Below are 56,286 nucleotides of genomic sequence, written 5' to 3' on the forward strand. Positions count from 1 at the left end.
CGGCACACGTGAATTCATCAACGGCCGCGATGACTTCACCGTCAATATTGCGCTGATCGAAAATGCCCTTCCGACCGTTGGTATCGTGTATGCTCCGGCGCTCAACGTCGGCTATGGCGGCGCACAGAACAAAGCGTCCAAGCTCGCGATCGCCCCCAATTTCACCATCGAAAACCGTCAGGCGATCCGTGCCCGCGTCATGCCACGGCGACCCATCGCCTGTGCCAGCCGGTCCCACCGAACTGTCGAAACGGATGATTTCCTGGCGCAATACGGCGACCTCGAAACCCTTTCCGTCGGTTCATCGCTGAAATTCGGTCTGCTGGCGGAAGGTGCCGCCGACATTTATCCGCGGTTCGGCCGGACGATGGAATGGGACACGGCAGCCGGAGATGCGGTCCTGCGCGCCGCCGGTGGCAAGACCTGCGCTATCGACGGACAGCCGCTCCGGTACGGCAAGGTCGGTCGATCGGATGAGACTGATTTCGCCAATGGCGACTTCATCGCGACCGGCGCATCGGTTGATGCGCTGTAGTTTACGAGTTCTGTCGACCACGAAAAAAGGCGCCTCCTTTCAGAAGCGCCTTCCTAAAACAGCTCGATATCTCAGAGGAAGAAATCGCTGTCGTACATTTTGGTCTGGCCCGCGATCTTGATCTGGAAGTCGGCATAACCGTCGCCGTTCACATCGCCTGAGACGATGCCGCCGCTAAAGCGCAACTCGCCCGCCTCGCCCGAAAAGCCTTTCGAACCGATGAAATCGAAGGACTGATTGCCGCCGAAGGTCGTATCCGCATCGATCGACCGGAGATCGATATAATCGTCTTCTGCGCGGCTGAAGTCCTGGATGATGTCGCGGCTGCTGTTTGCCTTGGAGTCTGCGATCGAGGTGAACACGAACGTATCGGCGCCCGATCCACCATAGAGATGGTCGTTGCCGGATCCGCCGTAAAGCTTGTCGTTGCCGCTTCCACCGTAGAGGTCGTCGTTACCGGCGCCGCCGTAGAGCGTGTCATTACCGCCCTTGCCGTCGATCAAGTCGTTTCCATCATCGCCCCAAAGCTTGTTTGCGCCGGATGAGCCGTAGATCTTGTCGCTCGCACCGGTCCCGATGGCATTCTCGATGCTGACGAGCGTCTCTTTGTAACTGGTTCCAAGCGTCTGCGCCGAGCCCTTGCCGAGATCGATGGCGACGCCGAGACCGGCCAGATCATCATCCTCGTCCTGCGTCTCATAGCTGATCGTATCGGTCCCCGAGCCACCGTTGAAATAGTTGCGATAGCCGACCGAGAAGAAGGCGTCATTGCCCGTCTCGCCGTAATAGTCGCTGTGATAGGTGGAGACTTCGAAAGAGTCGTTGCCGCTGCCGGCATAGACGACATCATAGAGCTTGCTCGACGTCGAAAATCCTGTTGCGACGTAGCTGTCGTTGCCGGAGCCGAGATCGATCTTGTTGCCGCCTTCGAAGGAATTTTGCACCAAATCGTCGTCAGCGCCTGCATAAACCGTGTTGAAACCACCGTATTTGCCGACGAGGTTGAGGAAGATCCGGTCGTCGCCGCCATAGGTGTAGACGGTGAGATCAGAATCGTAATCATCCTGGTAGACGGTGTTGTCGTAATCGTTGCCGTAGAATGTGGGCATCCGTTTCCTCCGGTCCGCTCCTGGCATGAGAATCGCCGCGGATTGCTGTGCTTATGCTAGACTACGAATCCTGACGGAATCCGTAATATCCCGTTGTCTGCCATTCAGGTTCGTTAACGCGCAATGGCCGCCTTCGTCATCCCCTCGCTTCGACGCTTTATCTCAATCAGATCAAGTACCACGTTGAAAAATCTTTGCGGAACCTCTTTGATTTCCATGGGTTGGTAGGGCTCACAGGAGATACCGACCATGAAAAAAACAATTCTCACCGCAGCATTTCTCATGACCGCAACGGCAGCTTTCGCGCAGTCGGCTGCAGAAAGCACCGGCGCAAACTCGGTTCTGGGTCGCGCTCCGACCACCGCAGACTTTATCATGCAGGCGTCTGCGAGCGGTATGTACGAGATCGAGTCGAGCAAGCTCGCGCTGACCAAGGGCGACGACGCCACCAAGAAATTTGCGCAGCAGATGATTACAGACCATGAAAAGGCTTCTGCCGAACTCAAGGCGCTGATCGACAGCGGCAAGGTTCAGGGCAATCCTGTCACGGCATTGACCGAAGATGACAAGGAAGATGTCGACGAGCTGGCAAAGCTTGAAGGCGCCGATTTCATCGAGGAATATTTCGACGATCAGGTCGAAGCACATGAAGACGCGGTAGACCTCTTCAAGCGCTACGCTGAAGAAGGTGAAAATACCGATCTGAAGGCCTTTGCCGCGAAGACACTTCCGGCCCTCGAGCATCACTACAAGATGGCACAGGACATGGATAAGTAAGAACTACCCTTCCACAACTGCCATACGCTAAAGAGACAGCCGCCTGATTCGTCGAGGCGGCTTTTTCTGTTGCTTCGCCCTCAGACCCAACGCCCGGGAGGTCGTTGGAAGCTTACTGAGCAGCGAACCGTCAAACGGATGGTTTTGAAAACGCGAGATAGCGACGCACAAAGGATGCATTGACGTTTCCGTCAGGCCTCAACCGCTGCGTCACGCTTCTTCTTGCCGTCCAATAACTGAGCGAAGAGTTCGGCCTGTCTCTCGGTTGCTGCTCGGATCGCATTGAGCTGCAAAAGCATGCTGCCAAACGCTGCGACGAGCACAGAGCCGATGAAGGCGGGTGCCGCCCAAGGCAGTGCTGCCAAGAGCGCGAGCAGGGCATAGGACCCCTGCCCGGCGCTGGCCATCAGCGCCACGAGGGCGCAGACCACCAGAACGATCCCGATCCAGCCAATCCACATCAAGACTTTTCCCATCAGTCTCCCCTTAAATTTAAGAGATCCTGACAGAGCGCATTCCATGTTGCAAGGATTGGCCGGCACGAGAAGAGATGCCGGAAAGACAACGGAGCGACGTGCGTCACACCCTGCTCTCCTCAGCCGGAGAAAAGCATGATCAACCGATCGAAAAGATTGAGATAGAAGTGGTGCCCCCGACAAGGTTCGAACTCGTGACCCCCTGATTACAAATCAGGTGCTCTACCAACTGAGCTACAAGGGCACTTCTGGGGGTGGAATTACCAGATTCTGATTTCGTGTAAAGCGAAAATTCCGTTGATCGCGATAAACACTTTCGAGAAACGAGATACTCGTGGTCTATCCGCAGCCGGAATGGCTAACGAAGTACCGACGCTCCACGGAAGCGGCTTGTTCGTCCTGTCGTTTCTCCTATAGCTACCTGCTGGAAGCCGTATGTTGACGATGCGGTGTTTCAGACCTGTATCCCTGGGCGCATGTCCGCGTCACACCAAAGGCCTTCCCATGTCGATCGCGACCGAAAAGCTCGCATTCATCGCCTCAACGGCACCCGATGCCGAGGCAGCGTTTGACGAGCTGACCCGGCTTTACGGAAACGTTCCCCTGGTGGAGGCCGACGTGGTCGTGGCCTTGGGTGGTGACGGGCTCATGCTGCAAACGCTGCACGAGACCATGCATATCGGCAAAAGGGTCTACGGCATGAACCGAGGCTCGGTCGGCTTTCTGATGAACGATTTCGAAACGGTCGATCTTCCCGACCGAATCGCGCGTGCCGTGGAAAACGAGTTTCACCCGCTAAAGATGACGGCGACCGATGCCTGGGGTGCGATATCCCACTCGCTCGCGATCAACGAGGTCTACCTGTTCCGCCAATCCTATCAGGCCGCGAAGCTGAAGGTGGTGGTCGATGGGCACACAAGGCTGGAGGAACTGATCTGTGACGGACTGATGGTTGCGACGCCCGCCGGCTCCACTGCCTACAATCTGTCGGCGCACGGGCCGATCCTGCCGCTGGAGGCGCCGCTTCTGGCGATGACGCCCGTCAGTGCGTTTCGTCCACGTCGCTGGCGCGGTGCGCTTTTGCCAAACCGGGTCTGCGTCGATATCGAAATTCTTGAGCCGGAAAAGCGGCCGGTCAACGCGGTCGCCGACAATACCGAGGTGAAATCCGTCATCCATATCCGCATCGCGCAATCGACTGAACTGACGGCACGGCTTCTATCGGATCCCGACCATTCCTGGTCTGACCGGATCTTGGCCGAGCAGTTCAACGACTGACAACGACCCCCAAGAAACGAAAACGGCCGGATCGCGAGATCCGGCCGTTTGTGATTCGTGATGCGTCCAAACCTTACTCGGCGTCGGCGCCAAGATCGGGCTTGCCGCTGATGCGGTGTGCAAGGGCTGCTTCCATGAACTCGTTGAGTTCGCCGTCGAGAACGTCGCTGGGTGCCGTGCTTTCGACACCGGTGCGCAGGTCCTTCACCAGCTGGTATGGCTGCAGAACGTAGGAGCGGATCTGGTGGCCCCAGCCGATGTCGCTCTTCGAAGCGGCTTCCGCATTGGCGGCCGCTTCGCGCTTCATCAGTTCCGCTTCGTACATACGGGCGCGCAGCATGTCCCACGCCTTGGCGCGGTTCTTGTGCTGCGAGCGTTCCTGCTGGCAGGCGACAACAATACCGGACGGAATGTGCGTGATACGCACGGCCGAGTCGGTAGTGTTGACGTGCTGCCCGCCGGCACCCGACGAACGATAGGTGTCGATGCGGCAATCGCTCTCGTTGATCTCGATGTTGATCGAGTCGTCGACCACAGGATAGACCCAGATCGACGAGAACGACGTGTGGCGGCGTGCCGCGCTGTCGTAGGGCGAAATGCGCACCAGGCGATGGACGCCCGACTCGGTCTTCAACCAGCCGAACGCATTGTGTCCCTTGACGAGTATAGTCGCGGACTTGATGCCGGCCTCTTCGCCATCGTGCACTTCCAAGAGCTCGACCTTGTAGCCCTGGCGCTCGGCCCAGCGGGTGTACATGCGCAGCAGAATGTTCGCCCAGTCCTGGCTTTCCGTGCCACCGGCACCGGAATGCACTTCGACATAGGTATCGTTGCTGTCTGCCTCGCCCGAAAGCATCGCCTCCACCTGCCGGCGGTTGGCTTCGGTGCGCAACGTCTTCAGCGCTTCCTCGGCCTCTTTAACGATCGAGTCGTCGCCCTCGTCTTCCCCCATCGCGATGAGTTCGACATTGTCGTTGAGCTGCTGATCGAGCGCTCGCACGCCGTTGATGCTGTCATCCAGCTGCTGACGCTCGCGCATCAGCTTCTGCGCTTCGGAGGCGTCGTTCCAGAGGTTTGGATCCTCTGCCTTGTTGTTCAACCAGTCCAGTCGTCTTACCGCCTGGTCCCAGTCAAAGATGCCTCCTCAGCAGGCTTATGGCCTGCTTGATTTCGTCGGTTACGTTGATGATTTCCGCGCGCATGGCGTAATGCTTCTCTCGTCTTTTCGTTGTTGACCGAAGTTGCGGTGGACATAGTTGCGCCGGCCCCGGAAGTAAACCCCGGGCCGGCGCGACGATGTCCCAGAGGACGGCAGTATGAGGATCAAAACAGGCCGGAGGCACCGGACGTGATGGCCTGCTGTGCCTGTGGCGAGGAGTCCAGGATCTGGTCCTGCGTCATGTATTCGCCGCCACCGATGACCTGGAAGACATCGGCCGGGCCGGTGCCGGGCTTGAAGGCTTCGGTGATCGTATCCGGCTCGCCTTCCATGGCCATCATGCCCGTCTTGCGGTTGACAGCGACGAACTGCATGCCTTCCGGCACCAGGAATTTTTCAGCCGGCATATGCTTTGCCGCCGCTTCGATGAACTGACCGAAGATGGGCGCTGCAAGTCCGCCCCCCGTGCTGCCGCGTCCGAGCGGAGCCGGTGTGTCGAAGCCGATATAAAGGCCGGCCACGATGTTCGGCGTGAAGCCGACGAACCAGGCGTCCTTCTCGTCATTGGTCGTTCCGGTCTTTCCGGCGACCGGGCGGTCGGTCAGATGGATCTTGCCGGCCGCGCTGCCGCGCTGCACGACGCCTTCCATCATCGAGGTGATCTGGTAGGCGGTCATCGGATCGAGAACCTGCTCGCGGTTGTCGGCCAGAACCGGCTCTTCCTGGTTCGCCCAACTGTTGGCATTGCAGCCTTCGCAGGTGCGCTCTTCATGGCGGAAAATGGTCTTGCCGTAACGATCCTGGATGCGGTCGATCACGGTCGGCTTGATCTGCTTGCCGCCGTTGGCGATGACCGCATAGGCGGATACCATCCGCATCACGGTCGTTTCGCCGGAACCGAGCGACATGGCCAGAACAGGCAGCATCTTGTCGTAGATGCCGAAGCGTTCGGCATATTCGGCGACCAGTTCCATGCCCATGTCCTGCGCCAGACGGACAGTCATCTGGTTGCGCGACTTTTCGATGCCGGTGCGCAGCGTTGCCGGGCCGTTGCCGTCCTTGTCGCCGTAGTTCGACGGGCGCCAGACCTGGCCTCCGGTGACGATCTCGATCGGCGCGTCAAGCACAACCGATGCCGGGGTGTAGCCGTTGTCGAGCGCTGCAGAATAGACGAAGGGCTTGAATGACGAACCTGGCTGACGCATCGCCTGGGTGGCGCGGTTGAACTCCGACTGTGCGTAGGAGAAGCCGCCGACCATTGCGAGAACGCGGCCGGTATTCGGGTCCATCGCGACAAAGCCGCCCTGGACCTTCGGAGGCTGACGCAGCCGAAAGGTCTTGGCTTCTTCATTGATCGGCTCGACATAGACGACGTCGCCCGGGCTCAGCACGCCATCGGGACCTTTCGCCGTCCGGCGAGAACCCTTGGCGTCGCGATAGGCCCATTTCATGGCGTCCGCGGGGATCGTTCCCGTCACGCGCTCTTCGGTCACCTTGCCGCCACCATCGGCAGCGGGACGCAGACCGATCTCGGCGGACTTGGCGGACGCGCTGATCACGACGGCAAGCTGCCATTCCGGGACATCGCGCAGGTCAGGCGCCTTGCCGTCGGTGATCGCCTTGGCAAGCGAGACACCCCAATCGGGTGAAATGTCGACCGTGGTCACCGGGCCCTGAAAACCGCGGCGTTCGTCGTAATCAAGAAGCCCGTTCTGCAGCGCGGCGCGCGCAGCAAGCTGAAGCTCGGGATTGATCGAGGTGCGGACGGACAGGCCACCTTCATAGAGCGACTTGTCACCATAACGGCCAATGATCTGGCGACGCACCTCTTCGGAGAAATAGTCGGACGCGAACAGGTGCGTACCACTCCGGCGCTGCTTGACACCAAGCGGCTGGGTCTTGGCGTCGTCGGCGTCCATCTGGGTAATGTAGCCGTTTTCGGCCATGCGATCGACAACCCAGTTGCGGCGATCAAGCGCTGCCTGCTGATGGCGGAAAGGATGATAGTTGTTGGGGCCCTTCGGCAGCGCCGCGAGATAGGCTGCTTCCGCCGTCGTCAGTTCCGTCACCGACTTGTCGAAATAGGTCAGCGCTGCACCGGCGATGCCATAGGAGTTAAGGCCGAAGAAGATCTCGTTGAGGTAGAGCTCGAGGATCTTGTCCTTCGAGTAGGCCTGTTCGATGCGGAACGACAGGATCGCTTCCTTGACCTTGCGGTCCATCGTCTGGTCTGCCGACAGAAGGAAGTTCTTTGCCACCTGCTGGGTGATCGTAGACGCACCTTCCGGACGACGGCCTGAGCCGAAGTTCTGGAGATTGTTCACAACCGCGCGGCCAAGGCCGAAGATATCGACGCCGGGATGGTTGTAGAAATTCTTGTCTTCGGCAGACAGGAAGGCCGCCTTGACCCGGTCGGGGATAGCCTGGATGGGGAGGAACAAGCGACGCTCGCGCGCATATTCCGTGACCAGTGCACCGTTGCCGGCGTGGACACGTGTGGCAACCGGAGGCTCATAGGCAGCAAGGACCGCATAATCGGGCAAATCCTTGGATACACCATTCAAATAGATGGCAACCGCTGCAGCAACGCCCAGAAAAAGGACGCAGGCCATTCCAAAGAAGTATCCAATCAATCTGATCATGTCGAAGCTACCGTTCGGCTTTCGGGTTGCTGCGCAAGGCGCAACATCGCATGGTTCTCGGCGTTTTGCACGGTGATTACGCCAGCGCAAGGCGTCGAGGATAAAAGGCGCGTTATCCGCCCTGCCTCGTGCAGCAGGGTGTAACCGTCTGAATGTGCGTAAAATAGGGCTTCAACCAAGGTATTTCCGCAACTTAGCTTGTATACGGGGATATTCCCGGGCCGTTGTTGCACGTCAGCCACGCCGCATGGGACGCAGCACTCCCCTCACCCGCCGTTGGCGACAGAGTGACCGCGATACCGATCGACGGCTGCGGCAATCAGGTCTGCGATCCGGTTGCGCCAGTTCTGATCGAGCAGAAGTTTTTCGTCTTCCTGATTGGACAGAAAACCCAGCTCGAGCAGGACGGAGGGAATATCCGGCGCCCGCAGCACCTGGAAGCTTGCCTGCCGATGCGGGTTGTTGATGAGCCCGATCTGCCCCTCGAACGACTTGACGACATTGTCCGCCATGGCGATCGAGAAGGCCTGGGTCTCGCGCCGCGTCAGGTCGAGAAGGATATCCGCCACGTCCGACGGTCCGTTCTGAATGCTGTAGCCGGCGAGCTGGTCAGAAAAGTTTTCTCGCGCCGCAAGGTTCTCCGCCATCCGGTCCGATGCCTTGTCGGAGAGGGTATAGACGGTGGCACCGCGGATATCCTTTTGCGTCAGCGTATCGGCGTGAAGGGATATGAAAAGGTCGGCGCGATGTTCCCGCGCCGTCGCCACCCGCTCGGACAGCGAGAGAAACGTGTCGTCGTCACGCGTCAGAAATGCCTTCACGCCGGATAGCCGGTTCAGGCGCTCGGCAAGCGTCTTTGCGAAATCGAGGGTGATGACCTTTTCCTGCGTCTTCGTCGTCAACGCAGTCGCGCCGGCATCAATCCCGCCATGGCCTGCATCAACCGCAACGGTGAAAACGCCGTCGTCGGCCATCAGTGGCGTCGGCTCCGAGTCAGTTTGCGTCGTGGCGCGCCAGTCCTGTCCTTTCAGGAGAACGGCAAACTCTTCCTTCGAGACGACCTCGGCATCGAGGACGAGACGCCAGACGCCGTTCTCCCCCGGCCGAACATCCGCTGTCGAGAGCTTCACTGGCCGGTTGGTGGTCAGCACGATCCGGGCGCTCTGTTCATCCATGGTGCCGAAGCGGATATCCTTGAACAGACCGCGCGGCGATAGATCTTCGGGCGGAAACCCGAAGGCGGTCGCCGAGAGGTCGACAATGACGCGTTCGGGGCCGCCAACATAGTGCACTGAAAACTCAGGCTTCGATTCGAAGTCGATGACAATGCGGCTGCGTGCCGCGTCGCCGGCAATGCGGGCTCCGAATGCGAGGATTGGCTTCGTGGTTGCCGCCATCGCAGGCGCCAACGCTGCCCCAGCAAGCAACATGACCAAACCAAAAGCGATTCGCCTTACGACACCGGTTGCACCGGTCGCGAAATCGTATCTGGACGTCTCATGTGATACACGCAACGCACCCGTCGGTTTGCCCACCCTCACATAAGTCCCCTAACCTGACTTCGCACATTCGGAATGCAGCAACGGCAGCCGCTGCAGCCGCATGTTTTTAACATAGCAATTTCATGCAGATCGGATGCGAATCATCTCGTCCGCCCGTTGTTTTTGCATAGAATGGCAATTCGATCGACAATATGGCAAAGGCGGCTTTTCCCTTGCTATTGTGACAGATAAACCATACAACGCGAGCGAAGGTTGAAGTGTTGACGGGATAGTCTGCCGATAGGCTGCCAGCTGATAATGATCTGGCGCCATGGACCGACAGACATCCGCCGTCGCTACGCTTCATCCTGATACACGATCCGCCCGGCGGTGGCCGGAAACATATCGGGTGGCATGCCACCCACCGCTCCATCGAGCAAATCTCATTGGAGCAAATTCATCGGGCCCCGTTTGGGGCCTATGGTAAAGTCATTCTCGTTTGGTTTTTGATGGCGCGGCACAATTTTCAGAACCGGGAGAGATCAGGGACGCCTTTGGCTCCGTCTTCTTTCCGGTTGCCCGCACAATCCCACCCGACGGGATCCTTTTTATCCGGCGGAACGACCATTTCGCATGACAAGCCTGTTGTCGGGGAAATCCTCGCGGCAGGCTTTTGTGCATTTGCTCGGCGCCGAGGAGCAGAATTTACATGGCAGACAAAATGCTTATCGACGCGTCTCACGAAGAGGAGACGCGGGTAGTCGTTGTACGCGGCAACCGTATCGAAGAATTCGATTTTGAATCGGAACACAAGAAACAGATCCGGGGCAATATCTATCTGGCCAAAGTGACGCGCGTTGAGCCGTCCTTGCAGGCTGCGTTCGTCGATTACGGCGGCAACCGCCACGGCTTCCTGGCTTTTGCGGAAATCCACCCCGACTACTACCAGATCCCGCTGGCTGACCGGCAGGCGCTGATGCAGCAGGAAGCTGAAGACCAGCGCCGCATTGCGGAAGCCGATTCGGCGGATCCTGGCGATCCGGTGGTCGATCTCTCCCAGCAGGACCAGCCGGATGTCGGCATCGTCCCTGTCAACGCCGTAGAAGAACCGGTTGAAGCTGCAGTTGAAGACGCCCCGGCTGCCGAGGACGCACCGGTTGCAGACGTGGTCGAGAAGAAGGCCAAGCCGAAGCGCACCCGCTCGCGCAAGAAGGTTGTCGAGCCGACTGCGGAAGATGCGCCAGCTACTGAAACTGTCTCCGAAGAAGAAGCGCCCTCCTCCGACGAAAACCCGTCTTCCGACGACGAGGGTTCAAAGCCCGGCGAGATGGCCGCAATGGTCGACACCGATTCGATTTCCGAGGATGCCGGTGGGCGTGGCGGGAACGACGACGATGATGATGGTGACGACGACGATCACCACGAGAAGGAAGAGATCGAATCCGTTGGCGCCGAAGACGCCATGGAAGAGGTTCCGGATCGCATCCAGCGCAAGCCGCGCAAGCAGTATCGCATCCAGGAAGTCATCAAGCGTCGCCAGATCCTGCTCGTGCAGGTCGCCAAGGAAGAGCGCGGCAACAAGGGCGCAGCTCTCACGACCTATCTGTCGCTCGCAGGCCGCTACTCGGTTCTGATGCCGAACACGGCACGTGGCGGCGGCATTTCCCGCAAGATCACCCAGCCGACCGACCGTAAGCGTCTGAAGGAAGTCGCTCGCGAGTTGGACGTGCCGCAGGGCATGGGCGTCATCCTGCGCACCGCCGGTGCCAACCGCACCCGCGTCGAAATCAAGCGCGACTTTGAATATCTGATGCGCCTCTGGGAGAACGTCCGTACGCTGACGCTCGCCTCGACCGCACCTTGCCTCGTTTACGAGGAAGGTTCGCTGATCAAGCGCTCGATCCGCGACCTCTATAATAAAGACATCAACGAGGTCATCGTCTCCGGCGAAGAAGGCTATCGTGAAGCAAAAGACTTCATGAAGATGCTGATGCCGAGCCACGCCAAGGTGGTTCAGCCCTACCGCGACCTTCACCCGATCTTTTCCCGTTCGGGCATCGAGGCACAGCTCGACCGCATGCTGCAGCCGCAGGTGACGCTGAAGTCCGGTGGCTATCTCATCATCAACCAGACCGAAGCTTTGGTTGCAGTCGACGTGAACTCCGGTCGTTCGACCCGCGAACATTCGATCGAAGACACAGCACTCCAGACGAACCTGGAAGCTGCCGAAGAAGTTGCCCGCCAGCTCCGCCTGCGCGACCTTGCCGGTCTGATCGTCATCGACTTCATCGACATGGAAGAAAAGCGCAACAACCGCGCTGTCGAGAAGAAGCTGAAGGATTGCCTCAAGAACGACCGCGCCCGCATCCAGGTCGGCCGTATCTCGCATTTCGGCCTGCTCGAAATGTCGCGCCAGCGTATCCGCGCATCGGTTCTCGAATCGACCACGCAGATCTGCTCGCATTGCGGCGGCACAGGTCATGTGCGCTCGCAGTCGTCGGTCGCCCTGCATGTTCTGCGCGGCGTCGAGGAATACCTGCTTAAGAACACCACGCATGACATCACCGTGCGGACCACGCCTGACATCGCGCTGTTCCTGCTGAACCACAAGCGCGGCAGCGTGGTGGATTACGAGAACCGCTTCGGTGTGTCGATCTTCATCGAATCCGACGTCACCATCGGTTCGAACCACTTTGCAATCGATCGCGGCGAAGCCGTCGAGAACCCGGTCAAGATCGAAAGCCTGATGCAGTTTGCGGCGATCCCCGTTGAAGACGAGGACGACGACATCATCATCGAGGTTGATGAAGAGGAAGAAGACGAGGAGATCGTCGCTGCCGCGCCTGCCGCCAAGCAGGACCGCGAGCGGACCGAAGGCGATGATCAGAACGGCCGCAAGCGCAAGCGTCGCCGGCGTCGTCGCAACCGCAACGGTGAGAAGAATGGCGAAGGCCAGACGCTCGACGCTGCCGGCGATGCCGAATCGGGCGCTGATGACGAAGACGATGAAGACGGCGATGAGAACGAAGCAGTTGCTGCCGACGGAACTGCGCCTGTCGCAGACGGCGACGACTCGGATGAGAACTCGCGCCGCAAGCGCCGTCGTCGCGGCAAGCGTGGCGGACGTCGCAACCGGACCGAAGACGGTCAGGAGCTGAACGCGTCCGACGACGAGACCGAAACCGCAGACGCTGGTGACGGTTCCGAAGCCGGTCCGGCCGAGACGGTCGCTGCTGACGCGGGTGCTGATGTCGGTTCTGAAACCGAAGCTGCGCCAGTTGACGTTGCTGCAGCGCCGGTCGAGCCTGCGCCCAAGCCACGCCGTTCGCGCCGTGGCAAGGCGTCTTCCAAGACGGAAGAGGTTTCGTCCGAAGTTGAGGCTGTTGCCGAACCTGATGCCGTCGTCGAGACTGCTGCAGAAGCTCCGGCTCCTGCCCCGGTCGAACTTCCGGTGGAAGCTCCGGTCGCAGCGATCGTGGAACAGGTCGATGCAGCCCTTGGTGAACAAGCACCTGCGGAAGCTCCGGAGGCCGCTGACGCATCACCTGTCGCAGAAGCCCAGCCGGTAGAAGAAGCCGCGCCGGTTGCAGAACCTGCTCCACAGGCTGTCGCTGCCGACGAGGCCGACGACTCGAAACCTGCCCGCGCGAACCGCGCCTCCAACATCTCTTCGTCCAGCGAAGCGGTGGTGAAGAGCTCCGATCCTGCCAAGGCAGCGACCGAGAGCGACGGCGATCCGGCCAAGCCCAAAAAGGGCGGCTGGTGGCAGAAGCGCGGCTTCTTTTGAGCCGTAACCCATCCTAGAAATCGAAACGGCCGCGTCTGACGCGGCCGTTTTTTTGTCTGCGGCATGTCCTCAGAAAATGATTCAAGTCGCTTGCTGATTGATTCCGGAAACGGATCTAAGGCTCTGATTGCAAGTGCTTTTTCTACCGCCTGCCCTGCGGAGTCGGCCACTGTTGCGCAGTCCCGGGCACCCCTGCCGTTTTTACTCTATCGCCTCGCGCCACGCTGGCTTAGTTTTGGCGCAAACAGACATGATGGTGCGGCGTTTCGCGCGAAGCCACGCCCAATAGACCGACGAGGAAACGAATGACCCGCCTTCTCAACCCGATACTGAAGACGCTTGCTGCCGGTTCGATGCTGGCCGCAACGGCTTTTGCCGTTCCGGCCTTTGCCCTGGATGACCAGCAGAAGAAGGAGATGGGCGAATTCATCCGGGAATATCTTATCCAGAACCCGGAAGTGATGATCGAGGTCCAGAACGCGCTGGAGGCAAAGCAGCAGAACCAGCGCGTCGACCAGTCCACCAAGGCGGTCGCGGCCAACAAGGAGGCGATCTTTGCCTCCCCCACCGACATCACGCTTGGCAATCCGAAGGGCGACGTCACGGTCGTTGAATTCTTCGATTACAATTGCGGCTACTGCAAGCATGCGCTGGCCGACATGGACACCATTCTCAAGAAGGACAAGAACGTCCGCTTCGTGCTGAAGGAATTCCCGATCCTCGGCCCGGACTCGATTGCCGCGCACAAGGTTGCCAATGCGGTGCGTCTGGTCGCCCCGACAAAGTATGCCGAGTTCCACCGCACGCTGCTCGGCAGCCGCGAGCACGCGTCCGAAGAGACCGCGCTCTCTGTCGCCACCGCGCTTGGGATCGACGGAGCAGCACTGCGGAAGTCGATGAAGGACAATCCCAACGACGATCTCGTACGCCAGGCCTATCAGTTGGCCACCGCGATCGGCATCACCGGCACACCGACTTATGTTGTCGGAGACGAGGCCGTGTTCGGTGCTGTTGGCCTCGATACGATCGAGGAAAAGGTCGCCAATGTGCGCGCTTGCGGAAAGGCCAGCTGCTGACGGTCGAGATTTCGAGCAGGATGCTGCATTCTTGCCCGTTCGCCGGTGGATGCATGGCGTTTAGGCGCGTCAGGGGCTTTCCCTTGCCGTCCCAGCGGTTTATACGTGGCCGCTGAATTCTGGGTGGAACAAATAGTTATCTCGATGAGCAAACCGATTTTCGTCCTCAACGGTCCCAACCTCAACATGTTGGGAAAACGCGAACCTGGCATCTACGGCGGCAAGACCTTGGCCGATGTGGAGCAGGAATGTGCGGCCGTTGCTGCCGAACTCGGACTGACTGTCGAGTTTCGCCAGAGCAATCACGAGGGCGTGCTCATTGATTGGATGCATGAGGCCGGCGAGCGGGCTTCCGCTGTCGCCATCAATGCCGGCGCCTTTACCCATACCTCGATCGCCCTTCACGATGCGATCAAGGCCATTTCCGTACCGGTGGTGGAACTTCATATCTCGAATGTGCATGCGCGGGAGGAATTCCGCCACCATTCCATGATTGCACCGGCCTGCAAGGGCATCATCTGCGGGTTCGGCACGCAGAGCTACGTGCTCGCGCTGCACGCCTTGAAGACCACCATCGCCTGACAACATAACAAAACAGTAGGGTTTGCCATGTCTGAGAAGAAAGCCGGTATCGACAAGGGACTGATCCGCGATCTCGCGAACATCCTCAACGACACCGATCTCACCGAGATCGAAGTTGAGCAGGATGACCTGCGCATCCGTGTTTCACGCGCAGGCACTCCCCAGTACGTTCAGGCTCCGATTGCAGCCGCGCCTGCCCTCGCGGCCGCCCCTGCCGCCGCTGCAGCACCCGCTGCCGTAGCCGGCCCGGACCTCAAGAACGCGCTCACCGCTCCGATGGTCGGCACCGTGTACCTTGCACCTGCTCCCGGTTCACGCAATTTCGTCGAAGTCGGCGCGACCGTGAAGGAAGGCCAGACCCTCGTCATCATCGAAGCAATGAAGACGATGAACCAGATCCCCTCGCCGAAGTCCGGCAAGGTTACGGAAATCCTGGTCACAGACGGGCAGCCTGTCGAATATGGCCAGCCGCTCGTCATCATCGAGTAAGGCGATCTCATGATCTCGAAAATCCTCATAGCCAACCGCGGCGAGATTGCACTTCGCGTCCTGCGCGCCTGCAAGGAACTCGGCATCGCGACCGTCGCTGTCCACTCGACGGCGGATTCGGATGCGATGCATGTTCGCCTCGCCGACGAGAGCGTCTGCATCGGCCCGCCGCCTTCGCGTGACAGCTATCTCAACATCCACCAGATCGTTGCCGCCTGCGAGATCACCGGTGCCGACGCCGTTCATCCCGGTTACGGCTTCCTGTCCGAGAACGCGAAGTTCGCAGACATTCTGGAAGCACACGGCATCACCTTCATCGGACCGACCGCCGAGCATATCCGGCTGATGGGCGACAAGATCACTGCCAAGAAGACAGCAGTTGAGCTTGGCATTCCGGTCGTTCCGGGTTCGCCCGGCGAAGTTCTGCCTGAGAACGCGCTCGAAATTGCCCGCGAAATCGGTTTCCCGGTTCTGATCAAGGCGACCGCCGGCGGCGGTGGCCGCGGCATGAAGGTCGCGAAAACCGAGGAAGAACTCGACGAGGCCGTGTCCACGGCCCGTTCCGAAGCGCTCGCAGCTTTCGGCAACGATGCCGTCTACATGGAAAAGTATCTCGGCAAGCCGCGGCATATCGAGATCCAGGTCGTCGGTGATGGTGAAGGCAATGCCATTCATCTGGGTGAACGCGACTGCTCGCTGCAGCGCCGCCACCAGAAGGTCTGGGAAGAAGCCAACTCGCCGGCACTCGATGTCGAACAGCGCATGAAGATCGGTCAGATCTGCGCCGACGCCATGAAGAAGATGAAGTATCGCGGCGCCGGTACGGTCGAATTCCTCTACGAAAACGGCGAGTTCTATTTCATAGAAATGAACACCCGTCTTCAGGTCGAGCATCCGATCACCGAAGCGATCACCAATATCGACCTGGTGCACGAGCAGATCCGCGTTGCCTCCGGAAACGGCCTGTCCGTGACGCAGGAAGAGATCCAGTTCCAGGGCCATGCGATCGAGTGCCGCATCAATGCCGAGGATCCACGGACCTTCGTTCCGTCGCCCGGTACGATCACGCATTTCCACGCTCCCGGCGGTCTTGGCGTTCGCGTCGATTCGGGTGCCTATGCCGGCTACAAGATCCCGCCTTACTATGACAGCCTCATCGGCAAGCTTATCGTTCATGGACGCACCCGCGCCGAATGCATGATGCGCCTTCGCCGCGTGCTGGATGAGTTCGTCGTGGATGGTATCAAGACCACGCTTCCCCTCTTCCAGGAACTGGTGGACAATCCGGATATCTTGAGCGGCAACTACGATATTCACTGGCTGGAGAACCATCTGGCCGGCGACAAGTCTCACTAGACGCTACCTGCCGGATCCACACGACCCGGTAGCGGTTCATAAGATGCTGTCGACCATTCCGCGCCAGATGTGGCGCGGAATGCGATGGCCGGATCAAGGAGACCGATGGCAGGGCGTCGTGGCAAATATTACCCGGCAATAACCCCGGAAATTCTGTTGCGAGCCTATTCCATCGGGCTTTTCCCGATGGCGGAAGCCGCCGATGATCCGGAGATATTCTGGGTCGATCCCGAGATGCGGGGTATCCTGCCGCTCGACGCTTTTCACGTCTCCAAGAGCCTGCAGAAAACGGTCCGCAAAAAACCCTTCGACATCCGTTTCGACACCGACTTTGAGGGCGTCATCGCGCTTTGCGCGCAACCGGCCGATGACCGGCCGAGCACCTGGATCAACGAGACGATCCGCAAGCTCTATCGCGAACTCCACCACATGGGCCATGCCCATAGCGTCGAGGCTTATGACGGCGATGAACTCGTCGGCGGGCTTTACGGCGTTTCGCTTGGCGCTGCTTTCTTCGGCGAGAGCATGTTTTCGCGCCGAACCGACGCGTCCAAGATCTGCCTCGTGCATCTGGTGGAACGGATGAAGGCCAAGGGGTTCGAGCTGCTCGATACGCAGTTCACGACAGAACACCTGAAGACCTTCGGGGCGATCGACGTTCCGAAGGATAACTATCTCAAGCTGCTGCATGCGGCAGTCAACTCGCCGCATCTCGAATTTTGATCTGTCCGGAAATCGTTGATTTCAATTGGTCGCGCGGGCGGGTGCCGGCACGTCGGAAGTCTGCTTGCAGCCTGTCAGCCAGACGTCATAGATTGGGTGCTCGACGGCGTTGAGGCCGGGGCTGTCCGCAAACATCCAACCGGTGAAGATGCGGCGGATCTTGCGGTCGAGTGTGATCTCGTCGACTTCGATAAACCCGTCGATCTTTTGGGCTTCCGTTTCGTCTCGGGAATAGCAGACCTTCGGCGTCACCTGAAGCGCGCCATACTGCACCGTCTCGTTGAGATAGACGTCGAATGTGGTGATGCGGCCGGTGATCTTGTCGATGCCGTTGAAGACGGCGACGGGATTTTCGATCCGTGCAGCCGAGGCACTTCCCCCTGCCAGAACCGAGACGACGGCAAGAACGGCGCCAATCGATCGTGTGCGTGGGGAAAGCTTGGTACGTGTCATTATTGGTCCCGTCTCGAAAAGGCGTCCTGGGAATGCCCGATCGAGGACTAGTTGTGGAATATGGCTAAAACAGGTGCCAGTCAGGCTCAGTTGCCGGGCGTCCAGGCGTCATAGTCGCCGGTGACGCGAGGACGTTCACCATTGGCCGACAGAGAACCCTGAGGCCGGTATGCAAGCGGCGATCCGGTGAGGTTCGGCTTGTGCGACTTCTGCCATTCGCGCGCCTTGTAATCCTCCTGCGACGGAGGCGTATCGGTGCGGTAATGCATCCAGCCGTGCCAGCCTGGCGGGATCGCGGAGGCTTCGGCGTAATCCTTGTAGATCACCCAGCGCTTCGGCTTACCCCAGGAGGTCATCGGGCCTTCGAAATAGACGTTGCCCAACTCATCGTCGCCCACCTTCTTGCCATGGCGCCAGGTGAAGAAACGCGTGCCCATGGTTTGGCCGTTCCACCAGGTGAAGATCTGCAGCAGGAGATTTTTCATGGGCTTGTCCATAGGATTGGCAAACAGGTGACCAGTCGAACTGGCTCCACCGCTTATGCCGCCAGACAGCGGTGATGTCCAGCATTTCCGAGATGTAGACCTCTATTTGAACTTCATCTTGAAGCCCGCATGGCTCTTGGCAAAACCCAGCCGCTCGTAGAAGCGATGGGCATCCGTGCGAGCCGCGTTGGACGTCAGTTGCACGAGGCGGCAGTCGCGCCGCTTTGCCTCTTCGATCGCGTAACCGATCATCTGAGCGCCGATGCCCTGCCCGCGCATGTCGGGTCTCGTCTGTACGGCTTCGATGATCATCGACAGCGAGCCGCGGCCGGTCAGCGTTCGGTTGAACAGGATCTGGAACGTGCCGACAACGTCGCCGTCCCGCTCGGCGACGAAAAGCTGCTCGTTCTGGGAGGCATCGATCATGTTGAAGGCGCGCAGGTAATCGTCGTAGGCGTCTGCGTCAGTCGTATCGCCGTGACCACCGACATCGTCAGCGGCAAACATTGCGATCAGTTGGGAGAGGTCCGATTCGCGAGCCCTGCGAATGATGATGCCGTCCATGTCACCCTCCCATATCTGAGCCGTCTAAAGCGACTGGAGCCGCTTTTCCATGATGATCGCCGGCAGGCCGGAGTTCGGCGCGCCCCATTCCTCCATGCGGTCGACTTCGGCAAAGCCGAGCCGCTGGTAGAAGGAGGCGGCACGCACATTCGGCAGCGACACCTCGACCCGCATGATTTCCGCATCCGGAAAGCAGGTCTCGATTTCGGCAAACAGATCCCTGCCGATGCCGTCATTCTGGCAGGCTGGCGCGACGTAGAGATGATGCAGCATCACCGTCTTTGCCATTTTTGGATACACGGCGGCGTAAGCGATGCCGCCGATCTTGCTTCCATCGTCGGCGACGAGAAACTCGCCATCCTTCTTGATCAGGCGCGTGCGGATGGCGACCGGCGAGTGCCAGTTGCGCACCATCTTCTCGACGGCATCTGCACCGTAGAACGGGTCGTAGGACTGATGAAACGTCTCGGCGAGAAGGACGCGGATCTTTTCCACGTCCTCGTCGCCAGCTGTGCGAATGAAGTAGACCAACAGGTTAGTCCTCGATGCCCAGCTTGGCCTTGACCAGAGCCTGGACGGCCTGCGGGTTTGCCTTGCCGCCGGTCGACTTCATCACCTGTCCCACGAACCAGCCGGCAAGAGTCGGCTTGGCCAGCACCTTGGCGACCTGATCGGGATTGGCGGCGATAATGTCGTCCACGGCTTTTTCGATGGCGCCGGTATCGGTGACCTGCTTCATACCGCGGCTCTCGACGATGTCAGCCGGGTCACCGCCTTCGGAAAAGACGATCTCGAACAGATCCTTGGCGATCTTGCCGGAGATGACTTCCGACTTGATCAGATCGATGATGCCACCAAGCTGGGCGGGAGAAACCGGAGTCTCTTCAATGCCTTTGCCCGCTTTGTTCAAGGCGCCCAGCAAGTCGTTGATGACCCAGTTGGCCGCCATCTTGCCGTCGCGTCCCTCAGCCACGGCTTCGTAGTAATCGGCGATCGCCTTCTCAGACACCAGAACCGAGGCGTCATAGATCGAAAGGCCAAGTTCAGCCACGAAGCGGGCCTTCTTGTCGTCAGGCAGTTCCGGCAGGTCCTTGGCAAGCTCTGCGACAAACGCGTCGTCGAAGACGAGCGGCAGCAGGTCCGGATCCGGGAAATAGCGGTAGTCATGCGCGTCTTCCTTGGAGCGCATCGACCGCGTTTCACCCTTGCCCGGATCGAAGAGACGGGTCTCCTGGTCGATCGAGCCGCCGTCCTCCAGGATGGCGATCTGGCGACGGGCTTCGTATTCGATCGCCTGACCGATGAAGCGGATCGAGTTGACGTTCTTGATTTCGCAGCGCGTGCCGAAACCTTCGCCCGGACGACGCACGGACACGTTGACGTCGGCGCGCATCGAACCTTCGTCCATATTGCCGTCGCAGGTGCCGAGATAGCGCACGATCGAGCGCAGCTTGGTCATATAGGCCTTCGCCTCGTCGGACGACCGCATGTCCGGCTTCGAGACGATTTCCATCAGCGCCACGCCGGACCGGTTGAGGTCCACATAGGACATGGTCGGATGCTGGTCGTGCATCGACTTGCCGGCATCCTGTTCCAGATGCAGGCGCTCGATGCCGATCTCGATATCCTCGAACTGGCCCTGGCGGTCGGGACCGAGCGAGATGACGATCTGGCCTTCGCCGACGATCGGATCCTTGAACTGCGAGATCTGATAGCCCTGCGGAAGATCCGGATAGAAATAGTTCTTGCGGTCGAAGATCGAACGGTTGTTGATCTGCGCCTTCAGACCGAGGCCTGTGCGGACAGCCTGGCGGACGCATTCCTCGTTGATCACGGGCAGCATGCCGGGCATGGCCGCATCGACCAGCGAGACGTTGGCATTGGCAGGCTTGCCGAACTCGGTCGAAGCTCCGGAGAATAGTTTCGAATTGGAGAGAACCTGGGCGTGCACCTCCATGCCGATGATCACTTCCCAATCGCCAGTGGCGCCGGGAATGAAGCGTTTCGGATCGGGCGTGCGGACGTCAACTAGGGTCATCTTATGCTCGTTCGGGCTTAGTTTCGAAGTGCTTTGTGGGTAGAGCAAATGTTGGCGAGGTGCAAGCGTAGGCCAAGGCTTGCCGGGTGAAACATCTGATACCGCCGAGGATGAATCTTAACCGGAGCGCGGTTAGCTGGGGTTCATGACCCTCAACCTTGCGCTGACACTTCTCGTTCTCTGCATCCTCTTCAACGCAGTCGTCTTTTCCATCTACTGGATCGACAAGCGGGCCGCCAGGAATGGACGCTGGCGGGTCAGCGAAACCACGCTCCTCCTGCTTGCATTTGCCGGCGGAAGTCTGGGCGCCGTGGCGGCTCAGCGCATGTTGCATCACAAGACGCACAAGGAGCCGTTCAGGACCATCCTTGCCGCCATCGTCACGCTACATGTCTGCGTGAGTATCGTGCTGATCCTTGCGGTGTCCGGAATGCTCGCATCGATTTGGACGCTGCTCGTCGGCGTTTAAAAATTCGGCCCGTAGGTGCCCGGATCGTCGGATACGAGTTGCTTGGACAGTCCCATGGACTGGATGTCGCGATCGATCTTCGGCTGGTAGGCGCTCGAAAGCCAATGGACGCTGTATCCCTGCTTTTCGAAGAAACCGACTGCCCCGTCGTTCTGCGCATGGGTCTCGACCCGAGCCTTATCGAACCCGCGACGAACGATATCTGCCTCGATATCGGCGAGCAGCGCCTTTCCGAGCCCCTGCCCCTCAAACTGCGGCTCGATCCAGAAGTCGGTGATCAGGTCGTCGCGATTCTCACAGGCCGCCCAACCCGCAACCGTGCCGTGGGCCTCGATCACCAAGATCGTCAGCCAGGACGAGGAAACGAAGTCGCGGAATGCGGAAAGCGCACTTTCGCGCATGCTGCTTGGATCGCCAACGGCGCCCATCGCTTTTTCCCAGCTGAGCAAGCCGATCTGAACTAGCGCGGCTTCGTCGTCCTGGCGTGCGTTGCGAATGACTGCCATGGCGTCCCCTGTCTCAGGAACAGTAGATCATCGGCGTGCGATTCGGGCTAGAACCGCATTTGGCGGGGCAGAGGCCGGATAGCCGACCTGCCGCTACCACCATTTCGCAGGCGTGAACTTGCCTGCCGCCTGTTCGATCACGTGCGCTGTGCGGAACAGGGTTTCCTCGTCGAACGGCTTACCGATCAGCTGCAGGCCAAGCGGCAGGCCCTTCTTGTCGAGACCGGCCGGTACGGCGATGCCGGGAAGGCCTGCCATGTTGACCGTCACGGTGAAGATGTCGTTCAGGTACATCGCGACCGGATCGGCAGCGAGTGCCTCGTCGGCAATGCCGAAGGCCGATGACGGCGTTGCTGGCGTCAGGATCGCGTCGACGCCGGCATGGAAGCAGAGTTCGAAATCGCGCTTGATCAGCGTGCGGACCTTTTGCGCCTGCAGGTAATAGGCGTCGTAGTAACCGGCCGAAAGAACGTACGTGCCGATCATGATGCGGCGCTTGACCTCGGTGCCGAAGCCGGCCGCACGGGTCTTCTCGTACATGTCGGAAATGTCCTTGCCATCGACGCGCAGGCCGTAGCGAACGCCGTCATAGCGGGCAAGGTTGGACGAGGCTTCGGCAGGCGCCACGATGTAATAGGCGGGCAGCGCGTATTTTGTGTGCGGCAGCGAGATATCGACGATCTCGGCACCGGCATCCTTTAGGTAGGCAATGCCCTTCTGCCACAAGGCTTCGATGTCTTCAGGCATGCCCTCGACGCGGTATTCCTTCGGAATGCCGATCTTCATGCCCTTGACCGACTGGCCGAGCGCTTTCTCGTAATCCGGAATTGGCAGGTCGACCGAGGTCGTGTCCTTGCGGTCGACGCTTGCCATCGACTTCAGCATGATGGCGGCATCGCGCACGTCACGCGCAATCGGGCCGGCCTGATCGAGCGAGGATGCAAACGCGACAGTACCCCAGCGCGAGCAGCGACCGTACGTGGGCTTGATGCCAACGGTGCCGGTAAAGGCAGCGGGCTGGCGGATCGAGCCGCCGGTATCGGTTGCAGTCGCGCCGGCGCAGAGATGCGCGGCAACGGCAGCGGCAGAACCACCGGAGGAGCCGCCCGGGACCAGCTGAGTGTTCGAACCTTCGGCTTTCCAGGGATTGACCACCGGTCCGTAATGCGAGGTCTCGTTGGAGGAGCCCATGGCGAACTCGTCCATGTTGAGCTTGCCGAGCATGACGGCGCCGTCATCCCACAGGTTCTGAGTGACGGTCGATTCGTATTCGGGCTTGAACCCGTCGAGTATATGGCTGCAGGCCTGGGTGTGGACGCCCTTGGTGGCAAACAGATCCTTGATGCCGAGCGGAATACCTTCGAGCGCCCCAACTTGACCCGAAGCGCGACGGGCATCGGAGGCCTTCGCCATCTCCAGCGCGATCTCGGGCGTGACGGTGATGAAGGCGTTGAAGACGGAATTGGCAGCGTCGATGGCGCCGAGATAGGCGTTGGTCAGATCGACGGAGGTGAATTCCTTCGATGCCAGTTTGTCGCGGGCTTCGGCAATGGTCAGGCTGGTCAGGTCGGTCATGATTTTCGTGCTCTCGAAAGGCTAAAACGGGTCGGCGGCGCTCAGGCTCAAGCGGCTTATTCGACGACCTTCGGCACCATGAAGAAATTGCGGTCGGTTGCGGGCGCATTGGCGACGATATCGTCTGCCTTGTTGCCGTCGGTGACGACGTCGGCGCGCAACCGCATTTCCATCGGCATCACCGAGGTCATAGGCTCGACGCCTGTAACGTCGACTTCCGAGAGTTGTTCGACGAAATCGATAATACCGTTCAATTCGCCAACCATGCGATTGGCCTCATCCTCCGTAACCGCAATACGGGCGAGGCGCGCGACGCGCTTGACGGTGGCGAGATCGACGGACATGGCAGGGCTCCGGTGGTAAAATTCACCTTCGCTATAATGGCCATGCCCGTCCTTCGCAACAGGCAGGGCGCCGGTTTCCTGGCGCGCCATAACTGAAATGCCCGTTCAGCAGGTCAGCGTCACGCCGACGCCCGGCACCTCGACGGCGGTGCGGCTGCCTTCCATGCCCTTGACGAACTTATCGGGTGTCTGCTCGATGATCGGGAACGTGCCGTAGTGGCAGGGAATGGCGTGCTTGAAATCGAAGAAGCGCTGGCAGGCAACGGCTGCGACAGCACCGCCCATGGTGAAGCGGTCGCCGATCGGCACGATGCCGATATCCGGCTGGTGCAACTCGTTAATCAGTCCCATGTCGGTAAAGATATCCGTATCACCCATGTGCAGAACCGACATCTCGTCGTCGAAATGCAGCATCAGTCCGTTCGCGGAACCGAGCGAGTGGGACACGCCGAGCTCGTCGATCTGGCCAGACGAATGGAGCGCCTGGGTGAAGGTCGCGGTGAAACCCTCGAAGCCGACTGTGCCGCCGGTATTGCCCATCTCGAGCTTCTCGACGCCCTTTCCACCCAGCCAAGATGCGAGATCGGCGTTGGCAAGAACGATGGCGCCCTTTTCCTTGGCGATCGCGACGGTATCACCGACATGGTCGCCATGACCGTGGGTGAGAAGGATATGCGTGACACCTTCGGTCACGTCTTTCAGATCCTGGCCGGCAAAGGTCGGGCTATGGGTCAGGAACGGGTCGATCAGGATCTTTGCCTTTGCCGTTTCGATGCGGAAGGCGGCGTGGCCGAGCCAGGTAATTTTCATGGGAAAGTGTCCTTGAGGATGGCAAAAAGAGAGGTGATGACACCAAATCAAAATTCATAGATGGAACTTCGAAAGGGAGGTTTCGAAGCACCGAAAGCGGATGAGACTCTGAACTCAGTTGTCTCACCTCACACCTCATCAAATAACGCGGCGCTTTCACATTTCAAAGGTCTAGGACGATGATTGCGCGAGCAGCGCCCGTATCGGAATTGACACACAGGCGGCGCCACGTTGCCACGGACTTGCCACTGGGTTAAGCGGTCGCATCCCGATAGGATCGTCGCATGCTCGCTGCGATTGCGTCACATCCGAACCCCTAAGGAAACCGACATGGCCGACGACGATTATATTTATGACGAGGCTACCGGCGAATGGCTGTCTGCAGCCGATGCGGCTGCGAAGGCTTCCGCTGCATCCGAGGTGCGTGACTCAGCCGGCAATATTCTTGCCGATGGCGATGCGGTCACTCTCATCAAGGATCTCAAGGTGAAGGGTGCCGGTCAGACGCTGAAACAGGGCACCGTCATCCGCTCAATCCGTCTCACCGACAATCCGGAAGAGATCGATTGCCGGCACGATGCGATCGAGGGCCTCGTGCTGCGCACCGAATTTGTGCGCAAGAAAACCTAAGGTCAGCATATGGCAATTCTGACCATAGAAGAACTCGCCACGACACTTGCGCCCGGCAAGGCAGTTGCAGGGCTCGATCTCGGTACCAAAACCATCGGGCTTGCGATGTCCGATCTCGGCCGGCGGTTTGCCACGCCCCGCACCGTCATCAAGCGCGTCAAATTCACCAAGGATGCCGAGGTTCTGCTGGCGTTTGCGGAGAAGGAGAAGGTCTCGGCCTTCATTCTGGGCATGCCGATGAACATGGATGGTTCGGCCGGGCCACGCGCCCAGGCAACCCGCGCCTTTGTGCGAGCGATGTCGGACAAGACTGCCATTCCTTTCGTCTTCTGGGACGAAAGACTATCGACGGTCGCGGCTGAACGGGCACTTCTGGAGATGGATGTTTCGCGGGCCAAGCGCGCCGAACGTATCGATTCGGCGGCCGCGAGCTTCATTCTTCAGGGAGCCTTGGACAGGCTTTCGTCCCTTGCCAGAGAAACCGGCAACGACGTCCCCACCTGACGGCTACGCCACCAGGCTGCAATCTGCTTGCGCTTGCGGAAGGCGATGATGGCGAAAACGACAAGACTGTCGAATGCGATTGCGCGGGCAACCAGCGGCGGGATGGTCTCGGGCGGAATTCCGAGGACGCCGCCGTAGACCTGAAAGACCAGATCATGGGTCTGACGGGTCAGCATGAAGAAGCCGAAGCTCATGTCGTAATAGGAAAGCCCGTACCAGCTGCCCAGCAAAAGCACGGGCCCTGCCCACAAGATCAAGAGCAACTTCATGCGGTTTCGCCTTCTGGTTCCGCTGGAGACAGGTCCAGCGTTACGACCCATCTCGACAGCGCCATCAGGCTGAGAACCAGAGCAGGAATGGCAATGTCGAGCGCCAGCACTGCAACGATCGTCGTCATGACGATCAGCAATGCGATGCTCGTTGTGGAAGTTGCATTCTTGCCCATGGACGGCCGCGATTTGGTTAAGAAATCATTAACCAGAGATTTAGGCCGCATGGCGAAAGCTGCAATTCAAAACGCCAAACATGGTTAATTTCCAGAGCGTCGCTGTGGAGAACGTCTGCTGCTCAGCCGTAGATGGCGCGAACCAGGCGGCGGACGGAAGACGCTACCTTTTCCCAGTCTTTCTCGGACTTTAACGGTATGCCGGCGAACTGGCCGCTGACGGCAGACGAGACGACCAGATGCTGGATGGCGGCAAACAGGATGGCATTCGTGGTCGCGACATCGACACCCTTCGGGGGTGTGAGCGAGCCGCGCATCTTGTCCAGCCACTTTGAGAGAGCCTTGGTGCGTGATTCGGTCAGACGCCGCACCTGTGGCGTATCCTGCGAGACTTCCCAGGCGACGATCTTGCAGACGAGCGGGTCCTCGCGCAGCGCATCCATGAAATAGATGGCGAGCTTTTCCATCAGGTCGCCGTAGGTCAGAAGAAACATGCCGCCGGTATCTTCGGGAATGCGATCCTTGACCCAGTTGCCGAGATCGGCGCCGATCGCGTCGATGAGGCCGTTCAGCCCGCCGTAATAGCGATAGATCAGTTGCTTGTCGCAGCCGGCGCGCCGTGCGACCGCATTGACGCCGAAGCCTTGAAACCCTTCCTCGGCCAGCAGCGTGCGGGCAGCAATGAAGATCGCCCGCTCCGTCCCGGCCCGGTTGCGCGGACGTATGGCCTGAGCTGATGCAGCACCGGTCTCGGTATTCGTCTCGGCTATCTGAAGCATCGCCCGCCTGTCTCGCAACTCTTTGTTAACTGTTGCGATACCCCGTCGTTTCCCATCATCGCAAGCGCACACGGACGCCGTGCACAGGATAGAAGACCGAAACCGGGCGCATGCTGCGTTACACAAGAGACAAGTGGATGCGCTGCAGTGGATGCCCTTGCACCACAGGCAGTCTTCGTCTCTCCTTTCGGCGACTTCTTCCTACGCTGCTGGCGGGTAGAGAAGATCGACGATGTAGCGGGCATCAAAGCGGGCATCGAGCATGCCATAGGTCGAGCGCCAGCCGCCGGCAAGACGGGTTTCGAGGAAGGCATCAGCGATCTTGCCGGCACCGAGGCGCGCAAGCTCTGCGGCACCGGCGGCCAGCGCCAGCTGCTCGATCAGAAGCCTTGCAGCGCCCTCGTCGCGTTCGCACAGCGCCATCGCGGCACGCAGAACTTCCACGGTCTTCTTGCCCGATGCGCCGAGATCCCGCTCGAAACCGGCCAGAACCGTATCGAACAGATCGCGGCCTCGCGACAGCACGCGCAAAACGTCGAGCGCCATGACACTGCCCGAGCCTTCCCAGATCGCATTCACCGGCGCCTCGCGGTAATGCCGGGCAATCGGACGCTCCTCGACATAGCCATTGCCGCCCAGGCATTCCATTGCCTCGGCGATCAGCGATGGCGCGATCTTGCAGTTCCAGTATTTGATGACTGGCGTCATGACGCGGGCATAGGCCGCATCGCCGGGGTTGCCGCGGGCGCGATCAAACGCATCGGCCAGCCGGAATGACAGAGCGGTCGCTGCCGCGACATCGAGCGCCATATCGGCGAGCACGCGCGTCATCAGCGGCTGGTCGATCAGGTTCTTGCCGAACACGGCACGACCGCGGGTATGATGGACCGCTTCGGCCAGCGACGCGCGCATCATGCCGGCAGACGCGACAGCACAATCGAGACGGGTCAGCGTCACCATATCGAGGATGGTGCGGATGCCTCCACCGGACTCACCGAGCAGATAGCCGAAGGCATCGGTAAACTCGACTTCGGACGATGCATTGGAGCGGTTGCCCAGCTTGTCCTTCAGCCGCTGGAAGTTCAAGCCATTGGCCGAACCGTCCTCAAGAAGCCGCGGCACGAGGAAACAGCCGATTCCCTCATTTGTCTTTGCCAGCATGATAAAGCCGTCGCTCATCGGCGCCGACATGAACCACTTGTGGCCGGAAAGGCGGTAGATCCCCTCGCCCACACGCTCGGCGGTCGACCGGTTGGCGCGCACGTCGGTGCCGCCCTGCTTTTCGGTCATGCCCATGCCGACCGTGATGGCGGACTTCTGCATGGCCGGCCGATTGGTCGAATCGTACTTGCGCGACAGAACTTTCGGCGCCCATTCCTTGTGGACGCGTGGGGAAGCCATCATCGCCGCAATCGAAGCGCTCGTCATCGTCAGCGGGCACAGATGGCCGCATTCCAGCTGGGCGGACAGATAAAAGCGGGTGGCGCGAACCTTGTGCTCGTGGGCGCGCTGCTCTGGAATGGTTTCCCAGATCGAGGAATGCAGGCCGCTCTGCATCGAACGGCGCATCAGGGCATGCCAGGCGGGATGGTACTCGACCGTATCCTGCCGCTCGCCGCGCGGACCATAGGTGCGCAGTTTCGGCGGGTTTTCGTTCGCCATCCGCGCCAGTTCCTGCGCTTCCGGAGAGGTCACGTAATTGCCGAGCTGGTCGTATTCGTCGCGGATCGCGCGGTTCAGATCGCCGGTCAGGTCGACCACAAGGGGATCGGAGCGGTAGGCATTGATTCCCGACCAGGGCTTCGGCTGGTTCAGTTCACCAAATTTTTCTTCATCGCGCGACATGTCGTTCATGGGGCGGTTCTAGCGGAAGTTAAAGAGCGAGGGAACGGCAGCACAGAAGGAATTCGATGGTTCTTCACAAAAGCTGACGACCGGCGCATAGTCCATACTGGCACAGAGCGAAGACGAAAGTTGCAATCATGAGTTTGCGAAAATTCAGCGTCACGCTACCGCAAGATCTGGCAGATGCAATCGTGAGCCGTGTCGAAACCGGCCAGTACGCCTCGACCGATGAGGCAATGCAGGCCGCGGTCGATGCACTTCTGCGGGAAGACGCCGAACAGGACGAGCGTCTCGTGGCGATCCGCAACCGCGTCAAAAGATCGCTGGACGATCCGAGACCCAGTATCAGCGGTGCTGAGGCGCGAGCGCACATGGACAGGCTTTACGCATCACAGAAGGGATGACGTCGATGAAGCGTTTGCCGGTTCAATACAGACCGGACGCTCTCGACGATATCGATGCAATCTTTTTCTACATCCTTGAGGCAAGCCAGAGTTTTCAGACCGCTCGACAATTTACCGAACGGCTCATCGCGCGCTGCGATCGAATCGGCAACGCACCTTCGGGCGGCGCGGCTAGGCCAGACCTCGGTCCCGGCATTCGCATGGTCCCGTTTGAGCATCATGCCGTCATCCTCTATCGCGAGGCTGAGACAGCCATCGACATCGTCAATGTCTTCTATCGCGGCCGGGATTACCGGGCGATCATGACGAACAAGCCGTAGATAACCTCCCATCCCGCTTGCGGCCTTTCCCCCCAGACCTTATAGACCGCCGAACGCAAGCGGAGACGCCCCCTATGGTCTTCTTTCCCCACCGCCATCTCCTTGGCATCAAGGGTCTCACCCGGCAGGACATTACGACGCTTCTCGACAAGGCCGACGAGGCCGTGCAGATTTCCCGGCAGCGGGAAAAGAAGACGTCCACGCTTCGGGGCCTCACCCAGATCAATCTCTTTTTCGAAGCCTCGACGCGCACGCAGTCCTCGTTCGAGCTTGCCGGCAAACGGCTTGGCGCCGACGTGATGAACATGTCCGTCAGCAATTCGTCGGTGAAAAAGGGCGAAACGCTGATCGATACGGCGATGACGCTGAATGCCATGCACCCGGACGTGCTGGTTCTCAGGCATTCCTCGGCCGGTGCCGCGGCCCTGCTTGCCCAGAAGGTGACCTGCTCGGTGGTCAATGCTGGCGATGGCCAGCACGAACATCCGACACAGGCGCTGCTCGACGCTTTGACCATCCGCCGCGCCAAGGGCAAGCTGTCGGGCATCATCGTCGCCATCTGCGGCGATGTTTTACATTCGCGCGTCGCCCGCTCCAACATCATCCTCTTGAATGCCATGGGCGCCCGTGTCCGGGTCGTCGCGCCGTCGACGCTACTTCCGTCAGGCATCCGCGACATGAGCGTCGAGGTCTTTCACTCGATGGAAGAAGGTTTGCGGGATGCGGATGTGGTGATGATGCTGCGTCTGCAGCGCGAGCGCATGGCCGGCTCCTTTGTGCCGTCGGTGCGCGAATACTTCCACTTCTACGGTCTCGATGCGGAAAAGCTGAAAGTCGCCAAGGGTGATGCGCTGGTCATGCATCCGGGTCCGATGAACCGCGGCGTCGAGATCGCTTCCGATGTCGCCGACGGTCCGCAGAGCGTCATCGAGCAGCAGGTCGAAATGGGCGTCGCCGTCCGCATGGCGGTCATGGAAACGCTCCTGACCTCCAATCAGGGAGAGCGCGCATGAGCACGACCATGTCTAATGGCACCGTTCTCAGGAACCTGCGCATCATCGATCCCTCGCGCAATCTCGACGAAACCGGCACGATCATCGTCGGCGCCGACGGCCGCATCCTCGCAGCCGGAAAGGATGCCCAGAACCAGGGCACGCCCGACGGCGCCACGGTGCGCGATTGCCAGGGTCTTGTCGCAACGCCCGGGCTTGTCGATGCGCGCGTCTATGTCGGCGAACCGGGTGCTGAACATCGCGAGACGATCTCATCGGCCAGCCGCGCCGCTGCTGCCGGTGGCGTCACCTCGTTCATCATGATGCCGGATACCGATCCTGTTCTCGACGATATTGCGCTCGTTGAATTCGTGCAGAAGACGGCGCGTGACAAGGCGATCGTCAATGTCCACACTGCCGCAGCGCTCACCAAAGGGCTTGCCGGCAAGGAGATGACCGAGTTCGGCCTGCTGCAGCAAGCCGGTGCCGTGGCCTTTACCAATGGCCGTCACGGCCTGTCCGATTCGCTGCTGCTGCGCCGCGCGATGACCTATGCGCGCGAGTTCGATGCGGTCATCTCGCTCGAACTGCGCGAGAAATATCTTGGCAACGGCGTCATGAACGAGGGCTTGTTCGCCTCCTGGCTCGGCCTGTCGGGCGTGCCGAAGGAAGCGGAGATCATTCCGCTTGAACGCGATCTGCGCATCGCCGGCCTCACCCGCGCCAAATACCACGCGGCAAAAATCTCGGTGGCGGAATCGGCCGAAGCCATGCGGGCTGCCCGCGCACGCGGTGCCAACGTCACCTGCGGCGTGTCGATCAACCATCTGTCGCTCAATGAAAACGACATCGGCGAATATCGCAGCTTCTTCAAGCTGTCGCCGCCGCTGCGCTCCGAAGACGATCGAATCGCCATGGTCGAGGCGCTCGCCGACGGCAGCATCGATATCATCGTGTCCTCGCACGATCCGCAGGACGTCGATACCAAGCGCCTTCCGTTTGCCGATGCCGCCGATGGCGCGATTGGGCTCGAAACCATGCTGTCGGCAGCCCTTCGCCTGCATCACGACGGTCGCGTGCCGCTGATGCGGCTGGTCTCTGCAATGTCGACCCGCCCGGCCGAAATCTTCGGTCTGGACGCCGGCACGCTGAAGCCGGGTGCAAAAGCCGATATCACGCTGATCGATCTCGACGAGCCTTGGATCGTCGCCAAGGATATGCTTCTGTCGCGCTCGAAAAACACGCCGTTCGAGGATGCGCGCTTTTCCGGCCGGGCCGTCGCAACCTATGTCGGCGGGAAATGCGTCTATAAACTGGGATAGAGATGGGGCGGGCCAACCCTTCGCGCGCTTGCGCGAATGGGTTGGAACGGGGGCAACCCGACTAGGGGCTTTGGGGCAAACACATGATAACCGACCTTCTTACCTGGCAGATCACGCTGCCGATCGCAGCCGGCGCGCTTGTGCTCGGCTATCTCCTGGGCTCGATCCCGTTCGGCCTGCTTCTCACCCGCGCCGCCGGTCTCGGCGATATCCGCTCGATCGGTTCCGGCAATATCGGGGCGACCAACGTGCTTCGCACCGGAAATAAGAAGCTCGCCGCCGGCACGCTTCTGCTCGATGCCTTGAAGGCGACGGTCGCAGCCCTGATCGGCTGGTACGCCTTCGGGCCGGAAGCGGGGCTGCTTGCGGGATTTGCCGCCTTCATGGGTCACCTCTATCCGGTCTGGCTCGGCTTCAAGGGTGGCAAGGGTGTCGCGACCTATATCGGCACGCTGCTGGGGGTCGCACCGCTCATGGTTCTGGTGTTTGCCGCGGTCTGGCTTTCGGTTGCCAAGCTCAGCAAGTACTCATCGCTGTCCGCCCTGGTTGCAACCCTTGTCATTCCGGTTGTGCTGTGGTTCATACAGGAACCAAAGATTGCTGCCGTCATGGCTCTCATGACGATCATCTCCTTTATCAAGCACAAGACGAATATCGAGCGGTTGATTGCCGGCACCGAAAGCAAGATCGGCCAAAAGGGCTAGTCCCTTAAAGGACCGATCATGCCGGGAAGCGGCGCAAGACGTATCGGAATTGCGCTCACCGAACGGCAGAAGATCGCCTGGCTGCGGTTGATCCGCTCCGACAATGTCGGCCCGGCGACATTCCGGGATCTCATCAATCATTGCGGCTCGGCGGAAAATGCGCTGGCCATGTTGCCGGAGCTGTCAGCGCGCGGCGGATCGACACGGGCAATCCGCATCGCCAGTGCCAGTGAGGCCGAACGCGAGCTGGAGATCGCACGCCGCCAGGGCGCACAGTTCATCGGCATCGGTGAACCCGACTACCCTCCCGCGTTGCGACAGATCGAGGCAGCGCCGCCGCTCGTTGCGGCAAAGGGCGATCTCTCCACCGCCACCCGCCCCTCGGTCGGCATTGTCGGCTCGCGCAACGCCTCAATCGCCGGGGCAAAGTTTGCGGCGGCGATTGCCAGAGATTGCGGCCGCGCCGGTTATGCGATCACGTCGGGACTTGCTCGCGGCATCGATGCGGCTGCGCACCGCGCCAGTCTCGATACCGGCACGATCGCGGTTCTGGCCGGCGGCCTCGACCGTCCCTATCCGCCGGAAAACTTCTCCCTGCTCGATGAGATCACGGCCGGCAGCGGCCTTGCCGTCTCCGAAATGCCATTCGGCTGGGAGCCACGCGCGCGGGATTTTCCCCGTCGCAACCGGCTGATTTCAGGCATTTCGCTCGGGCTGGTTGTCGTTGAAGCCGCTGAGCGGTCAGGCTCGCTGATCACCGCAAGGCTTGCCGCCGATTTCGGACGGCTGGTGTTTGCCGTCCCCGGCTCGCCACTCGATCCGCGCTGCCACGGCACGAACGGACTTCTCAAGCAGGGCGCCATCGTCACGACCGGCGCTTCGGATGTGCTGGACGCGTTGGCGCCGCTGTCCGATCTCGATAGATTTCAAAATACCGTCATCGAAGAGCCCGGCAGAGGCAGCACACTCCTGCCGCCCGATGACGACGACAGGACGCGCATCATTTCGGCGCTCAGTCCGACACCGGTCGATATCGACGATATCATCCGACATACGGGTGTTGCCGCGGCCAGTGTCTATCTTATTCTGCTGGAACTCGATCTTGCCGGTCGGCTGCACCGGCACCCGGGCGGCATGGTCTCACTTGCTATGGAAGACTGATCGCGGTCGTCGCCCGGCCTGCACGTCGCCAGCCTCGACATAGGCCATCTCGATGAGGTAGCACAGCATATCAGCCCCCTCGCTGAGCGCGACCTGCCGCAACTCTGCCAGCATCTGCCGGATGTAGGCGATGTTGCGTGAATTCTCGTCGCCCCGTCCGTCCTTGTCACCGTGAGAGACCATTTCACATCCTGTCAAATAGGGCGCGACACCGCCTAATATAACTATTCGTCACCTTATCAGCGCAGCTTAGAGATGTTTATTTAAGATTGCAACTAATTGCACATCACTCTCAGGTTGCAGTTCGTTGTATCCTACTAATTAACGATGACCTCTTGACCCCGGGACAAACGCCCGCCATGTCGGGAGACCAGATTTCCGCCTGGATCGTTACGAGACCGGGCAAAGCTCTATTGCAGAGAAACAAGATGAATGTAGTCATTGTAGAATCTCCAGCCAAAGCCAAGACCATCAACAAGTATCTTGGCTCGGGTTACAAGGTTCTCGCGTCTTTCGGCCACGTCCGCGACCTTCCTGCCAAGGACGGGTCGGTTTTGCCTGACCAGGACTTCGAGATGCTCTGGGAAGTCGACAGCGCATCCCAGAAGCGGATGAAGGATATTGCCGACGCCGTGAAGGGCTCGGACGCGGTTTATCTCGCGACCGACCCGGATCGCGAGGGTGAAGCGATTTCCTGGCATGTCCTCGACCTCTTGAAGAAGAAGAAGGTAATCGGCGACAAGCTGGTGAAGCGCGTCGTGTTCAACGCCATCACCAAGAAGGCGGTTCTCGATGCGATGGCCAACCCGCGCGATATCGACGTGCCGCTGGTGCACGCCTATCTCGCCCGCCGCGCTCTTGACTACCTCGTGGGCTTCAACCTGTCTCCGGTCCTGTGGCGCAAGCTGCCGGGCGCCCGTTCCGCCGGCCGCGTCCAGTCGGTCGCGCTTCGCCTGGTCTGCGACCGCGAAACCGAGATCGAGCGCTTCGTCTCGGAAGAATACTGGAACATTTCCGCGCTCCTGAAGACACCGCGTGGCGACGAGTTCTTGGCCAAGCTGGTGCAGGCCGACGGCAAGCGTCTGCAGAGCAAATCCATCACTAACGGCGAAGAAGCCGGCCGCCTGAAGACGCTGCTCGATGGTGCCGCCTATAGCGTCGAGACCGTCGAAGCAAAGCCGGTCAAGCGCAATCCCGGCCCGCCGTTCACCACCTCGAGCCTGCAGCAGGCCGCGTCCTCGAACATCGGCTTCGGCGCGTCGCGCACGATGCAGGTCGCGCAAAAGCTCTATGAAGGTATCGATATCGGTGGCGAGACTGTCGGTCTCATTACCTATATGCGTACCGATGGCGTTCAAATGGCACCCGAAGCGATCGACCAGGCGCGCCGTGCCATCGTCGACCAGTTCGGCGAACGTTACATGCCGGAAAAGCCGCGCTTCTACTCCACCAAGGCGAAGAATGCGCAGGAAGCCCACGAAGCGATCCGCCCGACCGATTTCAACCGCACGCCAGACAAGGTTCGCCAGTATCTCGATGCAGATCAGGCGCGGCTTTACGAGCTGATCTGGAAGCGCGGCATTGCCAGCCAGATGGCATCTGCCGAGATGGAACGCACAACCGTGGAGATCTCGGCGACAAACGGCGCCGAGAAGGCTGGCCTTCGGGCCGTCGGTTCGGTCGTGCGCTTCGACGGCTTCCTCGGCGCCTATGTGGACCGCCGCGAAGAGGATGACAAAAGCGAGGACGACGACGAAGACGGTCGTCTGCCCGAGATCAACGCTCGCGAAAAGCTCGACAAGAACAAGGTCAACTCGAGCCAGCATTTCACCGAGCCACCGCCGCGCTATTCGGAAGCATCGCTGATCAAGAAGATGGAAGAACTCGGCATCGGCCGTCCTTCCACCTATGCCGCGACGCTGAAGACGCTGTCCGATCGCGAATACGTGATCATGGACAAGCGCAAGCTGATCCCGCATTCCAAGGGACGGCTGGTGACGGCGTTCCTCGAGAACTTCTTCACGAAATACGTCGAATACGATTTCACGGCAGATCTCGAAGAGAAGCTCGACAGGATCTCGGCTGGCGAACTGGACTGGAAGCAGGTTCTGCGGGAGTTCTGGCAGGACTTCTTCGGCCAGATCGAAGACACCAAGGAACTGCGCGTCACCAATGTGCTGGATGCTTTGAACGAAGCGCTGGCACCGCTGGTCTTTCCGAAGCGGGAAGACGGTTCGGATCCGCGTATCTGCCAGGTCTGCGGCACCGGCAACCTGTCGCTGAAGCTCGGCAAATACGGCGCATTCGTCGGCTGCTCGAACTATCCGGAGTGCAACTTCACCCGTCAGTTGTCGTCCGAAGGCGGCGCGGATGCGGAAGCTTCCGGCCTCAACGAGCCGAAGGAACTTGGGACCGATCCGATGACCGGCGAGCAGCTGACGCTGCGGTCGGGTCGTTTCGGACCCTATATCCAGCGCGGCGACGGCAAGGAAGCCAAGCGTTCCTCGCTGCCCAAGGGCTGGCTGCCTGACGATATCGACCATGAAAAGGCGCTGGCACTGATCAACCTGCCGCGCGACGTGGGCAAGCATCCGGAATCGGGCAAGATGATTTCGGCAGGTCTTGGCCGTTACGGGCCGTTCCTGCTGCATGACGGTGGCTATGCGAACCTGGAAACGATCGAAGACGTGTTCTCGATCGGTCTCAACCGCGCCGTCACCGTGATTGCCGAGAAAAAGGAAAAAGGCCCCGGCGGACGCGGTCGTGGCACACCGGCAGCGCTCAAGGACCTCGGCGCGCATCCGGACGGCGGCGCGATCACCGTGCGCGACGGCAAATACGGGCCTTACGTCAACTGGGCCAAGGTCAATGCCACGCTGCCGAAGGGCATGGACCCGCAGTCTGTGACGATGGAACAGGCGATGGCGCTGATCATCGAAAAGGGCGGCAAGGCATCGTCGGGCAAGGCCAAGGCGAAAGCGCCTGCCAAGAAGGCCACAGCAAAAAAGGCTGCTGCCAAGACAGAGGCGGACGCAACGACCGAGACCGCCACAAAGAAGTCGCCTGCCAAGGCTAAGACCGCAGCCAAGAAGGCACCTGCCAAGAAGGCACCGGCCAAAAAGGCAACCGCATCGAAGGCGAAGAAGACGGACACGTGAGAGAACCGAACGAGCGATCCAACCGCCAGCAGAAACGCGCCGCGAAGGCTGACCGTGGCGACAGCCAGTCGGCGAGCAGACCGGTGATTGTCCAGGGTGCAGTTCCTCCGCGCGATGTGCTGCTCCAGTTCATCGCTGACAATCCGGACAAGGGCTCCAAACGCGAGATTGCCAAGGCTTTCGGGCTGAAAGGCGATACGCGGATCGAGCTCAAGGATCTGCTGCATTCGCTCGAGGAAGACGGTCTTCTCACCAAGAACCGCAAGTCGCTCTCGCGTCCGGGCGCCCTGCCCCCGGTCACCGTGCTCGACATCACCACCCGCGACAAGGATGGCGAACTGATCGGTCGGCCGACGGAATGGCCGGACGATATGGGTGCGGCCCCTGCCGTGCTCATCCGCCAGTCGCATGACAGCCGCGGAAAGGGCAAGGCGCCGGCCGCCGGCCTCAATGACCGCATTCTTGCGAAGATCTTCCCGAACAAGGACCGCTCAGGCCCGGCCTACACAGCCCGCGTCATCAAGGTCATCGACAAGCGCCGCGGCGCCGCCCTCGGCGTCGTCCAGAGATTGGGCGACGGAGAGATGCGGCTTCTGCCGACCGACAGGCGCGGCGAGGAAATGGTGATCGAACCAGAGGACATCGGAGACGCCAAGGACGGCGACCTGGTCGAGTCGGAAGTCGTGCGCAACGGCAGGTTCGGCCTGCCGCGCGCCCGCGTCCTCAACATTGTCGGCTCGGTCGGTTCGGAAAAGGCGATCTCGATGATCGCCATCTATTCGCACGGCATTCCGCACATCTTCCCGAACGAGGTGATGGAAGAAGCGCAAGCTGCAAAGCCGGCCAGCATGTCGAAGCGCGAAGACTGGCGCGACGTGCCGCTCCTGACAATCGATCCCGCCGACGCCAAGGATCACGACGACGCTGTTTATGCCGAGCCGGACACCTCGCCCGACAATCCGGGCGGCGTCATCGTCACCGTCGCGATCGCCGATGTCTCCTGGTATGTCCGCACCGGCAAGCCGCTCGACCGCGAAGCGCAGAAGCGCGGCAATTCCGTCTACTTCCCCGACCGCGTCGTACCGATGCTACCGGAACGCATTTCCAACGATCTCTGCTCGCTGCGCGAGGGCGAAGACCGGCCGGCGCTTGCCGTGCGCATGGTCTTTTCCAAGGAAGGCCGCAAGGCCGGCCATACGTTCCACCGCATCATGATGAAGAGTGCGGCCAAGCTCTCCTACCAGCAGGCTCAGGCCGCCATCAATGGCGAGACCGACGACAAGACCGGTCCGTTGCTGGAGCCTGTCCTGAAGCCGCTGTGGGACGCCTACCGGATCATGACGATCGGCCGCGACCGTCGCCAGCCGCTCGAACTCGATATGCCCGAGCGCAAGATCATGCTGAAGCCGGATGGCACGGTGGATCGTGTGATCGTGCCAGAGAGGCTCGACGCGCATCGGCTCATCGAAGAGATGATGATCCAGGCAAACGTCTGCGCCGCCGAAACGCTCGAGAAGAAGAAGCAGTCGCTGATCTACCGTATCCATGATGGCCCCTCGCTTGCCAAGCAGGAGACGCTGCGCGAGTTCCTGAACACGCTCGGCATTTCGATGGCTCGCGGCGGCCAGATGCGCTCCAACTCGTTCAACGGCATCCTGTCACAGGCACAGGGCACGCCGCACCAGATCATGGTCAACGAGATGGTGCTGCGCTCCCAGAGCCAGGCGGTCTACAGCCCCGACAATATCGGCCATTTTGGCCTCAACCTGATGAAATACGCGCATTTCACCTCGCCCATCCGCCGCTATGCGGATCTGATCGTGCATCGCGCGCTGGTCGGGTCGCTCGGCCTCGGCGAAGGCGGAATCACGCCGGGCGAGGAAGCCCAGCTCGAAGATATCGCGGCAGAGATCTCCACCTTCGAGCGCCGCGCCATGGCCGCCGAACGCGACACGGTAAACCGTCTTGTCGCGCACCACCTCTCGACGAAGATCGGCGAGGAGTTCCAGGGCCGCGTGTCCGGCGTGACCAAGGCAGGCCTGTTCGTGGCCCTGCCGACCTATGGCGCCGATGGTTTCGTGCCGGTGTCAACGATCGGCGACGATTACTATATCTATGACGAGGCGCATCAGGCGCTAACAGGCGAACGTTCCGGTCTCGGCTACCAGATCGGCGATACCGTCGATGTGAAGCTGAGGGCGGCAGTTCCGCTTGCCGGTGCGCTTCAGTTTGAAATGCTGAGCGAAGGCAAGAAGCTGCCGGGCGGCGCCCGCTCGTTCCACAAGTCTGCGCGACGAGACAAATCCGGCGGACGGCCCAAAAAGCCAGGTACGCGCCCCTTCCGTGGCGGCAGGAGATAGCAATGCAGTCAGATGGCGAACAGACGGTCCGCTTCGGCGGGTCGGACCCGGTCGATCGACCTCTTGGCCGCTCCATCAAACGGGGCCTCGCCTGTCGCTGTCCTGCCTGTGGAGAGGGCCGGCTTTTCCGTGCCTTCCTGAAGCCAGTCGATCATTGTTCCGTCTGCGGTGAAGATATCTCCCACCATCGTGCAGACGACCTTCCGGCCTATCTCGTCATCGTCGTGGTTGGTCACGTGCTGATGACCGGCTACATGCTGACCGATATGATCCTGCGTGTCTCTCCTTGGGTCCACCTCGCCATCTGGGCACCGCTTGCGGTGCTTGCCGCCATCGCGACGATCCAGCCCATCAAGGGCGGTGTCATCGGCCTGCAATGGGCAAACCGCATGCATGGGTTCGGCGGCGGCGAGGACGGGACCGATTCGACCAGCGGTCCGAGCAACAGACCGAACTGATCATGGACCACCGTTCGTTACCACCTTCCCGTCCTATTTCATGCGTACGGACGTCCAGTCCGAAGCCGACTTGTAAGGAAGTCTGAATGCCTCAGCCGACGACCGACGAAAACGGCCATGTCGCGGAGATCCACTGGCCATCCCTGATCGCAGCCACCGCCGCCGTCAGCGCCGTGGGAATAGCCATGGGGCTCGGCCTGCCGCTGCTGAGCATCATCCTTGAAAAACGCGGCATCTCATCGACGCTGATCGGGTTGAACGCTGCCATGGCAGGCGTTGCAGCCATGGTTGCCGCCCCGATCACGACGAAATGTGCACATGACTTTGGTGTGGCGCGCAGCATGATGATCGCCGTGGTGATCGCCGCCTTCAGCGCCATCTGTTTCTACTATGCTGACCAATTCTGGATGTGGTTTCCGCTGCGCTTTACCTTCCATGGCGCGACCACGGCCCTGTTCATCCTGTCCGAATTCTGGATCAATGAAGCCGCGCCACCCAGACGACGCGGATTGGTCCTCGGCATATACGCAACGGTGCTGGCGGTCGGGTTTGCGATCGGGCCGATGCTGTTTTCGCTTCTCGGCAGCGATGGCGTGCTCCCGTTCATCGTCGGCGCACTCATCATCATGACGGCCATCATACCGATTTTTCTCGCCCGTCACGAAAGCCCGAAGCTAGACAGCAAGCCCGAGCGGCACTTCTTCCACTATATATTCCTCGTTCCCAGTGCGACGGCAGCCGTCTTCGCCTTTGGTGCCGTCTCGGTCGGCGGACTGTCGCTGTTTCCGATCTATGCGTTGCGCGAACAGATGACCGAATCGCATGCGGCCATCCTCTTGACGGTGATGGGACTGGGCAACATGGCCTTCCAGATCCCGCTGGGGATGATTTCGGACCGCATGCGTGACCGCAGGCCGCTTCTGACCGGCCTCGCCGTACTGGGCGTTCTCGGCTCGCTGACGATCCCCTTCCTGATCGGCAACTGGATGATGACCGCGGTTCTCCTGTTCATGTGGGGCGGCTGTATCTCCGGCCTCTATACCGTTGGCCTCGCGCATCTGGGCGCTCGCCTTCGAGGTGCCGATCTGGTCGCTGCCAATGCCGCCTTCATCTTCTGCTATGCCGTCGGCACGGTTGCAGGACCACAGGGCATCGGCGCTGCCATGGATGTCGCGGGCAATGACGGCTTTGCCTGGGCGCTGGCCGGTTTCTTCGGCTTTTACGTGGTTGTTTCGGGGGCTCGATGGTTTTTACCAACGAAACAAGGTTGACATTCTGACCGCGATTTGTAATTTCGCCCCAGATTTCGCCGTCGACCGTCTGCGTCCGCGGCTCCACTTTTCTTAAAGGCGCTAAGACCATGGCAAAAGCTACGACCATCAAGATCAAGCTGCTGTCGACGGCTGATACCGGTTTCTTCTACGTAACCACGAAGAACAGCCGTACGATGACAGACAAGATGACCAAGACGAAGTACGATCCGGTTGCCCGGAAGCACGTCGAATTCAAGGAAACCAAGATCAAGTAAGATCTGGTCCCTTAAAGGCATGAAAGAAGGCGCAGGCTGATCAGCCGGGCGCCTTTTTCTTTGCCTACTGTTTTCACGCGTGAGTATCCAAACGCAAAAAGCGCCACCGTCATTTCTGACAGCGGCGCTTTGATTGGGGGTCGACCGGCTTGCAATCGCGGCACGAGGAGCCGTTGAAATTGCTTGCCAGTCGACCGACCCCACGACCCAGGAGATGCGGCGGACCTGAGCATCATGGGGTATCTCGACGTAAGCTGAAGGAACCCTTCGCCCCGTTGAAACCAAAATTGCGCAAAATCAATGGAAAATCAACACATACTTAGATCAGTACGAAACTGTTTGGATATGATGGTTAAAATCCACACGCGTCTTTGTAGAAAGACGCTATTCCGGCTCTTCAATTGTTAGGTTTATTCTGAGCCAAAGCGTTTTTAGCTTTATCCACCCTACGGTGTTTGGTGCGAGCTCGAAGATTAGCCCGGCTTCGAGACGGAAGTAAAAGGCGATTATAAATCGTCAGCGAGAAGCAGGACTTTCTCGCTTCTGTGTAGATGCTACCGTATCGTTCGGCAATGCTCAAACAAAGCACCGGTCTTCCATTCCCGTATGCGTTTTATTTGGCTCGAAGCCGCGTACGAATCGTCAAATTTAATTGCGGAAACTGGGGGACGAGCGCTTCTTTATCAAAAAGCCTCGCTGCAAGACGAAAGATATTATATTAGCGTATTTTAATATACGACGATTCTCGTGCAAATTTTAAGCGGCGGCTGCAACGACTCGGTTGCGCCCGCTGTTCTTGGCGTCGTAAAGCGCACGGTCGGCTTGTTTCAACAACTGCTCCGGCGTTTCCGCTCCACTGCGGCTACAGGCAATCCCAAGCGAAGCTGTGATGTTCAGGCTGGCGCCAGTGCTTTTCAGCACGAACGGCGTCTGCTCGATGATGTTGCGCAATCGTTCGGCAATCAAAGCCGCGGCGGCGCTATCCGTATCGGGCATAACCACAACGAATTCCTCGCCACCGAACCGGCAGGCGAGATCAGCACCGCGTACCGTGGACCGGATACGGGCCGCAACTTCCTTCAGCACCTCGTCACCGGCGTCGTGGCCGTGCGTGTCGTTGACCGATTTGAAGCGATCGATGTCGGTGATGCAGACGGACAGCGGCCGCCCACGGGCTGTTGCGCGGGCAAACAGCACCTTCATGTGATTGTCGAGATAACGGCGATTGTGCAGACCGGTCAGGGCATCTGTCACAGCCAGTTCGATCGTATGGCGCACGCTCAACCGCAGGCGGTCGTTGTAACGCTTACGCTTGATCTGCGTCAGGGTCCGGGCCACGAGTTCATTCGGATCGATCGGCCGGATGATGTAGTCGTTGACGCCGAGATCGAGCGCCCGGACGATGACCTGGTCGTCGCCGTGTTCCGTCACCAGCAGCAGCGGCAGGAATCGGGTCCGCTCCAGCGATCGCAGTTGTGAACAGAGCCTCAGCGGATCGTAGTCATCGAAATTCGTATTGACGATCACCAGATCGAACGGGTTTTCAGCCGCTTCGAAAAGGGCTGCCTGCGGATCGGAGATGGCAGTGATATCCGCGACCGGTTTCAGCGCCCTGACGATGCGCTCCTGCGAGCTTCCGCGGCCATCGACCAGTAGGACCTGCGCGACGTCGTCCTGAGCGTCCTGCCCCGCTGCACTCTTCATCATGTCCTGCAGCGTGAGATCCTGCGCGGTGTCTGACCGGATGCGCAGCTCGTCACTTAGTGTCTTCAGCCGCACGAGGCTTTTGACACGGGAAATCAGCTGCAGGTCGTTGACCGGCTTGGTCAGGAAATCGTCGGCACCGGCTTTCAGGCCGCGCACGCGGTCGGAGGGCTGGTCCAGCGCGGTGACCATGACAACAGGGATATGGGATGTCCGCGGATTGGCTTTCAGCCGCTCGCAGACTTCGAACCCGTCAATGCCCGGCATCATGATGTCGAGCAGGATGACATCGACATGGGCCTGTTCACAGATCGCCAGCGCCTTGTAGCCGTCATCGGCAGTCAAGACGTCGAAATATTCCGCAAGCAGGCGTGCCTCGAGCAGCTTCACGTTTGCGGGAACGTCGTCGACTACCAGGATCCGTGCCGTCATGTCATTCTCCGACCTTACGCGTCGCCAAGATACGTCTTGATGGTCTCGATGAACTTCGGCACCGAGATGGGCTTCGAAACATAGGCTTCGCACCCGCCCTGTCGGATTCGTTCCTCGTCGCCCTTCATCGCGAATGCGGTGACGGCGATGACCGGTATGACGTGCAGTTCGTCGTCTTCCTTCAGCCACTTGGTGACTTCCAGACCCGACACTTCGGGCAGCTGGATATCCATCAGGATCAGATCCGGACGGTGACGGCGGGCAAGATCCAACGCCTCCATGCCATTGCGCGTCTGGATCGTCTCGTAGCCGGACGCTTCGATCAAATCGCGGAAGAGCTTCATGTTCAGCTCGTTGTCTTCGACAATCATGACCCGTTTGGGCATGTCGATCCGTTCCTTAAATCGCGCCTTGCAAGCGTGCTTTCAGTCTATAAGCTTTCCGAATACGAGATTCTTTCAGCCGCTGGCCGCACACGTTAAGGGCATTTGGTTGAGAAATAGGTAACTTGAGCAGGCGATGAGGTTCGATCCGTTGAATAACAAGGCACCCGCCGCAGCCCCCGAAGAGACGGCCGGCGCAATCCTCAGCTGGCTTGCGGACGAGCCCGACATGTTTTCAAGGTTTCTGGCGCTGTCCGGTCTCCAGCCCGGTCAGCTGCGTTCTGTGATCGACGATCCGGGCTTTCTCGGCGGAATGATCGATTTCCTGATGAGCCACGAGCCAACGCTGATGGCATTTTGCGAAGCGACGAACACGAGACCGGAAACGGTTGCCGCAGCGTCACACTATTATTCCAAGCCTGCACTCGATTCGGGCGACTACTGAGATGGAGAACTCTTTCGGCGTTGCCCTCGATTTTTCCCACGTCCAACTTGGCGACCGCCCGCTGGTCGTATGCGACGTCGATGACGTCGTTCTGGACTTCGCGGCACCTTTCACCGAGTTCATCAAGGCAGAGGGGCTGGAGCTGCTGCCGCGCTCCTTCCGCCTCACCGGCAATATCGTTTCGGTCGAAACGCAGGTCCCTATCGAGGAAGCGGACGTCAAACGCCTGATCGGCGCGTTCTTCGACCGCCAAGAAGACTGGCAGACGCCCTCTGCGCTTTCGATAGAGACCCTTAAGGCGATCGGTAAGGCTGCAGACGTCATCTTCCTCACTGCCATGCCGCCACGCTATCAGGAACAGCGTCGCCGGCTTCTTGACCGGCTCGACCTCACCTTCCCTCTCGTCGCGACGGAGGAGAAGAAAGGCCCTGTCATGCAGATGATCCATGCCGCGCGCCCTCTTCCCTCGGTCTTTATCGATGACATGGCCCACAACCTGCATTCGGTCCGCGACCACGTCGAGAACTGCCTGCTGATCCACATGATGCCGGACAGTCCTCTGCACCAGCTTGCTCCGAAGCCTGATCAACCGATCGTCCGGGCCACAGACTGGCCGCATGCCGCAGAGATGATCGACGCCTACATCCTGTCCCACATCCCGCATCATCGAACCGCAAAATAGTGGTTGAAGGATGTGCGTTCTACTCTTGAGAGGTTGCAGCTTACGGCCTATTGTCGGAATGTTCAACCTTTGTTCCGCCGATGACAGTCGTACCAAATCACAAGCCCGGCTTCTGTCGAGACTGCTTTGCCGAGCAGAAGGCAGAGGTGCGACGATGTCGCGCCTGCGGCAGTCCACGGCTGGTGTATCACCGCGAACTTCATGACCTGACGCTTGCCCATATCGACTGCGATGCCTTTTACGCCACCATCGAGAAACGCGACGACCCGAGCCTGGCCGACAAGCCGGTGATCATCGGCGGCGGCAAGCGCGGCGTGGTGTCGACCGCCTGCTACATCGCCCGCATCAGCGGCGTCCGGTCGGCAATGCCGATGTTCAAGGCGCTCGAACTCTGCCCGGATGCGGTCGTCATCAAGCCGAACATGGAGAAATACGTCACTGCCGGCCGACAGGTGCGGCAGATGATGATGGATCTGACGCCGCTGGTGCAGCCGATCTCGATCGACGAGGCGTTTCTGGAACTGGCAGGCACCCAGCGTCTGCACCACGATCAGCCCAGCCGCATTCTCGCAAAGCTCGCAAAACGCGTCGAATCCGAGATTGGCATCAGTATTTCCGTCGGGCTCTCCTACTGCAAGTTCCTCGCCAAGGTCGCTTCCGACCTCGAAAAGCCGCGGGGTTTTTCGGTGATCGGTCGCGCAGAAGCCGTGGAGTTTCTGGCCACCCGGCCGGTCACGACGATCTGGGGCGTCGGCCGGGCTTTTGATGCGACGCTGGAGGCGGACGGCATCCGCACCATCGGGCAGCTGCAAGCCATGAACGAGGCCGACCTGATGCGCCGCTACGGCACGATGGGCCAGCGCCTCTATCGTTTGTCGCGCGGTATCGACGACCGAGAGGTGCATCTCAACGACCCGGCGAAAAGCGTGTCGGCCGAGACCACGTTCTTCGACGACATCTCCCGCCACGACGACCTGGTCCCGATCATGCGCCGGCTTTCGGAAAAGGTGTCTAAACGACTGAAGAGCGAGGACCTTGCAGGCCAGACGGTGGTGTTGAAATTGAAGACCGCGGATTTCAAGAGCCGTACCCGCAACAAGCGGCTGGAAGATCCGACCCAGCTTGCCGACCGGATCTTCCGCACCGGTATCTCAATGCTGGAGCGGGAGACGGACGGTACAAAATTTCGCCTGCTCGGGATCGGCGTCACCGATTTGACCGACCCTGCCCGTGCAGATCCGCCCGATCTCGTGGATGTGCAGGCCGGACGCCGGGCTGCGGCGGAAGCGGCCATGGACAAGCTGCGTGAGAAGTTCGGAGCTGCGGCCGTCGAGACCGGCTATACGTTTGGCGACAAGCGCCGCGACCGATAGTTTCAATCAAACGTGATTAAATTTTTCCTGCTAAACGTGACGAGATCAGCGCGGATGCAAACCTTCGTTAAACCTCGCTCGGTAAAATGCGGCTCAAGTTTTGCGTATGAGGTTTAGCATGATGCGTCGCCTGGTTTTGGGGTTCTGTCTGATGTCCGCGACGATGCTGTCGCCTCCAGCGTTTGCAGCGGACAGTGTTCCCCTGCAGATCATTGTTTCCAAGGACAAGCAGTCGCTGACCGTCTACGAGGGCGAGACCGTGGTCGCCAGGTCGCGGATATCGAGCGGCAAGGCCGGGCACGATACGCCGACCGGCATCTTCTCCATCCTTGAGAAGCGGAAATACCACGAGTCGAACATCTATTCGAATGCACCGATGCCGTTCATGCAGCGAATCACCTGGTCAGGTATCGCGCTGCACGAGGGCAACGTTCCGAACTATCCGGCGTCGCACGGCTGCGTGCGCCTGCCGAGCGGTTTTGCGACCAAGCTTTACGGCCTGACCGAGCGCGGTGCGCATGTGATCGTGACGGACGCGGACGTGGTGCCGCAGCGCATCGAGGATGTCGTGCTGTTTTCGCCGCGCAAGCCTTTGCCGCCGGGCACGCTGATGACCGATGTCGATCTTCGGACCGCATCGATCAAGGCCTCGCCGAAGAAGCCGGTGGAAGTGGCGATGAATGTCGCGCCGGCCAATCCGAACCGCGCCACGGATGCTCTTCCGACGCAGCCTGATGATCTCGAGGAACCGCAGACGCACGCTCTGCGCATCCTGATCACGCGGCGTACCGACCGCGAGACGCTGATGGACGCCCAGAAACTGCTGGAAGAAATGGGCTTTGAGACCGGCGGCTCCGACGGTTATGTCGGACCGCTGACCCGCAGCGCCGTTGCCGGCTTCAAGCGCTGGAAAGGCCTGAAGCAGACGGGCCCGATGATAAGCGGCGAGTTCATCGACGCGCTCTACGCCTCTGCCGGCCAGCCGAAGCCACCTGCCGGCCAGATCATGGTGCGACAGAATTTCGAACCCCTGTTTGAGGCCCCTGTCGGCATCAAGGCGCCGGAAGTGGCCCTCGGCACGCATCTCTTCACTGTCGACAAGATCGATCGCTCGATCGAATCAGCCGATTGGCACGCGGTGACGCTGCCGAACGTGCTGTCCGATGCAACGATGAAGCGGCTGGGGATCACCATGGCGGCCGATGCGAAACTGCCGGGTGCCGCGAAAGCCGCACTCGACCGGATCGAGATTTCGCAGGACGTGCGCGACAGGATCGAGACGCTGATGGCGGATGGGACGTCTGTCACGATCAACGACGAATCGCTTGGACCGGAGACAGGCAAGGGCACCGATTTCGTCACGCTGACCAAGTCGTCGAAAAGCGAGATGGTGGCAGTTCAGGATATTGGCTCAACGCCTGCCGCCGAGCCGCGCGCCAAGCGCAGTGTCATCCGTTACCAAGGCGGCGTCGGCCTCTACTGAGGCCAACGCCACCGCGGTCGGTTAGACCAGTTCCACATCCAGCACACCGGGCGCCGCCTTCAGAGCGGCGGCGATTTCCGGCGAGATACGATACCGTTCCGTCAGTTCCACCTCGATCTCGCGCTTGCCATCATCCTTGATGACGATAAACGAGACGAGGCCATCGCCGCGGGCATTAAGATGCCGGGCGACCGTCTTCAGCGGCCCTGAGTCGCGCACGAAGACCCGCAGCGCCTTCTGCATGCGGACCGACTGTTCCTCCAACGACTGCACCGTCTGGATCCGCAGGCCAATGCCTTCCGGACGCTCGTCGGCCTGAACGGTGATGACAAGCGATTTTCCGGGCTCAAGCAGATCGCGGTACTGAGCAAGCGCTTCGGAAAACAGCACCGCCTCAAACTGACCGGTGGAATCGGAAAACATGACGATGCCCATCTTGTTGCCGGTGCGCGTCTTGCGTTCCTGGCGACCGGTGACGGTCCCGGCAAGACGTCCGGCCGTGGCGCCTGCCCTCACAGCCGTCGAGAAGTCGGCGAAGGTCTGGACGCGCATCTTGTCGAGCACTGCACCGTAGGTATCGAGCGGATGGGCCGACAGGTAGAAGCCGAGCACCTGATACTCCCGCATCAGCATTTCAGACGGCATCCACGGATTGAAGGTTGGAAGCACGAGTTTTTCCGGACCGCTTGCCGCACCCGAGCCGAAGAAATCGGACTGGCCGGAGACCTTCTCCTCCTGGGCGCGCTGGGCATAGCCGATGACGCGGTCCATACCGGCGCTGAGCTGCGCCCGATCGAAGCCGAAGCAATCGAAGGCGCCAGCGGCGTTGAGGCTCTCAAAGACGCGGCGGTTGATCTGCTTCGGGTCGATGCGCAGGCAGAAATCCTCGATCGACGCGAAGGGCGTTTCGCCGCGGACTTCGACGATGTGATCGACGGCGTTTTCGCCGACGCCCTTGATGGCGGCGAGCGCGTAATAGATGCGGTTGTCACCTGTCTCGAAGCGGCGGAACGAGGTCTGAACCGATGGCGGAATGACCTTGATGCCGAGCCGGCCCGCGTCTTCGCGGAAATCGTTCAGCTTTTCAGTGTTCGCCATATCGTAGGTCATCGACGCGGCGAGGAACTCGACCGGGTAGTGCGCCTTCATATAGGCCGTCTGGTAGGAGACGATGGCGTAGGCGGCGGCGTGGGATTTGTTGAAGCCGTAGTTGGCGAACTTCGCCAGCAGTTCGAAGATGTTCTTCGCCTGTGGCTTCGACACGCCGTTCTTGATGGCACCACTGACAAAGCGTTCGCTCTGCTGGTCCATCTCGGCCTTGATCTTCTTGCCCATGGCACGGCGCAGAAGGTCGGCTTCGCCGAGCGAATAGCCCGACAGGACCTGGGCGATCTGCATCACCTGTTCCTGGTAGACGATGACGCCCTGGGTTTCCTTGAGCAGATAATCGATCGACGGATGGACCGATTCGATTTCTTCCTCGCCGTGCTTGCGGGCATTGTAGGTCGGGATGTTCTCCATCGGACCCGGACGATAGAGCGCCACCAGCGCAATAATGTCCTCGATACAGTCCGGTTTCATGCCGATCAGCGCCTTGCGCATGCCGGCGCTTTCCACCTGGAACACGCCGACGGTCTCGCCGCGTGACAGCATCTGGTAGGTCAGTTCGTCATCGAGCGGGATCTTGGCGAGATCCACGACGATATCGCGCTTCTTGCAGAATTCGACCGCGGTTTTAAGAACCGTCAGCGTCTTCAGTCCGAGAAAGTCGAACTTGACCAGACCCGCCTGCTCGACCCATTTCATGTTGAACTGGGTGACCGGCATGTCGGAGCGCGGGTCGCGGTACATCGGCACCAGCTTCGACAGCGGGCGGTCACCGATGACGATACCGGCGGCGTGGGTCGAGGCGTGGCGGTAGAGACCTTCGATCTTCTGGGCGATATCGAGAAGACGGCCAACGACCGGCTCCTTGTCGACCTCTTCCTGAAACTTCGGCTCTTCCTCGATCGCCTTTGCCAGGGTGGTCGGATTGGCCGGGTTGTTGGGCACCAGTTTGCAGATGCGATCGACCTGGCCATAGGGCATTTCGAGAACGCGGCCGACGTCGCGCAGTGCTGCGCGGGCCTGCAGCGAACCGAAGGTGATGATCTGCGCCACCTGCTCGCGGCCATATTTGCGCTGCACGTAGCGGGTCACCTCTTCGCGGCGATCCTGGCAGAAGTCGATGTCGAAGTCGGGCATCGAGACGCGGTCGGGATTGAGGAAGCGTTCGAACAGCAAAGAGAAGCGCAGCGGATCGACGTCGGTGATCGTCAGCGCATAGGCAACCAGCGAGCCTGCACCGGAACCGCGGCCCGGACCGACCGGGATGTTCTGCAGCTTTGCCCATTTGATGAAGTCGGCAACGATCAGGAAGTAGCCCGGAAACTTCATCTTCTCGATGACGCCGAGCTCGAAATCGAGCCGTTCGCGATAATCCTGCTCGGTGAAGCCCGCGGTGATACCGAGTTCGGCCATCCGGTTCTCGAGGCCTTCGACCGACTGACGGCGCAGCTCCGCCGTTTCGGCCCGCTCCGCTTCTGCCGGATCATCGGTGGCGCCGGTGAAGCGCGGCAGGATCGGGCTGCGGGTCTTCAGGATGAACGAGCAGCGCTTGGCGATCTCGACCGTGTTTTCGAGCGCTTCCGGCAGATCGGCGAACAGCTTTGCCATTTCGGCACGGCTCTTCAGGTAATGGTCGGGCGTCAAACGGAAACGGGTATCGTCGGATACGATCGCATTGTGCGCGACGGCCATCAGGGCATCATGAGCGTCGTAATCGGACTTGCCCGGGAAGAAGGCCTCATTGGTCGCGACCAGCGGCACATCCTGGTCGTAGGCAAGATCGATCATCCGCTGCTCATGACGGCGGTCGTAAGTGCCGTGACGCTGCAGTTCAATATACAGACGATCGCCAAAGGCCTGCTTCAATGACAGGAGGCGCGCCTTTGCGAGTACGGTGTTGCCATCCTTCATTGCCATGTCGACAGGGCCACCGGCAGCACCTGTCAGCGCGATCAGTCCTTCGGTGCCGCCATCTTCCAGCCAGGCGCGGCAGATATGCGTTGCCGCCTGCCCTTCTCCATCGAGATAGGCGCGGCTGACGAGATCCACCAGCCGTTCGTATCCCTTGGCATTGGCGGCAAGCACGACGATCGCCGGCAGTTTCGCCAGATGGCCGTTGCGGCGCTCGTCTGGCTGATCCTCCATGTCAATCGACAGCTGGCAACCGATGATCGGCTGAATGCCATCACCGATGGATTTCTGGGCGAATTCCAGCGCGACGAAGAGATTGTTGGTATCGGTGACGGCGATCGCGGGCTGATTGTCCGCGATGGCCTTGGAGAGGATTTTCTTAAGCGGCAGCGCACCTTCCAGAAGCGAATAGGCGGAATGGACGCGCAGATGCACGAACTGTGGCGTCGCTCCCAAATCCTCCGATTCCGATTGTAAAGTCGCTGCGTCCGCCATCTGATACCCATTCCTTGAATCGGGTCATTGTCCGGCGCGGGGGCTTCAGAGTCGAGTCAAGAATGGTCTTCTCAACCTCTTTCCGCTTGCGCCCGCCGGCTGGGCGAGCACGGACCGGCTCACATCACCAGCATGATCATCGACAAGCTGGCAACGAAAGTTGCAATGGAGGCGAATGCGGCAATATCACGAAGAAGGTCAGTCATCGTCGTCTCCCGTGTTCGTTTATGTTGTCACTTTGTTCTCTTTTCGTGCCAACGTCAATAGTAGAACAAAACGGGAATAGAAGATTCTGACCGATGGTTAATTCTGCTTGTTGGCTGGAGGTAACCAGCGCTCCATAGGCCCATGCCGTTGCCGGCCAACGCAAGCGGTCGGCAGCCAAACGCCAGCCATCGCTGCGGATCGCTGACGTGACGTCATTCCATAGCAGCAGTGTCCATCGCACGCCCCTTCGACAAGGTGACGATGGACACTATCGGATCAGGGGCAGCTTTGGAAATCAGTGCGTTCGCTAGAACTCAACGACTTTGCCGCCTTCGATCGTGACGCGACGATCCATGCGGGCAGCGAGATCATGATTGTGGGTGGCAATCAGTGCAGCAAGCCCTGACTGGCGCACCAGCGCCTCCAGCGCTTCGAACACGTAGGATGCAGTCTTCGGGTCGAGATTGCCGGTCGGTTCGTCGGCCAGCAAAAGGCGGGGCGCGTTGGCCACCGCACGGGCAATCGCCACGCGCTGCTGTTCGCCACCCGACAGTTCCGACGGGCGGTGTTCGCCGCGATGACCGATTCGCATGTAATCGAGAAGCTGGCCCGCGCGTTCGCGCGCTTCCCCCTTTGAAAGGCCGCCAATCAGCTGCGGCATCATGATGTTCTCGATCGCCGTGAATTCCGGCAGCAGATGGTGAAACTGGTAAACGAAGCCGATGTCGGAGCGACGGATCGAGGTGCGCTCTTCATCCGACAAACCGTTGCAGGCCCGACCGCCGATCGTCACATCGCCAGCGTCCGGATGTTCAAGCAGGCCTGCCAGATGCAAGAGCGTCGATTTGCCGGTACCGGACGGGGCGACGAGCGCCACGATCTCGCCGCTCACGAGCGAGAAGTCTGCCCCGTTGAGGATCGACAGGCTCGTCTCCCCCTGGCCGTAGTGACGTTCGACGCCTGAGAGATTGAGGACGGTTTTACGCGGGACAGCCATGGAGACCTATTCGTATCGGAGGGCCTGGACAGGATCGAGCTTCGAGGCTCTCCATGCCGGGAAAATGGTGGCGAAGAAGGACAGGACCAGCGCCATGATGACGACCGAGAAGGTCTCGCCAAAACTCATTTCGGCCGGAAGCTGGCTGAGGAAATAGAGCTCCGGATCAAAGAGGATGGTGCCCGAGACCCAGGAGAAGAACTGTCGGATCGATTCGATGTTGAGGCAGACGATAACGCCGAGCGCGACGCCGGCAAACGTGCCAACGATGCCGATAGCAGCACCCGTCATGAAGAAGATCCGCATGATGGCGCCGGAACTCGCGCCCATCGTGCGCAGGATTGCGATATCGGAGCCCTTGTCCTTCACCAGCATGATCAGGCCCGAGATGATGTTGAGTGCCGCGACCAGCACGATCAGCGTCAGGATCATGAACATCACGTTGCGTTCAACCTGAAGCGCCGAGAAGAAGGTCTGGTTGCGCTGACGCCAGTCGGTGATGAAAATCTGGCGACCGGCAGCCTGCTCCACAAGCGGACGCATGTCCTCGACATTGTCGGGGTGATCGATGAACAGTTCGATCGACTGCACCAGCCCTTCGGCATTGAAATAGAGCTGCGATTCCTCAAGCGGCATGTAGATGATCGTCGCGTCGTATTCCGACATGCCGATCTCGAAAACGCCGGACACTGGATAGGATTTAACGCGCGGATTGACACCCATCGGTGTCACGTCGCCTTCGGGCGAAATCAGCGTGATCTGGTCGCCGGCCGAAATGCCGAGCTGCGAGGCAAGCCTGGAGCCGACGAGAACGCCCTGCCCCGACGCGAAGCCGACGATATCGCCCTGCTTGATGTTGCCGGCGACTTCCGTGACCTTCTCGAGGTCTTCCGGCCGAACACCGCGCACGAGAGCACCCGAACCGGCGCCACCCTTGCCGGATGCCAGCGTCTGTCCCTCGACAAGCGGCAGGGCCATCTTGACGCCGGGAACGGCAGCGAATTTCTTGGTCAGTTCCGCGTAGTCGGTGAACGGCTGGTCGATCGGCTGGATCACCATATGGCCGTTGATTCCGAGAATGCGGGAAATCAGTTCGGTGCGGAAACCGTTCATGACCGCCATAACGATGATCAGGGTGGCGACGCCGAGCATGATGCCGACGAAAGAAAAGCCCGCGATGACCGAGATGAACGCTTCCTTGCGGCGCGAGCGCAGGTAGCGCCAGGCGACCATTCGCTCGAACGACGAGAAAGCGCCAGCCCGCGGAGACTTGTCGACCTTCTCTGGTTCACCACTCGTCGCGATGCTCGCCATTCACGCTTCCTTACACATGGAGCGCGCGGGAGGCTTCCCGCGCTGCTGTATCAGATATATGCCTGCCTAGCCTGTCGTCAGACTGGCCCGGCGAGACGTCGGTGTCCGATCATCCGGCGACGCGGTTGAGCGCCGCTTCGAGCGTCATGACGTCACGGGCTGCGGACTTGCGGTCCTTGACCTCGACCTCGCCGTTGGCGGCGGAGCGCGGACCGACGATTATCTGTACCGGAACACCGATGAGATCCGCTGTCGCGAACTTGGTGCCGGCGCGTTCGTCGGTATCGTCAAGCAGCACGTCCTTGCCGGCCTTGTTGAGCTTTACATAGAGATCTTCCGACAGACGATCGCATGCCTCGTCACCGGGCTTCATGTTGATCACCACGACATCGAACGGCGCAACGGATGCCGGCCAGATGATTCCATTATCGTCATGCGATGCTTCGATGATGGCGGGAACAAGGCGTGTCGGCCCGATGCCGTAGGATCCCATGTGGACAAGATGTTCCTTGCCATCAGGGCCCTGCACCTTTGCGCCCATCGGCTCGGAATATTTCGTGCCGAAATAGAATATATGGCCGACTTCGATGCCGCGGGCAGAGAGGCGATCGGCATCCGGGATCTGATCGAAGGCCTGTTCGTCGTGCATTTCGGACGTCGCGGCGTAGACCGATGTCCACTTGTCAAAGATCGCCTGCATGCCGGCGACATCGTCGAAATCGGTGTCTTCGCCGGGAATGTCGAAATTGACGAAGTCGCGGTGCGAGAACACTTCCGACTCACCGGTTTCGGCAAGGATGATGAACTCGTGGCTGTGGTTGCCGCCGATCGGGCCGGTATCGGCACGCATAGGAATGGCGCGCAGTCCCAAACGATCGAAGGTGCGCAGATAGGCCGCGAACATCTTGTTATACGAATGGACGGCGTCTTCCTTGTTGAGATCGAAGGAATAGGCATCCTTCATCAGGAATTCGCGCGAGCGCATGGTGCCGAAACGCGGGCGGATCTCGTCGCGGAACTTCAGCTGGATATGGTAGAGGTTGAGCGGCAGGCTCTTGTAGGACTTGACGTAGGACCGGAAGATATCCGTGATCATTTCCTCGTTGGTCGGTCCGTAGAGCATCGGCCGCTCCTGGCGGTCCTTGATGCGCAGCATTTCCTTACCGTAGGCGTCGTAGCGACCGCTTTCCTGCCACAGCTCGGCCGACTGCAGCGTCGGCATCATCAGTTCGACGGCGCCAGCCCGGTTCTGTTCCTCGCGGACGATCTTGTTGACCTTGTCCAGCACGCGCTTGCCAAGCGGCAGCCAGGAATAGATGCCCTGGCTCTGCTGACGGATCATGCCCGCACGCAGCATCAGCCGGTGCGAGACAATTTCCGCTTCCTTGGGGTTTTCCTTCAGGATGGGCATAAAATAGCGGGACAGACGCATGGACGTTTCCGGTTTCCGAGGCGTTCCCCAGATAACAAGGGAATCGGCCGTTTCTTGGTTTAAACTTTGACGGCGTACATAGCCGTTCGAGGGCGCAAATGGAACCCATAGCGCACGCTGCGGAACAGCAGATTGCGCTTGCAAGGGCTGGAGCTCAACGGTTTGATGACAAGCCCTGCGACAAATTCGTCCACGGGAAATTTTTGCCAAACTGTGTCAAAAATGCAAAAAAATCGAGTGACAAAGCACATTCGTTGGGCTAGGTTCAGCTCACAAAAGAGGCAAGGAGTTCAAATTCTTGCCAGTTCGCGGTCAAGTCTTGGGAGGATCAGATCTCTGGCGCGCTCGTCGCAGCCCCGGCAACGGAATGAGTATCACGCGAAACTGAAAAACAAGGCTTAACCGCCTTGTTTTTTTTTGGCCTACTCACAGGCCGGGCCGCTTCTGCAGAAATCCAGAACGAAAGCTGCAGTTCGTCGCTGCTATGCCTGAAGAAAATGACAGCCGGATGACACGTCCGCCAGCAGCGCCCTACTCAAATGTCGGCATCAAGTTGGGAATGCTGTCGATCCCGAAGCCAAAATAGGTGGAGGCGAGATGGTAGGTGAGGTAGAGCGCCGCCGAGATCACGGTCGTCAACAAGATGACCCTGCCTCCGCGGAATCGAACGGGCGCACTTTCAACCGTCCCGATCATCACTTCCCCATCATCCTGCTGACTGCGATAGCCAAGCGGCAGGACGGCGAACAGAACCGTCCACCAGAGAATGAAATAGATCGCAGCGACGGTCAGCAATGGCATGATGTGTCTCCTCCGCACTACCTATAGAACAGGGGATGCCGGGCGCAAAGGACGAGGTTCGATATTTCCCGTCCGGCCAAGCTCTGCGAGATTGATTCCGCAGACGCAGCCAACATGCTGAAATGCTAACACATCTGCCCGGCCCCGAACCCTCTTGACGCTTACAGCGAGGAGAAGGTGTCGGAGGCCGTGGGCA

Annotated in this window: 54 protein-coding genes and 1 tRNA gene (1 of these 55 running past the window's edge); 28 read left to right on the plus strand and 27 right to left on the minus strand. The window is 59.9% G+C overall.

Annotation, left to right across the window (positions count from 1 at the left end; genetic code table 11):
- Positions 1–535, plus strand: partial view of a 3'(2'),5'-bisphosphate nucleotidase CysQ gene (gene cysQ, locus ACQY1L_RS08540; protein WP_430243788.1) — the 3' portion only. Its footprint begins 263 nt before the window's first position; only the last 535 of its 798 coding nucleotides appear in the window; the start codon falls outside the window, past its left edge; its stop codon occupies positions 533–535.
- A gap of 71 nt (positions 536–606) precedes the next feature.
- Here cysQ and ACQY1L_RS08545 read toward each other — a convergent pair whose 3' ends face one another.
- Positions 607–1,644 (minus strand): calcium-binding protein, encoded by a 1,038-nt coding sequence (locus tag ACQY1L_RS08545; RefSeq protein WP_062580084.1) that lies wholly within the window; start codon positions 1,642–1,644, stop codon positions 607–609.
- Positions 1,645–1,893: 249 nt separating this feature from the next.
- Between ACQY1L_RS08545 and ACQY1L_RS08550 the strand changes: the two genes are divergently transcribed.
- Positions 1,894–2,421: a DUF4142 domain-containing protein gene (locus tag ACQY1L_RS08550; RefSeq protein WP_430243790.1), complete on the plus strand. Its 528-nt coding sequence runs from the start codon at positions 1,894–1,896 to the stop codon at positions 2,419–2,421.
- Positions 2,422–2,612: 191 nt separating this feature from the next.
- On the opposite strand, the gene ACQY1L_RS08555 is transcribed toward ACQY1L_RS08550, so the two are convergent.
- Positions 2,613–2,897 carry a hypothetical protein gene (locus ACQY1L_RS08555; protein WP_139283848.1) on the minus strand — a complete coding sequence of 95 codons (285 nt, stop codon included), beginning with the start codon at positions 2,895–2,897 and terminating at the stop codon, positions 2,613–2,615.
- Between the two features lie 168 nt (positions 2,898–3,065).
- A tRNA-Thr gene (locus ACQY1L_RS08560) sits at positions 3,066–3,141 on the minus strand.
- Positions 3,142–3,401: 260 nt separating this feature from the next.
- On the opposite strand from ACQY1L_RS08560, the gene ACQY1L_RS08565 reads away from it, so the two are divergent.
- A complete protein-coding gene (locus ACQY1L_RS08565) occupies positions 3,402–4,175 on the plus strand; it encodes an NAD kinase (RefSeq protein ID WP_062580078.1) in 774 nt (257 codons plus the stop codon).
- Between the two features lie 73 nt (positions 4,176–4,248).
- On the opposite strand, the gene prfB is transcribed toward ACQY1L_RS08565, so the two are convergent.
- The 3 genes from prfB to ACQY1L_RS08580 form a co-directional block, all read right to left on the minus strand.
- Positions 4,249–5,377, minus strand: a protein-coding gene (prfB, locus tag ACQY1L_RS08570) for a peptide chain release factor 2 (RefSeq protein ID WP_113111005.1) whose coding sequence is annotated in 2 segments (ribosomal slippage) — positions 4,249–5,307 and positions 5,309–5,377 — 1,128 coding nt in all. Because the reading frame shifts where the segments join, the coding sequence is not laid out codon by codon here.
- Positions 5,378–5,498: 121 nt separating this feature from the next.
- Entirely contained in the window at positions 5,499–7,976 is a 2,478-nt protein-coding gene (locus tag ACQY1L_RS08575; protein WP_062453182.1) for a penicillin-binding protein 1A, read from the minus strand.
- A gap of 266 nt (positions 7,977–8,242) precedes the next feature.
- Positions 8,243–9,406, minus strand: a complete 1,164-nt coding sequence (locus tag ACQY1L_RS08580; RefSeq protein ID WP_062453183.1) for an N-acetylmuramoyl-L-alanine amidase — start codon at positions 9,404–9,406, stop codon at positions 8,243–8,245.
- Positions 9,407–10,166: 760 nt separating this feature from the next.
- Here ACQY1L_RS08580 and ACQY1L_RS08585 point away from each other — a divergent pair.
- From ACQY1L_RS08585 to aat, 6 genes are all read left to right on the plus strand, one after another.
- A complete protein-coding gene (locus tag ACQY1L_RS08585; protein WP_430240668.1) occupies positions 10,167–13,244 on the plus strand; it encodes an Rne/Rng family ribonuclease in 3,078 nt (1,025 codons plus the stop codon).
- 305 nt (positions 13,245–13,549) lie between these two features.
- Positions 13,550–14,320 (plus strand): DsbA family protein, encoded by a 771-nt coding sequence (locus ACQY1L_RS08590; protein ID WP_062580069.1) that lies wholly within the window; start codon positions 13,550–13,552, stop codon positions 14,318–14,320.
- A gap of 144 nt (positions 14,321–14,464) precedes the next feature.
- Positions 14,465–14,902 (plus strand): type II 3-dehydroquinate dehydratase, encoded by a 438-nt coding sequence (gene aroQ / locus ACQY1L_RS08595; protein ID WP_062580067.1) that lies wholly within the window; start codon positions 14,465–14,467, stop codon positions 14,900–14,902.
- A 27-nt stretch (positions 14,903–14,929) separates the two neighbouring features.
- The gene (gene accB, locus ACQY1L_RS08600) at positions 14,930–15,391 is read left to right on the plus strand and encodes an acetyl-CoA carboxylase biotin carboxyl carrier protein (protein WP_062453187.1); all 462 of its coding nucleotides are present in this window, start codon (positions 14,930–14,932) and stop codon (positions 15,389–15,391) included.
- 9 nt (positions 15,392–15,400) lie between these two features.
- Entirely contained in the window at positions 15,401–16,747 is a 1,347-nt protein-coding gene (gene accC / locus ACQY1L_RS08605) for an acetyl-CoA carboxylase biotin carboxylase subunit (protein ID WP_430240670.1), read from the plus strand.
- A gap of 105 nt (positions 16,748–16,852) precedes the next feature.
- On the plus strand, positions 16,853–17,470 hold the full coding sequence (gene aat / locus ACQY1L_RS08610; RefSeq protein ID WP_430240672.1) for a leucyl/phenylalanyl-tRNA--protein transferase: 618 nt from the start codon (positions 16,853–16,855) through the stop codon (positions 17,468–17,470).
- A 21-nt stretch (positions 17,471–17,491) separates the two neighbouring features.
- On the opposite strand, the gene ACQY1L_RS08615 is transcribed toward aat, so the two are convergent.
- The 5 genes from ACQY1L_RS08615 to gatB form a co-directional block, all read right to left on the minus strand.
- On the minus strand, positions 17,492–17,923 hold the full coding sequence (locus ACQY1L_RS08615; protein ID WP_113111011.1) for a DUF2155 domain-containing protein: 432 nt from the start codon (positions 17,921–17,923) through the stop codon (positions 17,492–17,494).
- 86 nt (positions 17,924–18,009) lie between these two features.
- Positions 18,010–18,408: an NADH:ubiquinone oxidoreductase subunit NDUFA12 gene (locus tag ACQY1L_RS08620; protein WP_062454718.1), complete on the minus strand. Its 399-nt coding sequence runs from the start codon at positions 18,406–18,408 to the stop codon at positions 18,010–18,012.
- Between the two features lie 102 nt (positions 18,409–18,510).
- Positions 18,511–18,972, minus strand: a complete 462-nt coding sequence (locus ACQY1L_RS08625) for a GNAT family N-acetyltransferase (RefSeq protein WP_062580061.1) — start codon at positions 18,970–18,972, stop codon at positions 18,511–18,513.
- 24 nt (positions 18,973–18,996) lie between these two features.
- Positions 18,997–19,503 carry an N-acetyltransferase family protein gene (locus tag ACQY1L_RS08630; RefSeq protein WP_430240675.1) on the minus strand — a complete coding sequence of 169 codons (507 nt, stop codon included), beginning with the start codon at positions 19,501–19,503 and terminating at the stop codon, positions 18,997–18,999.
- Positions 19,504–19,507: 4 nt separating this feature from the next.
- The gene (gatB, locus tag ACQY1L_RS08635; RefSeq protein WP_113167079.1) at positions 19,508–21,010 is read right to left on the minus strand and encodes an Asp-tRNA(Asn)/Glu-tRNA(Gln) amidotransferase subunit GatB; all 1,503 of its coding nucleotides are present in this window, start codon (positions 21,008–21,010) and stop codon (positions 19,508–19,510) included.
- Positions 21,011–21,155: 145 nt separating this feature from the next.
- On the opposite strand from gatB, the gene ACQY1L_RS08640 reads away from it, so the two are divergent.
- Positions 21,156–21,479 carry a DUF1294 domain-containing protein gene (locus tag ACQY1L_RS08640; protein WP_430240677.1) on the plus strand — a complete coding sequence of 108 codons (324 nt, stop codon included), beginning with the start codon at positions 21,156–21,158 and terminating at the stop codon, positions 21,477–21,479.
- Here the strand turns inward: ACQY1L_RS08640 and ACQY1L_RS08645 are convergent.
- The 4 genes from ACQY1L_RS08645 to ACQY1L_RS08660 form a co-directional block, all read right to left on the minus strand.
- On the minus strand, positions 21,476–21,985 hold the full coding sequence (locus ACQY1L_RS08645; protein WP_430240679.1) for an N-acetyltransferase family protein: 510 nt from the start codon (positions 21,983–21,985) through the stop codon (positions 21,476–21,478). The genes ACQY1L_RS08640 and ACQY1L_RS08645 overlap by 4 nt on opposite strands.
- 93 nt (positions 21,986–22,078) lie before the next feature.
- Positions 22,079–23,560 (minus strand): Asp-tRNA(Asn)/Glu-tRNA(Gln) amidotransferase subunit GatA, encoded by a 1,482-nt coding sequence (gene gatA / locus ACQY1L_RS08650; RefSeq protein WP_430240681.1) that lies wholly within the window; start codon positions 23,558–23,560, stop codon positions 22,079–22,081.
- 56 nt (positions 23,561–23,616) lie between these two features.
- Positions 23,617–23,904 carry an Asp-tRNA(Asn)/Glu-tRNA(Gln) amidotransferase subunit GatC gene (gatC, locus tag ACQY1L_RS08655; RefSeq protein WP_062453197.1) on the minus strand — a complete coding sequence of 96 codons (288 nt, stop codon included), beginning with the start codon at positions 23,902–23,904 and terminating at the stop codon, positions 23,617–23,619.
- Positions 23,905–24,009: 105 nt separating this feature from the next.
- Positions 24,010–24,714, minus strand: coding sequence for a metal-dependent hydrolase (locus ACQY1L_RS08660; RefSeq protein ID WP_092662017.1), 705 nt, complete (start codon positions 24,712–24,714; stop codon positions 24,010–24,012).
- A gap of 330 nt (positions 24,715–25,044) precedes the next feature.
- On the opposite strand from ACQY1L_RS08660, the gene ACQY1L_RS08665 reads away from it, so the two are divergent.
- A complete protein-coding gene (locus ACQY1L_RS08665; protein ID WP_430240683.1) occupies positions 25,045–25,344 on the plus strand; it encodes an alkylphosphonate utilization protein in 300 nt (99 codons plus the stop codon).
- 9 nt (positions 25,345–25,353) lie between these two features.
- A complete protein-coding gene (gene ruvX, locus ACQY1L_RS08670; RefSeq protein ID WP_430240685.1) occupies positions 25,354–25,848 on the plus strand; it encodes a Holliday junction resolvase RuvX in 495 nt (164 codons plus the stop codon).
- On the opposite strand, the gene ACQY1L_RS08675 is transcribed toward ruvX, so the two are convergent.
- Both ACQY1L_RS08675 and ACQY1L_RS08680 read right to left on the minus strand, forming a co-directional pair.
- Positions 25,785–26,117, minus strand: coding sequence for a DUF6105 family protein (locus ACQY1L_RS08675; protein WP_430240687.1), 333 nt, complete (start codon positions 26,115–26,117; stop codon positions 25,785–25,787). The genes ruvX and ACQY1L_RS08675 overlap by 64 nt on opposite strands.
- Entirely contained in the window at positions 26,114–26,245 is a 132-nt protein-coding gene (locus tag ACQY1L_RS08680) for a hypothetical protein (RefSeq protein WP_430240688.1), read from the minus strand. The genes ACQY1L_RS08675 and ACQY1L_RS08680 overlap by 4 nt, the downstream gene beginning before the upstream one ends.
- On the opposite strand from ACQY1L_RS08680, the gene ACQY1L_RS08685 reads away from it, so the two are divergent.
- Positions 26,244–26,381: a hypothetical protein gene (locus ACQY1L_RS08685; RefSeq protein WP_156461817.1), complete on the plus strand. Its 138-nt coding sequence runs from the start codon at positions 26,244–26,246 to the stop codon at positions 26,379–26,381. The genes ACQY1L_RS08680 and ACQY1L_RS08685 overlap by 2 nt on opposite strands.
- Before the next feature lie 34 nt (positions 26,382–26,415).
- Here ACQY1L_RS08685 and ACQY1L_RS08690 read toward each other — a convergent pair whose 3' ends face one another.
- Together ACQY1L_RS08690 and ACQY1L_RS08695 are read right to left on the minus strand one after the other, a co-directional pair.
- A complete protein-coding gene (locus ACQY1L_RS08690; protein ID WP_092662014.1) occupies positions 26,416–27,072 on the minus strand; it encodes a TetR/AcrR family transcriptional regulator in 657 nt (218 codons plus the stop codon).
- 201 nt (positions 27,073–27,273) lie between these two features.
- Positions 27,274–28,926, minus strand: coding sequence for an acyl-CoA dehydrogenase family protein (locus ACQY1L_RS08695; protein WP_430240690.1), 1,653 nt, complete (start codon positions 28,924–28,926; stop codon positions 27,274–27,276).
- Positions 28,927–29,054: 128 nt separating this feature from the next.
- On the opposite strand from ACQY1L_RS08695, the gene ACQY1L_RS08700 reads away from it, so the two are divergent.
- The 6 genes from ACQY1L_RS08700 (at position 29,055) to dprA (ending at position 33,820) form a co-directional block, all read left to right on the plus strand.
- Positions 29,055–29,321 (plus strand): ribbon-helix-helix domain-containing protein, encoded by a 267-nt coding sequence (locus ACQY1L_RS08700; RefSeq protein WP_062580039.1) that lies wholly within the window; start codon positions 29,055–29,057, stop codon positions 29,319–29,321.
- 5 nt (positions 29,322–29,326) lie between these two features.
- Positions 29,327–29,641 (plus strand): type II toxin-antitoxin system RelE/ParE family toxin, encoded by a 315-nt coding sequence (locus ACQY1L_RS08705; RefSeq protein ID WP_062580038.1) that lies wholly within the window; start codon positions 29,327–29,329, stop codon positions 29,639–29,641.
- 74 nt (positions 29,642–29,715) lie between these two features.
- Positions 29,716–30,654 (plus strand): aspartate carbamoyltransferase catalytic subunit, encoded by a 939-nt coding sequence (locus ACQY1L_RS08710; RefSeq protein WP_062453206.1) that lies wholly within the window; start codon positions 29,716–29,718, stop codon positions 30,652–30,654.
- Between the two features lie 8 nt (positions 30,655–30,662).
- Positions 30,663–31,955 (plus strand): dihydroorotase, encoded by a 1,293-nt coding sequence (locus tag ACQY1L_RS08715; RefSeq protein WP_430243869.1) that lies wholly within the window; start codon positions 30,663–30,665, stop codon positions 31,953–31,955.
- An 83-nt stretch (positions 31,956–32,038) separates the two neighbouring features.
- Entirely contained in the window at positions 32,039–32,659 is a 621-nt protein-coding gene (gene plsY, locus ACQY1L_RS08720) for a glycerol-3-phosphate 1-O-acyltransferase PlsY (protein ID WP_192086697.1), read from the plus strand.
- A gap of 18 nt (positions 32,660–32,677) precedes the next feature.
- The gene (dprA, locus tag ACQY1L_RS08725) at positions 32,678–33,820 is read left to right on the plus strand and encodes a DNA-processing protein DprA (RefSeq protein ID WP_430240691.1); all 1,143 of its coding nucleotides are present in this window, start codon (positions 32,678–32,680) and stop codon (positions 33,818–33,820) included.
- Here dprA and ACQY1L_RS08730 read toward each other — a convergent pair.
- On the minus strand, positions 33,800–34,003 hold the full coding sequence (locus ACQY1L_RS08730; protein ID WP_062453210.1) for a hypothetical protein: 204 nt from the start codon (positions 34,001–34,003) through the stop codon (positions 33,800–33,802). The two genes, dprA and ACQY1L_RS08730, sit on opposite strands and share 21 nt — an antisense overlap.
- Positions 34,004–34,248: 245 nt before the next feature.
- Between ACQY1L_RS08730 and topA the strand changes: the two genes are divergently transcribed.
- From topA to rpmG, 5 genes are all read left to right on the plus strand, one after another.
- Positions 34,249–36,978, plus strand: a complete 2,730-nt coding sequence (gene topA, locus ACQY1L_RS08735; RefSeq protein ID WP_430240692.1) for a type I DNA topoisomerase — start codon at positions 34,249–34,251, stop codon at positions 36,976–36,978.
- Positions 36,975–39,338 (plus strand): ribonuclease R, encoded by a 2,364-nt coding sequence (rnr, locus tag ACQY1L_RS08740; RefSeq protein ID WP_430240693.1) that lies wholly within the window; start codon positions 36,975–36,977, stop codon positions 39,336–39,338. Before topA ends, rnr begins: the two co-directional genes overlap by 4 nt.
- A gap of 2 nt (positions 39,339–39,340) precedes the next feature.
- Positions 39,341–39,796, plus strand: coding sequence for a DUF983 domain-containing protein (locus ACQY1L_RS08745; RefSeq protein ID WP_062453212.1), 456 nt, complete (start codon positions 39,341–39,343; stop codon positions 39,794–39,796).
- 86 nt (positions 39,797–39,882) lie between these two features.
- Positions 39,883–41,067 carry an MFS transporter gene (locus ACQY1L_RS08750; RefSeq protein WP_062453213.1) on the plus strand — a complete coding sequence of 395 codons (1,185 nt, stop codon included), beginning with the start codon at positions 39,883–39,885 and terminating at the stop codon, positions 41,065–41,067.
- An 89-nt stretch (positions 41,068–41,156) separates the two neighbouring features.
- A complete protein-coding gene (rpmG, locus tag ACQY1L_RS08755; RefSeq protein ID WP_007626161.1) occupies positions 41,157–41,324 on the plus strand; it encodes a 50S ribosomal protein L33 in 168 nt (55 codons plus the stop codon).
- Between the two features lie 756 nt (positions 41,325–42,080).
- Here the strand turns inward: rpmG and ACQY1L_RS08760 are convergent.
- Complete coding sequence (locus tag ACQY1L_RS08760) at positions 42,081–43,460, minus strand: PleD family two-component system response regulator (RefSeq protein WP_430240696.1); 1,380 nt, start codon at positions 43,458–43,460, stop codon at positions 42,081–42,083.
- A gap of 14 nt (positions 43,461–43,474) precedes the next feature.
- Entirely contained in the window at positions 43,475–43,846 is a 372-nt protein-coding gene (locus ACQY1L_RS08765; RefSeq protein WP_062453215.1) for a response regulator, read from the minus strand.
- Positions 43,847–43,979: 133 nt separating this feature from the next.
- On the opposite strand from ACQY1L_RS08765, the gene ACQY1L_RS08770 reads away from it, so the two are divergent.
- The 4 genes from ACQY1L_RS08770 (at position 43,980) to ACQY1L_RS08785 (ending at position 47,826) form a co-directional block, all read left to right on the plus strand.
- On the plus strand, positions 43,980–44,288 hold the full coding sequence (locus ACQY1L_RS08770; RefSeq protein ID WP_062453216.1) for a DUF3572 domain-containing protein: 309 nt from the start codon (positions 43,980–43,982) through the stop codon (positions 44,286–44,288).
- Position 44,289: 1 nt separating this feature from the next.
- On the plus strand, positions 44,290–44,970 hold the full coding sequence (locus ACQY1L_RS08775; RefSeq protein WP_174195991.1) for a hypothetical protein: 681 nt from the start codon (positions 44,290–44,292) through the stop codon (positions 44,968–44,970).
- 80 nt (positions 44,971–45,050) lie between these two features.
- Entirely contained in the window at positions 45,051–46,343 is a 1,293-nt protein-coding gene (locus ACQY1L_RS08780; protein ID WP_082476227.1) for a DNA polymerase IV, read from the plus strand.
- Positions 46,344–46,461: 118 nt separating this feature from the next.
- A complete protein-coding gene (locus ACQY1L_RS08785; RefSeq protein ID WP_430240697.1) occupies positions 46,462–47,826 on the plus strand; it encodes a L,D-transpeptidase family protein in 1,365 nt (454 codons plus the stop codon).
- 21 nt (positions 47,827–47,847) lie between these two features.
- On the opposite strand, the gene dnaE is transcribed toward ACQY1L_RS08785, so the two are convergent.
- The 5 genes from dnaE to ACQY1L_RS08810 all read right to left on the minus strand — a co-directional run bounded on the left by dnaE (position 47,848) and on the right by ACQY1L_RS08810 (position 56,090).
- Entirely contained in the window at positions 47,848–51,339 is a 3,492-nt protein-coding gene (gene dnaE, locus ACQY1L_RS08790) for a DNA polymerase III subunit alpha (protein ID WP_430240698.1), read from the minus strand.
- Between the two features lie 514 nt (positions 51,340–51,853).
- Complete coding sequence (locus ACQY1L_RS08795) at positions 51,854–52,543, minus strand: ABC transporter ATP-binding protein (protein WP_062453220.1); 690 nt, start codon at positions 52,541–52,543, stop codon at positions 51,854–51,856.
- A gap of 6 nt (positions 52,544–52,549) precedes the next feature.
- Positions 52,550–53,857, minus strand: a complete 1,308-nt coding sequence (locus ACQY1L_RS08800; RefSeq protein WP_062453221.1) for a lipoprotein-releasing ABC transporter permease subunit — start codon at positions 53,855–53,857, stop codon at positions 52,550–52,552.
- A 109-nt stretch (positions 53,858–53,966) separates the two neighbouring features.
- Complete coding sequence (gene proS, locus ACQY1L_RS08805) at positions 53,967–55,289, minus strand: proline--tRNA ligase (RefSeq protein WP_430240699.1); 1,323 nt, start codon at positions 55,287–55,289, stop codon at positions 53,967–53,969.
- 531 nt (positions 55,290–55,820) lie between these two features.
- Positions 55,821–56,090: a DUF1467 family protein gene (locus tag ACQY1L_RS08810; protein ID WP_062580018.1), complete on the minus strand. Its 270-nt coding sequence runs from the start codon at positions 56,088–56,090 to the stop codon at positions 55,821–55,823.
- Positions 56,091–56,286: the final 196 nt, after the last annotated feature.

This window comes from Neorhizobium sp. DAR64862/K0K3, from assembly GCF_050500185.1.
Taxonomy (GTDB): Bacteria; Pseudomonadota; Alphaproteobacteria; order Rhizobiales; family Rhizobiaceae; genus Neorhizobium; species Neorhizobium soli.

Bases quoted from the DNA above. Each gene is read 5' to 3' on its own strand.
- ACQY1L_RS08745 (WP_062453212.1), top strand. From the start codon at position 39,341: ATGCAGTCAGATGGCGAACAGACGGTCCGCTTCGGCGGGTCGGACCCG.
- gatA (WP_430240681.1), bottom strand. From the start codon at position 23,560: ATGACCGACCTGACCAGCCTGACCATTGCCGAAGCCCGCGACAAACTG.
- aat (WP_430240672.1), top strand. From the start codon at position 16,853: ATGGCAGGGCGTCGTGGCAAATATTACCCGGCAATAACCCCGGAAATT.
- ACQY1L_RS08785 (WP_430240697.1), top strand. From the start codon at position 46,462: ATGATGCGTCGCCTGGTTTTGGGGTTCTGTCTGATGTCCGCGACGATG.
- ACQY1L_RS08780 (WP_082476227.1), top strand. From the start codon at position 45,051: ATGACAGTCGTACCAAATCACAAGCCCGGCTTCTGTCGAGACTGCTTT.
- ACQY1L_RS08625 (WP_062580061.1), bottom strand. From the start codon at position 18,972: ATGGACGGCATCATCATTCGCAGGGCTCGCGAATCGGACCTCTCCCAA.
- ACQY1L_RS08590 (WP_062580069.1), top strand. From the start codon at position 13,550: ATGACCCGCCTTCTCAACCCGATACTGAAGACGCTTGCTGCCGGTTCG.
- ACQY1L_RS08645 (WP_430240679.1), bottom strand. From the start codon at position 21,985: ATGGCAGTCATTCGCAACGCACGCCAGGACGACGAAGCCGCGCTAGTT.
- ACQY1L_RS08690 (WP_092662014.1), bottom strand. From the start codon at position 27,072: ATGCTTCAGATAGCCGAGACGAATACCGAGACCGGTGCTGCATCAGCT.
- ACQY1L_RS08730 (WP_062453210.1), bottom strand. From the start codon at position 34,003: ATGGTCTCTCACGGTGACAAGGACGGACGGGGCGACGAGAATTCACGC.
- ACQY1L_RS08675 (WP_430240687.1), bottom strand. From the start codon at position 26,117: ATGAAGTTGCTCTTGATCTTGTGGGCAGGGCCCGTGCTTTTGCTGGGC.
- ACQY1L_RS08685 (WP_156461817.1), top strand. From the start codon at position 26,244: ATGACGATCAGCAATGCGATGCTCGTTGTGGAAGTTGCATTCTTGCCC.
- gatC (WP_062453197.1), bottom strand. From the start codon at position 23,904: ATGTCCGTCGATCTCGCCACCGTCAAGCGCGTCGCGCGCCTCGCCCGT.
- ACQY1L_RS08545 (WP_062580084.1), bottom strand. From the start codon at position 1,644: ATGCCCACATTCTACGGCAACGATTACGACAACACCGTCTACCAGGAT.
- ACQY1L_RS08810 (WP_062580018.1), bottom strand. From the start codon at position 56,090: ATGCCATTGCTGACCGTCGCTGCGATCTATTTCATTCTCTGGTGGACG.
- ACQY1L_RS08760 (WP_430240696.1), bottom strand. From the start codon at position 43,460: ATGACGGCACGGATCCTGGTAGTCGACGACGTTCCCGCAAACGTGAAG.
- ACQY1L_RS08555 (WP_139283848.1), bottom strand. From the start codon at position 2,897: ATGGGAAAAGTCTTGATGTGGATTGGCTGGATCGGGATCGTTCTGGTG.
- ACQY1L_RS08575 (WP_062453182.1), bottom strand. From the start codon at position 7,976: ATGATCAGATTGATTGGATACTTCTTTGGAATGGCCTGCGTCCTTTTT.
- dprA (WP_430240691.1), top strand. From the start codon at position 32,678: ATGCCGGGAAGCGGCGCAAGACGTATCGGAATTGCGCTCACCGAACGG.
- gatB (WP_113167079.1), bottom strand. From the start codon at position 21,010: ATGACCCTAGTTGACGTCCGCACGCCCGATCCGAAACGCTTCATTCCC.
- aroQ (WP_062580067.1), top strand. From the start codon at position 14,465: ATGAGCAAACCGATTTTCGTCCTCAACGGTCCCAACCTCAACATGTTG.
- ACQY1L_RS08565 (WP_062580078.1), top strand. From the start codon at position 3,402: ATGTCGATCGCGACCGAAAAGCTCGCATTCATCGCCTCAACGGCACCC.
- ACQY1L_RS08715 (WP_430243869.1), top strand. From the start codon at position 30,663: ATGTCTAATGGCACCGTTCTCAGGAACCTGCGCATCATCGATCCCTCG.
- dnaE (WP_430240698.1), bottom strand. From the start codon at position 51,339: ATGGCGGACGCAGCGACTTTACAATCGGAATCGGAGGATTTGGGAGCG.
- plsY (WP_192086697.1), top strand. From the start codon at position 32,039: ATGATAACCGACCTTCTTACCTGGCAGATCACGCTGCCGATCGCAGCC.
- rpmG (WP_007626161.1), top strand. From the start codon at position 41,157: ATGGCAAAAGCTACGACCATCAAGATCAAGCTGCTGTCGACGGCTGAT.
- ACQY1L_RS08580 (WP_062453183.1), bottom strand. From the start codon at position 9,406: ATGTTGCTTGCTGGGGCAGCGTTGGCGCCTGCGATGGCGGCAACCACG.
- ACQY1L_RS08620 (WP_062454718.1), bottom strand. From the start codon at position 18,408: ATGAAAAATCTCCTGCTGCAGATCTTCACCTGGTGGAACGGCCAAACC.
- ruvX (WP_430240685.1), top strand. From the start codon at position 25,354: ATGGCAATTCTGACCATAGAAGAACTCGCCACGACACTTGCGCCCGGC.
- ACQY1L_RS08615 (WP_113111011.1), bottom strand. From the start codon at position 17,923: ATGACACGTACCAAGCTTTCCCCACGCACACGATCGATTGGCGCCGTT.
- ACQY1L_RS08550 (WP_430243790.1), top strand. From the start codon at position 1,894: ATGAAAAAAACAATTCTCACCGCAGCATTTCTCATGACCGCAACGGCA.
- ACQY1L_RS08660 (WP_092662017.1), bottom strand. From the start codon at position 24,714: ATGAAAATTACCTGGCTCGGCCACGCCGCCTTCCGCATCGAAACGGCA.
- ACQY1L_RS08640 (WP_430240677.1), top strand. From the start codon at position 21,156: ATGACCCTCAACCTTGCGCTGACACTTCTCGTTCTCTGCATCCTCTTC.
- ACQY1L_RS08795 (WP_062453220.1), bottom strand. From the start codon at position 52,543: ATGGCTGTCCCGCGTAAAACCGTCCTCAATCTCTCAGGCGTCGAACGT.
- ACQY1L_RS08665 (WP_430240683.1), top strand. From the start codon at position 25,045: ATGGCCGACGACGATTATATTTATGACGAGGCTACCGGCGAATGGCTG.
- ACQY1L_RS08775 (WP_174195991.1), top strand. From the start codon at position 44,290: ATGGAGAACTCTTTCGGCGTTGCCCTCGATTTTTCCCACGTCCAACTT.
- ACQY1L_RS08695 (WP_430240690.1), bottom strand. From the start codon at position 28,926: ATGAACGACATGTCGCGCGATGAAGAAAAATTTGGTGAACTGAACCAG.
- accC (WP_430240670.1), top strand. From the start codon at position 15,401: ATGATCTCGAAAATCCTCATAGCCAACCGCGGCGAGATTGCACTTCGC.
- ACQY1L_RS08585 (WP_430240668.1), top strand. From the start codon at position 10,167: ATGGCAGACAAAATGCTTATCGACGCGTCTCACGAAGAGGAGACGCGG.
- ACQY1L_RS08700 (WP_062580039.1), top strand. From the start codon at position 29,055: ATGAGTTTGCGAAAATTCAGCGTCACGCTACCGCAAGATCTGGCAGAT.
- ACQY1L_RS08770 (WP_062453216.1), top strand. From the start codon at position 43,980: ATGAGGTTCGATCCGTTGAATAACAAGGCACCCGCCGCAGCCCCCGAA.
- ACQY1L_RS08765 (WP_062453215.1), bottom strand. From the start codon at position 43,846: ATGCCCAAACGGGTCATGATTGTCGAAGACAACGAGCTGAACATGAAG.
- accB (WP_062453187.1), top strand. From the start codon at position 14,930: ATGTCTGAGAAGAAAGCCGGTATCGACAAGGGACTGATCCGCGATCTC.
- ACQY1L_RS08710 (WP_062453206.1), top strand. From the start codon at position 29,716: ATGGTCTTCTTTCCCCACCGCCATCTCCTTGGCATCAAGGGTCTCACC.
- ACQY1L_RS08750 (WP_062453213.1), top strand. From the start codon at position 39,883: ATGCCTCAGCCGACGACCGACGAAAACGGCCATGTCGCGGAGATCCAC.
- ACQY1L_RS08705 (WP_062580038.1), top strand. From the start codon at position 29,327: ATGAAGCGTTTGCCGGTTCAATACAGACCGGACGCTCTCGACGATATC.
- topA (WP_430240692.1), top strand. From the start codon at position 34,249: ATGAATGTAGTCATTGTAGAATCTCCAGCCAAAGCCAAGACCATCAAC.
- ACQY1L_RS08680 (WP_430240688.1), bottom strand. From the start codon at position 26,245: ATGACGACGATCGTTGCAGTGCTGGCGCTCGACATTGCCATTCCTGCT.
- ACQY1L_RS08800 (WP_062453221.1), bottom strand. From the start codon at position 53,857: ATGGCGAGCATCGCGACGAGTGGTGAACCAGAGAAGGTCGACAAGTCT.
- proS (WP_430240699.1), bottom strand. From the start codon at position 55,289: ATGCGTCTGTCCCGCTATTTTATGCCCATCCTGAAGGAAAACCCCAAG.